This window comes from Ruegeria sp. AH7 (genome assembly GCF_056541325.1).
In genome coordinates, this window is sequence record NZ_JBQFYF010000001.1 from 671518 (window position 1) to 727450 (window position 55933).

The following is a 55933-nucleotide window of genomic DNA, read 5'->3' on the forward strand; positions in this document are numbered from 1 at the left end:
ATGAAATTGTCCTGAGCGTCATGGAGCATCACGCGAATATCGTGCCCTGGCATTTCCTGCGTGAACGGCAGGGCGTTGTTCTGAAATGGGTTGATGTCGATGCGGATGGCGGGCTGGACCCGCAGGCGGTGCTCGATGCGATTGGACCAAAGACCAAGCTGGTTGCGATCACGCATTGTTCGAACGTTTTGGGCACGGTGGTGGATGTCAAAGCGATCACCGAAGGCGCCCATGCCAAAGGTGTTCCGGTGCTGGTGGATGGCAGCCAGAGCGCGGTTCATATGCCGGTCAATATTGATGAGATCGGTTGTGATTTCTATGCCATCACCGGCCACAAGCTGTACGGTCCGTCAGGATCAGGCGCGATCTTTATCAAATCCGACCGCATGGTCGAAATGCGCCCCTTCATCGGCGGCGGTGACATGATCAAAGAGGTCAGCAAAGATCAGGTCATCTACAATGATCCGCCCATGGAATTCGAGGCTGGAACCCCTGGTATCGTGCAAACCATCGGTCTGGGTGCAGCGTTAGAGTATATGATGGATCTGGGGATGGAGAACATCGCCGCCCACGAAGCCAGTTTGCGCGATTACGCCATGCAGCGTTTGAACGGGTTGAACTGGCTACAGGTTCAGGGAACGCGTCAGGACAAGGCTGCGATCTTCAGCTTTACGCTGGACGGGGCAGGGCACGCGCATGACGTCTCGACCATCCTTGACAAAAAAGGCGTTGCTGTGCGCGCCGGTCATCACTGCGCGGGTCCGCTGATGGATCATCTGGGTGTAACGGCAACCTGTCGGGCGAGCTTTGGCCTCTATAACACCACCGATGAAGTCGATACTCTGATCGAAGCACTTGAACTGGCGCATGATTTGTTTGCCTGAAACGATCCCCGGGGGCAGAGATTTCCAGTTGCACCCGGACCGGATCAGGGTTAGCTAACGGCCAAGGCACCTGTAGCTCAGCTGGATAGAGCGCTGCCCTCCGAAGGCAGAGGCCAGAGGTTCGAATCCTCTCAGGTGCGCCATAATTTCTCTTTAGCTTTTGATTCTAAATAAAAAGTAGACGCACCGATGTCCCTCTGTGCTGATTTCTGTACTGATCGACTTCGCTGGCCGTTTGAGTTCTGGAAGGCGCAGAGTGATGGTGAGTGCCCGCGTTATCGGGTCACCGGTTTATTTCGATAATAGTCGAGTTACTCTCGTCAAATACCGGTATTTCTAAAGAATAACCTGAGGCGCGAGCCATTTCTTCGAGCAGTTTCATCATAAACAAGTAGTGGCGTCGGACAACAAAAAGCAGCTCGTGCTTCTTGCCTTGGTCTCCAACCAAACACTGCTCATACAGATACACCGGGAGATTTTCACCGCCAAGCACACTCACCAATCTCCCCCACTGCTCATCCTCGAACGAACCGTATGGTTTTCCGTGAACCATCCGCTTACGGAACAATCGGATTTCATCTAAAATCCCATCCGCAACCCACGCGTCACGGACCTGCTTTAGGTGATTTCCTGCAAAGAAAACGCCCATCATCCGATCTGAAAAGGATCGCTGTTCTTTGAATCCGGTCATCAATTTAGTAAAGTCGTTGACTTTCTTAGACATGCCATTTCGCGCCGCGATAAGAGCAGCCAAATAATCTCGAAGCGAACCGACCGACGAATAAAAATCGTGCACGCTGGCTGATATCTCAAGACTGGACCCCATCGAAAATCGATGTCCCGCCGTCTTCCCGCTAGTGATCGCTCCAAGAAGTTGCATGCTGTAGAAGCTTGAAATTCTCCCCATATGTACTTCAACACTGCGTATCCCAAGCGCAATGTGACGGGCGAGTTCGATCTCCTTTTCGTCTTCGGCATCCATGTTCTTCACTATTGACGACCAGAGATCACCGGCACTTTGTTCCCTTGTTAGCGCTTCGGTAGACCAAGGACGAAAGAACCGATGGTTTACGCCACTACTAAATCCTTGGTGCTCATAACAGATCGGCTTCACGCCAAGGTTCTCGATGACAGTTTTTATCTCTTGATCTGAGAAAAAACCGATAACGTGTGGCTTTCCACCAATCGGAACAGGCTCCAGAGTCCATCCCTTGGTTACTCGACACGTGGTTAGCCCGCCAGTGTAGTATAAGGTGAAGGTGTGGTGATCCTCGGGAGGGACCAGTTCCTCTTTTAGTTCCAAGTCGATGATCATCCTTGTGCCTCTACAGTCGTTTCTTTTGATGTTGTTGAATTTCTGCTTTCACCGATCTACCAAAAGATGCATTGAGAAATCGAAATACTCCATGGGATGCATGCATGATTTTCACAAAATTTGGTCGAATTCTGGCTGTTCTTGCTATCGCGTTTGGCGTCTTGCGTATCGTGATGGCTATTGCCGTTCTGTCTTCAGAAGACCCCGGTAGTGCCGCCCGATATCTCGGTTCCAAGACCACAGGGCAGGCAATCGACCAAGGTATATACACCATCGTCTTCGGTATATTGGTGGGTGTGTTGACTGACATCAGCAAATCAGTTGCGAAGCTGCGTCCTAGCTCATCTGAAAACGCTACCGACTAGCCGCGATATCAGAGTTGGAAGTCGAACGAAGGCCCGCGTCAGCGGGCCTTCTTTGCATTGCTACATCACGCGAATAAGTCAGCACTGCTGACCTTGACCCGTTTCTGCGGTTTTCTTGCTTTGTTCCCTGTTCGGGCGCATAATTCGCACATGACCTGATGAATGGTCCAAAGAAAACTATCTTTATTTGTGAGTAGGTTAACAAGTGCTGACAGTAAGTCAACTCGATCTGGCCCATGCGGTCGGGCTAACTCGGAATACAGTGACGGCTCGGACGCGTGGGCTGGAATACACCACGGGGGCAATGGGCGCGCGGCTCTATCGGTTGGCGGATGTTTTGCCGTCCATCAAGCCGAGAGAAAGAGGTGCTGTTCCCGAACTTTTCCACGTTGCTCGGAGTGACGGCGAAGAGCTTCGGGTGGGTGACAACGCCGTTGCCCGTGCCCGCAGTTTGGAAAGATGGTTACAGGGTGAACAGGTTGAACGTCTGTTTGGCGCAAGAGTTGCATTCACCAATGCGCTGGCCCTGTCTGTTCAGTCTTCCGTGCTCTTTGAACACTTGGAGGCGCTGCGGCTCAAGATTGCATTAACTGACCCAGTTCTGCGTTGGACCGTCCTTGGCGATGCCGATGCGTTACCGCCGTTTGAGCACTGGGCTGTGCCGTACGCAATTACAAACGCCCGATACGAAAATCTCTATGAAAAGGAAGCCGCGTAAATGAGCGATCAAAACGAAACCTTCCGTGACATGGTCGCCACTGATCCAGTGCTGCGGGACCGGTGGCTTGGTACGCGTGAGCGTGCCCAGCAAGTAGCCAATCAACTTGGTGTCACGCTCGACTCCGATGACGATTTGATTGCACTTCCATCCGTCCGGTTGGCTGTTCTAGCCGATGACTACAATGCCGAACAGATGCTGAGCGAAATGCAGGCCCTTGAAACGGTCAAGGAACAGGTCAGGCAGCGCGAACTTCGCGAGGCATTGCAACAGGGCGAAGAAGACGCGCATGCCGAACTTAACCGTTTGCCGCGCTTTCAGCGCATGGCACGTGCCCGCGAACTTGGGCTGACTGGTGCAGCGCCTGTGAGTGATCCGTCATCAGTGGCAGACGAGGCTACTTTGCTTCGTCGTCTGCTGACACTCAGCCCGTCCGAGAGGCTCGCCAAGGCGCGTGCGTGGGGCTTGGCATGACGGACCTAGCACAGATCGAAACTGCGGTTCGTGCCAATGGTGGGCATTGGCAAACTTACTTCCGACAAGAGGGGCCTGCGTGGCAGTGCATACTTTTCCCTAAGCTCCGATTGACGGTTGCAGAGTATCACGATCTCACGCTCCGGTTTCGCCGTGTTAATGGTGCAATGAGCGGAGTCGAAAAGGCGCGGGCGAGGGCACGAGCAAGGGCTGAACGTTATGGACGTTGATGTTCACGCTGACTCGGGGTCTGTCATGGATGAGGCGGGCTGGGGCGGCGGTGTGATCTGCATTGATACCAAAGGAGGTTTCACACACCTGCCAAAGCGCGAACGGGCGAAGGCAAAAGCCCGTGCGATTGAACGTCAACAGAAGTGGCAAAAAGCTCTGGCGGTTCGTGAAAACTGGACGCCAGAACAGTTTGCTGCTGAGGCGGAAAGGCTAGAGCGCGAGGTGGCGGACCATGTCGCGCGACAAGCAGCGTAAGCGGATGACGGTTGCGCTCAAGCGAGTATTGAGGCGCGCTCAACTCTGGCACGCGGCCCGTCTTGCCTGTGATGATGAAGAGACATGGCAGGCTGCATGGCCTGCCATAGGGCGGGCAGTTGAGCAGCAACTCAACCAAGAATTCGGGGCCTAACTTTTTAACCTGCGAACGAAGTGGGGGTTCAATTTGTGGAAAGATCGAACCGGCCCCGATGCCCCTGCGGTGACGCCCATGTTGCCGCAGGGGATTAACTCTAAGAATGAATGGAATGAAATGAACGAACGCATGATTGATGAACTTGCAGCGCTTCTGCGGAATACGGCGGCGCGGGCTGGGCGGCGCGGGATGCGTGTCAGCTATGAATGGCTGCGCGGTGTGCTCGACGATGATGACCGCTTGACTAGGCAGGTGCTCTTGCGCGCGGGGTTCACCCCACCTAGGGCGACCGAATGGTCTGTTGGCGGGGGCGGAGCAGCGCTGAGCCACTTCACTTATCCGGCGCTTTTGGAAGACACTATGACCGATATCTTGGAAGATTACGACGCCACCTGACCGTTTGATTCGGCGGGGAAAATTTCACCCAAAACGCGAAAATGAGCTTCAAGCTGAGTTATTGAAATTGCTTTTCAGCTTGAAGCCCAAATTGCGATTTTAGGTGAAATATCAAAATGAGCTTCAAGCATAACATATTGAATAAAAACAATAAAAATTACGAATTTTCTTGCCTCAACTTGAACGTGCAGCATAGCTTCCACTCACAACAACCCCACTAGAAGGAGGAACGGAATGGAAGAAATCATCGTGCTGGCTCACCAGATCAAGGAGGAGTCGGAAAAGGAAATGACCCAGAAACAGCAGGACAAGCTTGCAGCGCTTTCAATGGAGTTGATCTGCCTTTTGGGCACTGCTGAAGCAGCATAACCGAACGGGCCGCGTTAGCGGGCCCAGCGACAGAAGGGATGAGCAATGAAAAACTGACTAAAGGAGAAAACAATCGAATGGCAAACAACTCAGTATTTTCAGCTTCGCTGTTTCGCGAAGACCAGATGCGATCAGGGGTAATGTGATGGGTACCGTAATTGCAATGACCCCGCCGGGACGACCTACAGTATCGGTTCGGACTAAGATGTCTGACAACGGGAAGAAGTTTAGGAACAAGTTCAATATTCGGGAAATTGACGAAATCCGAGACGTGAAGTGCTACATGGAAATTCAGTTCAAGGGGCAGATCGACGAACGGGGAGAGGATGACCCCTTCAGCGATCTCGAATTGGCCAAGTTTTACATGTCGCTAGTGAAGTCGAATATCGACACACCTCAGATCAATATTTTCACGGACAGGATTGCCAGTAAATGGAAGGTGGCATTGCCTAAGAACCACCTCAAGGCCGCGCACAACTTCGCAGAGTATGAGTGGGCAGCGATGGCAGTCGCAAATGATAAGGCGAACGGAGAGGCGAATGTGCGGGGTACGTTCGGTTTCACTGATCTTGCGGACTATGCATACACGCGCATCAAGGACGTCAATGCCTCTTTTGAGCCGGTCGTGTTCCGGCATGGAAAGGAACTGGTCCGGGTCGTTAGGGATGCCAAGACCGGCAAGGATGAAATGGAAATCCTGTTTCCCCGAAGCCTCCGACCTATTGTGAACCGCTATGCTCCGTTCTTCGAAGACCAGAACGGTGAAACTCAGAGCATCAGCGCCCCTATGGATGTGGTCGAAGAGCTTTTCTATGGCGACTATCAGTTTCCAGAATTGACCCAGATTGCGACTTACCCCGTGTTCGCTCCTGACGGCGGGCTGATCGACATGAGCGGTTATGATGATGAGACGGGCATCTTTATGTCTCTGCCCAACGATCTGCGCATCCCGGCGGTACCGAAGAAGCCAACACAGCTAGACATTGATCGCGCTTTGCGGATGCTTTGTGACCTCTTCGGCGATTTTCCGTTCGATGGTCAGGCCTGCCGCAGTGAAGGTGAGCCACTTGAGGCCGATGAGGTTCCAGCCAGCATGGCGAATACGTTAGCTATGGTGCTTACCCCATATTGTCGGCAGATGATTAATGGCCCGTTGCCTCTCGCATTCATCTCGAAGCCAAAGGTTGCCACCGGCGCGTCTCTGCTTGCCGCATCTTCATACATCATTGCTGCCGGTGTATCGGAACCATCCGCTGCACTTCCTTCGTCTGAAGAAGAACGCCGTAAGACGATCTTTGCCAGCCTGCGGAAGCAGAAGCCTTACGGCCTTTTTGACAATGTGTCCGGCGAAATCTCGTCTGATGCATTGGCCTCAGTTCTGACGGCGACGACGTTTGAGGGGCGAGTTCTCGGGAAGTCTGAGATGGCAACCGTATCTGCAAACGCAATGTTTGTGATGACGTCGAACAATGCTCGCCTCAACGAAGACCTCAAGCGACGTGCATTCCTAATCCGCCTAGATGCCAGGATGGAAAACCCAAAGGACCGGAAGGAATTTAAGTTTGATCTGGAAGGCACCTACGTTTCGGACCATCGCGGAGAATTACTGTGGGCCGCGCTGACGCTCATCAAGGCATGGGCGGTGAATGGCATGCCCAAGCCAGAGAATGTCCCTCATTTGGCCTCCTATGGCGAGTGGGTCCGAGTCCTTGGCGGCATTCTCGAAAACGCAGGCATTGATACTTTCCTTGGGAATGAAGATCAGAAGGATGCCGTTGCGGCTATCAATGAAGCTGAGGGCATAAACAACTTGATCGCGGTCTGGTGGGAAAAGGCCAATGATCCCGAGCAACGAGCTGTCACAACGGAGATGGTTGCTGGCACGGATGAAGGTCTGGTGGCATTGTGTTTCGCTGAAGATATTGAACTTGAGGGGGTAAAGAGAACCCGCAAGGACGCAGACCTTATCTATGATGCTACGGCAATGGGTAAGTTCCTCAGCGATCACGCTGACGCGTACTTTAACATTGATGGCGTAGAGGTCCGCCTCGAAAAGACTGGAGTTCGCCAGAGGCGTACCGTGTGGAGGCTGACCCCGAAGGACGAATGACGCTCACGTAGCAATATTGCAAATTGAGATAGGCCGCGTCAGCGGCCTTTTTCGTGTCTCGGTGAGGAGCTTTTGTCTGAGGGGTGCGTTTGTGAGGTCCACCTCATCTGAACAACCATATAATTTTAAAGGGTTAATCCGAAAAAGTGAGGTGGGTGAGGTGATGAGGTGGGCGCGTTCACGCACTATAGGGGTTTTTCTTTTTTCTCCCTTCTTTGCGAAAGCATCCCTATGGGAAAAAAACTATTCTCTATAGAACAACCAACCTACCTCATTCACCTCACTCACCTCACTTCAAGTCGAATCAATTCAATAAAGTAAGGGTTTCTAGCGGGTGAGGTGAATGGTGAGGTGGTCGCTTCACCTCACCAATTCGATTTACTGCGGTTGCGTGGTGTGTGTTCGGTGCGAGGGGTGCAATTCAATTTCGCCCGACTGCGTCTTGAGCTTCATAAATCTTCACGCGGCCCATTACCTGCGCGAATTTGATTAAGCTGCGCCAGCCTTCCGCGCAATTGAGCCTCGAAACTCTTCACTTGAGAAGGCGATTTGGATTTGCTCAATTCGTCCCTGACAGCGTGTATTTTTTGTCTTTGCCGATTGGGCGCAGTAACGCCACAGCGTGTCAGGATAACGCCGGTAACCTCGGCGGGGCGATCTCGCCGTGAACGTTCTTTATTCACGGCATATCGATGCCCGTGACGGTGCAAGATTTTCTTTATTTCCCATATCGTGCGTTCCGGCACAGTCTCCCCAGAAATCGTCAGGTCGTCTGCATAGACACTGAGCGTACACGAGGCCGTACGCACCGCTTCTTCGATTTCTTCCCACATATCGATGTAAGCAAAGTAGGCAAGGATAGGGCTGCATGGGCTTCCTTGCGGAAGAACGCCTTCCTCCGTCACAATGCGTGCCAAAATCGTCGCGACGTCGTCGCTACACTCCATTCGTGTTCTGAAGAACCAAATCACCTTTTTGATGGTGCAGCTCGGAAAGAAGTCTTCAATATCAAGCAGGCGTACAGAGCGCGCGCCGATATGGCGCGCGGCGTTGTCGACGTAAGATCGCCCTTCGACTGGCGCAAAGAGATAGTCGGGAGGGGCTACACGGTGTAGCAGGTTAGCTATCCGGGCTTGCACAGATTTCAACGGCGGTATGGGCGCGCTTATGTCCCTCATTTCACCGTTTTTCTTAGGCTTTTGGAACTTGATGTAGCCGTTCTCGAGCTTGACGAGCCGCTTGAGCTTGGATGGTGATACCTGCAACAAGTCAGCCAACTTCGCTTTTGTCCGAAGCCGAAAGAACGGGCTATCTCGCAGTTGATACTTACGCTTTTCCATCTGCAGTCTTGGCCTCAATGAATTGGAGAAACTGAAGAACTTTGCCTGCTATCGCAGTTTTCGTTCGATCTACCTTGGACGGGTTCTCCAAATTTTCTGCAAAAAACATGATCGAAGACGGGGGCAGACCAAAAGCATCGGAATACTTTTGTATTACATCTAGTGATGGTGCCTTTTTGCCGCTTTCCAGTTCCGAAACATATGATTTGGACAGGCCAAGTCTGTCTGCAAGTTCCTGCTGCTTCATGTCATGAAAAACACGGATAAGACGGAGTGCTTCTGACAGCATTCGTTTTCCCTTTCAACGCTAGGATACAGTGGAAGCGATTTAGTCACCGGGACCCCCTGACAGGGCATTCCAGAACCGCCAGATGCGGTAGGCGAGCCATCCAAGCCGGATTGCCCACTTTAACAGGAACGGAGCGCGAAGCCACGAAGGCCACTTACTCGTTCTTTTCAATCGCTGTTGTCGTTCGTTAGTCTCTAAGGCCATTTCTGGTCTCCTTCTTGCTCACCCATACCCACCGTGGGTAGGGTGTCATCGCGAACAAGAAGTGCGGACAACGACAACCAAACCAAAGTACCAAGAGACCCACGGTCATCGTGGGTCTCTGCTTCGCCGACCGTGTCCCGTGGCGTCCTCTGGGGAGCCGTGGGCCGTGGGGCCGGTTAAGCGGTAGGAGGCGAACCTCCCGCGAGCCTGACGGCTCAAGATGTGACGACTTTTCCTTCCGCTGTGACCAACTGAAAACAAACATAAGAACTGCCGGGCAAAGTTCAAGAAAAAAGTTCGCCATCAGCGAACTTTATTCGGATTACTGTCTTCAGCCGCCCTCGGCATCGCAAACAGCAACTTAATTGGATAAGTTGTATTGACCTTTTGCTAATTAACGGAAGAATCTTTTAAAGTATTGAAAAAACTATCGAATCATATTTTCAAGATGTTACAACTTGCGTAGGGACCCTTTGGCTTGATGTAACTTGGAGGCACTGCCGTGAAGATCGTTTCATATATCCGAGTATCGACCGATAAGCAGGGGCGCAGTGGCCTAGGGCTAGAAGCTCAGCAGGCAGCTATTGCAGCGTTCGCCAAGACCGCTAACGCGGCGTCGGTAGCTGAATTCCAAGAGGTAGAGTCCGGCAGAAACAATGATAGACCTGAGTTGGAAAAGGCCCTGAAAATGGCGCGTGTGATGGGGGCCAAGCTCGTAATCGCCAAGCTGGACCGACTGAGTCGCAATGCTGCGTTTCTCCTTAAACTACAGGACTCGGGCGTCGATTTCGTGTGCTGTGACATGCCCGATGCTAATGCCCTGACGGTCGGAATTATGAGCGTGATTGCCCAAGCCGAGTCCCGCATGATCGGTGACAGGACACGCGCAGCCATGCAGGCCGCAAAGGCCCGTGGTCAGAAGTTCGGGAACCCGAATGGTGCAGCCGCCCTACGTCGCGCAGGTAAGGGTAATAGCGCAGCCTGTGCCGCTCAAAGGGACCGCGCTAACGCGCGCGCTAATGATCTGGCGGATGTGGTTGCAGACCTTGAAATATGTGGTTTCAGCAGCCTACGGGAACAGGCAGATGAGTTGAATCAACGTGGGATTAAAACCCCTCGTGGAGGTCGCTGGCACCCCAACTCAGTCGCGCGTCTACGCAAGCGTTTGGCACAGGCAGATTAACATCACATTGGCTTGGTTCGCCGCCGCGTCAGCGACCTGAAAATAAACCACAAGGGGACCCAAGGGGGCAGTACCCCTTGCCTCAAAAGGGCGCGCAGTACCTGTCAGTAGGTTGTAGAGCAACTTGCTCAATGTGATGTTAGAAACCGCCGGTTGTACAGGTTGCACACCCCCGACCGGGGACCCATCCAAAAACAGGCGCCCCACGTTTCAACTCCAATCGGGCTTAAATAGGTTTTTAGATTTCCCGATGAAAGGTTGCAGTGTTGAGAAGGTCTGCACTGCGTACCAAACCCGGCCTTCGTTCGAACCGCTCAAACAACCTCTATGAGGGCGGCCAAATCGGTAGTCTTTGTCGGTGACAATAGCGAATGATTGTCGGAGCCAAACTTCCATGATTTATCCATCCGACGCTATCGTTGCGGTTTAGACGCGCGTTGTGCATTATATAAAGATTATTAGCTAAAAGGAGATTGGAATGAGGAAGGTCGGAATTGAGCATTTGCAAGCCGCTTTGACCGAAGCTGGAATCGAGTTGAGTGAGAGCGTTGTGTTCCCGTATGGACTACGAATAGGTGAGCTTGACGGCAAGAAAGTGGTTATTCCGCTTACACCGGATGAGTATCGGGAGTCTCTGGCAAAGATTTTCCCAGAAGAAGAAGCGAGGAAACAAGCTTTAAATCCCCGGTGCGTCTCGTCTGGCGCGTTTTGTGTTTCACAAGGTTGTACAAGCGCCGATGGGGAGTGCTATAAATACTTCGACACAGATAGATGGCTATGTGGTTGTAGCTACTGATTTCAGGTCGAAACACTGGGTCACTAGTGCTACTCTATTTACTGTTTCGGGTGATAGACAAACGAGAGGTGTCAGGGAACACTAACTGATTAGTCATCGTTGACCTCAGCGCGTCATTGCTTGGCAATATGTGATCCCGCTTCTTGGAGGCTCGAAATCGTTAACCTGCCAAAATGTTGCCGAAACCCCACCCAGAGGTCGCCATCCTACAGCGATAGCGTCATTAACTCTCTCTTCGAGCTGATGGACGCTATCGGCACTTTCAATTTTGTACTCCATCGCGTTTACCCCTTCTATACCAAACGCTAGTTGTCATCATTACACTTCTTGATTTTCGATCCAACCGCGCAGAAAGCGGACTCATGCCGCGATGCCGTGATTTGGTTATTTAAGGACTTATTGCCGACCATGATTCCGCAAAGGGACATACCCCCCGCGCCCGTTTTGCGCGAGATTCCTGACCCTCTGGACTCCAGATTCTAGGTGTATGGCCTGTTCTGGCTTATACTTGGCATATCTCCCCAAGTCAGATCGCGCGGTGTGTTTCTTCTACGCTGCGCACGACTAGGCGGGGTTCTTGAACGGGGTCTGCATGACCGTTTCGGAACCCCGCCGCTCCTTTCCAAGCAGACCCAGAAAGAACAGAGAACATGAGCGAAACGCACGAATTGCGTTTGAAGATCAACGCAGCCGCCGCCGAGACTGGCGCACGCAAATTCACTGCCGCCGTAAACGCCGTAAAACAGGCCGTCCGGGACCTTGATCGTGACAGCACGGGCGCGTTTACCAAACTGAACAAAATCAATCCTCAAATCGACGTCACCCCGCTAACGCGGGCGACCACCGCCACAGAAAAACTCAGCACTGCCACTGACAAGGCCGCTGCGACGATTCAGAGAACGGCGCTTGCATCTGCGTCCGCTCTGCGTTCTTCCGAACAGGCCGCACAGCGCCTTGCATTGCGCATGGGTGATCTTGGTGACGCGCGCGGTATTGCTCAGCTCAACGATGCTATGATGCGTTTGCGTTCCAATCTCGTGAACGCCACCAGCACCCTTGATGTGCGTTCTGCCAAGTCGCAATTTGATGATCTGCGCAGTTCGCTTCTACAGAATACTGTCGCCGCTGAACATCTTCGGGGTGAACAGGCCCAGCTCGCCCGCCAGACCGAAGAGGCAGCGCGCAGTGCTGCGGATCACGCTGCCCAGATGGATCGACTCCGGGCAAAGTACAATCCGCTTTATACAGCGTCGAAGCAGTATGAAACTGTCCTAGAAGAAATCAGCACTGCCGAACGGGAAGGTGCCATTTCCTCCCGTCTTGCGGCTGACGCGCGTCAGCGCGCGGCGCAACAACTTGCCGGTGCGTCCGCCGTAGTCGATCAGCACACCGCCGCCATGCAGCGCAACGCATCCACCACCCAGCAAGGTATCATGGTGGGGCACCAGCTTTCCGATGTGCTCATTACGAGCCAGATGGGCTTTCAAAGCGTCGGCATGATCGCTTTGCAGCAGGGGTCCCAGCTCGCATCTCAGATGAATACCCTTAAGGCCGCAGGCGGCGGCGTCTTTCGCACTTTGCTTGCCGGTTTCACTTCTCTTGTGAACCCGCTCAGCCTGATCACCATCGGCGCAGTCGCTGCAGGTGCGGCAATTGCCAAGTGGTTCTTCGCAGCAGGCGAAGAAACGAAGTCCTTCAGCGACGCCCTGTCCGATGCCAATTCGCGCATTACCGATTTGCAGCGCGCAACGTCCAATATGTCAGGTGGGAACATTCGCCAACTTCGCCGGGAATACGGCGCGCTGAACAGTGAGTTGGACTCGCATCTTGACCGATTGCATAAGGTAGCGGAACTGAATGCGGCAACCGCCAATTCAGACATGATCGCCAGCATTCGCGATGCCCTGACCAGCGACGGCAACATCTTCACCAACGATATCGACGCAATCCGCCGCGCCTTTGACACCACCAATGACCGCGCGCGCATCTTCCTTGATTTGATGCACGGCGTTGAGAACGCCCGAACATTTGAACAGCAAGCCGAAGCCGTCTCTAAGCTGCGTAAGGCCGTCGAAGATACGACTGGCGGTCTGGACCGCGCTGAAGGCGGCGCGCGGGGTGTATTGGTGCAGCTTGTACAGGCCGAAGACGCAGCCTTGCGCCTCTTGGCAGCGAACAACGGTAATACTGTCGCCACGCGCCGCAGCAGCAGTGCAGCAAGCGCCCTGTCCACTGAGCTGGGGACCGCAGCCGATGCAGCCGCCGCATTGCTCGCAAACCTTGGTTCTGTACCTTCAGCACTCAGCACATTGCAGGGCAGCGTGAAAGACCAACTCGCCAGTATTGCAGCTACCAACCGCAGCCTTGAATTGCAGATTTCTGAAGGTCTGAGTGCTGCCGCCGCGAACCGCACCGTGCAGTTGCAGGACATGGTGAACGCGGCCCAGAGCGGTAGTGGCGTCAGTCTTGACCAGATCGCAAATGCCGCAAACGAGATTGCTGCATTGGAGGCCGCAGCCAAGCAGCAGGGTGCCTTGCGCAAGCAGCTCAGCGAACAGAATAGCTCTGGCCGGAAAGGCGGCGGGCGCGTTGAAGCATTGGGGGCGGAGTCTCGCCAAATCGAGAAGTTGTCCAAGCAGATGAACAACCGCCTGTTTCAGATCGAACAGGAAAACGCCGCTCTGGAACTGCTGGCAACTGGCCAAGCTTCAACGCAAGAGACTGCCGAATTGATGGCGGCGGCAATGACGCTTGGCGGTGGTGCAATCGACGAACAGACCGCAGCGATGATCCGTCAGTATGAAGCTGCCCAGACGTTGAATGATCAGTTGCAACGTCTGGCGCGTGATCCCGTGAAAGAATGGATCGACTCCGTTCCAACTTGGACCGAAGCCGGACGGCAGATCGAAGAGGGCGCAATTCGATCCCTTTCAGACGCCGTGGCCGAATTCGCCGCGACGGGTAAGTTCGATATCGAAGCGCTAGGGCAATCTATCCTCCAGACAGCTACCCGGATCATCGCAGACATGGCTGTAAAAGAATTGTTCACGCTTCTTGGCGGGAACACCTCTGGCTCCGGTGGCGGTGGTTTCAACTTCGGTACATTGATTGGTTCGTTCTCCGCCGCAGAAGGTGGCCTGACAAGCAGTCCAACGTCAGTGAATGCTGGTCCAATGGTGTCGCCTGCCGCTTATCGACATGCTCCACATTATAGTGAGGGCACGGCGAACACGTCTGGCATCCCTGCTGTTTTGCATCCCAACGAAGCCGTCATACCCTTGTCCAAAGGTCGAAAAATCCCGGTCGATCTTGGCGGCGCACAGGGCGCTGGGGCAGGGGGTGCCACCGTGAATAACTTCAATTGGTCGATCCAGACGCCGGACGCAGACAGCTTCCGTCGTTCCAAGAGTCAGATTCAGAATGACGCGTTCCGCGCAGGCCAACGCGCGGCAGCGTCAAATAGCTAACAGGAGGCAACACATATGGCATACGAACCAAAGCCAATGGGCCACCGTCTAGGAATTTGGGCGGAAAAGTTCGAACAGAAGCGGATTCAGATGGGTTTCGACACCAAGGGTTTCCCGATCACTCGTGAAGATCGCGATACTGAAACGGAAGAAGAAAATGACGAAACAAACACCCGCTAACGCGGGTGTGATCCTCATTCTTTTCCGTCAGCGAGCTGCGTATGTCTAAACCAATTCGCGACGTTTTTCGGGTCGCTGTTCCAATCAGATTCTCTGTCTTTTTTCGCTTTCTTTTCAGTGTACTCCCTGAAGTCTTTAAGGTCATTTAGAGAAAGGGACCAATCCTGTCCTTCGTCGTCGGTTCGGACAAGGAACGGTGTATCGGCATCCATACCACCCGAAAGGTACGTGCCCCATTTTTCCATGGCGTCTAAACGTTGCCGGAATTGAGACCCCCTAACGTACCGGGACTCAACGTCACCATGGATGTTGTGGTCCAATGCCAATTCGGCGACGTCTCGGGAACACGACTCTGTTTCTGTTGCCCACGTTCTGAATGTGGCGCGCAAACCGTGGCCCGTCGACGGGAAGTTGTTCGACTTGAGCCAGTTGTTGAAGAAGTTCTCGGAGATAATTCCGCGCTTGAATGAACCGGCATATGGGAAAACAAGATCGTCCGCATTATGGGCTTTCGTCAAACTCCGTGCGTACTCAAGTTGTATCTGGGAAACCGTTGATAGCGGTACAATAAATTGCTCTCCACCTTTCATGTTTTCTGGAGGGATTACCCATGCATCCGCTGTGATCTCTCCCCATCTCATAAGCCTGACAGGAGCCATACGTGGGAGAGTCAGCAAATAGAACTTGAGCGCTACCAAGCGGATATCGTTCTCGGGGATATTCTTGAATAGCTTCGGCCCGTCTTGCCATCCCAGCGCAGCATGAGGTTTGGGTTTGTGACCTGACTTACCAAGCTGAGTAGCTGCCTTGTCGGTTAGCTCTACGTCAACAGCGGCGTCAGCCGCCGCCGCATACTTCAATACCGCTTTAATACGGGGTCGGACCTTCTTCGCAGTAGGGTATTGATCGTACCACAGCGGCTTAAGGACGCTGACCACATCATTGACGGATATATCTCGGCAGCGCAGATTGCCCAGCTTCGGAAACGTGTGCATTTCGAGGATGCGCAACCACTCCCCAGATTGGTTCTTTCCTCTAAACCCGCGTCGCTTTGACTCGTAGGTGGCTTTTGCGGCGACAGCGAAGGTAAGGGACTTAGCTGATGTTCCTCGGACTTCCGCCATCACTTCACGTGGGGATCGTCCCATTGCCGCTGCTTCTTGACAGTCCTTGGCTAGTTTCCTTGCACGTTCCAAAGGTACAGCCGGGTAGGGGCCAAGCCCGGTCTTGGGTGGCAAGCCACGGCGCTGGGTTCGAAAAAACCAATGCGCGCTGTTCGCGTTCTCGCGTTGGAAATATAGCCCACCGCCATCGTTCAAGGTTGCCTTTTCTGTTCCTCGCAACTGGCTATCTCTAAGCCTATGTATGCTCGCCATTCGAACCCCAATTACTGTACTGATTTCTGTACTGATTTTGAGGTGTACCCTCGTTTCCTTGCGGAGTCGAGACTTCTAAATACCGTTTAAATATAACAAAAATATGGTTTCGGAAATCACCCTATACGTGTGTATGATTCATCTCAGGTGCGCCATATTTCATTGAGATTTAGGCAGCGGGTTAATCCGCCAGAAAGTTTTGGCAAAACAAAACCCCCGTCAGACGATCTGCGGGGGTTCGGGATGATTGGGTTTGGCAGGTAGACTAACCGCGCCAGGTTCGAACGACACCACAATCCATGTGTACGAAGTTTGATCGGTAGTATTGCCCTACGCCACCAGCGCGGCAAGACATCGCGGCCTTGGCCATTTGCGAGACCGAACGGGACGACAGGCGCAAATCGGCGGCCTGACCCTGCATGTGCAACGAATTCCGGGCCACACGACGGGATTTTGAGCGCAGCATAGCGTTGGTCTGGGGGGAGCGGTAGCCCGACAACAGCATATAAGGCTCGTCTGCATCCAGAAGATTGTGTGAAGCCGCCATGATGTCGATGGTACGTAGGTCCATGCTTTTGGATTGATCGGTGCGCCAGTCACGCATGAAGTGGTTCACTTCTTTGACAGCATCCTTGATGTATTTGCCGTCGACCCAATATATCATGTCGATCCGTTCGCCTGTGCGACCGGAATACATGCGAATGCGACGAACATCGCCACCACCGCGAAGAAATCCTGCTGCATTGGAATAGGTCGGTGCGGCTGCGACCGCCGTTGCCGCGAATGCGCCCAATAGGGCACGCCGGGTCAAGCCCGATGTACTGCTCTTGGTCATTTCAGTTTCGTCCCGTACTGTATCCTGCCTGCGAACGATGTTACGTCCGCTGTCTTAATATTTCCCATCCCAGATGGCGAATTTATGGCACAAACAGATTCGAGGGCCAAGTTTTGTTTGATTTTCAGCAGAACAAGGGGGAATTTTCGGCAGTTTTTCGCGCAACTGAGATTTTTTGCATATTTTTCGCACGACTGAGGGGTTTTGGCATCGCCGCGATGCAATCGCGCATCAGCCGCAAAAGAAGACCAAGGGTAAGGTATTTGTGAATAGACAACGACCTGTTCCCAAAATCATAGTGGTTCGGCGCATTCCCATTTGTGCAAGCTATTGAATAACCAAGGGCATCCCATGTTCTCTGTATTTCGGACCAGTACCAGTATCCTTGTAACAGCCTGTTTTGCGGCAACCGCTGCGATGGCCAATACCGCCTCTGACGCGATGCAGGGGACCGCTTTTCAAATGGCGGTGGCGGAACATATGCCAACGTCAAACGATATCGCTGTGTTTTACCGGTCCAACGGCTATGCGCCGGTTTGGGTGGGTCCTTCGCAAGATCATGCCGATCGCCGCGCCGCTTTGATTGAGGCTTTGTCAAGCAGTCATATGCATGGATTGCCATCAGCAAGCTATGATGTCGACGCTCTGATGGACCAGATGCGCACGGCACGTTCGGTGCGGGATCTTGGCGCGCTTGAAGCTGAATTAACCACCCTATTTTTGGACTATGCCGACGATCTTTATGCCGGGGCACTGCGCCCGGCCAGCATTGATGACGGACTTGTTCGTAAGGTCGAGCGCCGCAGCCCCGAAGCGCATTTGCGACAGTTAAACGCCCAAGGGGCTGGCTATTTTGATCAGCTTGCACCCCAAACGCGTCAATACCGGTCATTGATGAAACAGAAACTGGCGTTGGAAGCTCTGCTGGATCAGGGCGGTTGGGGGCCAACTGTTCCCGTAACCAAGCTGGAATTTGGCGACACGGGTGCCACAGTGGTCAAACTGCGCAACCGCTTGGTGACGATGGGGTATCTGAAGCCAACCGCGAGCCCGAGCTATGACGATGCTATGCTTTCTGCCGTTCGCGCCTTCCAGACCGATCATGGGTTGGAACCCGACGGGGTTGCGGGCAAAGGCACGATCTCCGAGATCAACCGCCCGGTATCAGACCGGCTAAAGGCCGTTCATGTCGCGCTGGAGCGTGAGCGGTGGTTGCCACGCGAACGCGGTGAGCGTCATATCCTGGTCAATCAGGCCGATTTCTCAGCAAAGATCGTGGATGGCGGGCAGGTGACGTTCGAAACCCGCGCCGTGATCGGCAAAAACGTACATGATCGCCGCAGCCCCGAGTTCTCGGACGAGATGGAGCATATGGTGATCAACCCCAGCTGGTATGTGCCACGCTCGATCATCACCAAGGAATATCTGCCCAAGCTGCAATCAAACCCGAATGCTGTCGGGCATATCCAGATCACAGATCGCAGTGGCCGTCAGGTCAACCGTGGGGCCGTGGATTTCACGCAATTCACGGCACGCAACTTCCCGTTTGCGATGCGGCAACCCCCGAGCAAGAGCAACGCTTTGGGGCTGGTAAAGTTCATGTTCCCCAACAAGTACAACATCTATCTGCATGATACGCCTCAGAAATCCCTGTTCGCACGTGAAGTGCGGGCGTTCTCACACGGCTGTATCAGACTGGCGCAACCTTTCGAGTTCGCCTATGCGCTGCTGGCTTTGCAGGAGGAGGACCCAAAGGCGTTCTTCCACCGTGTGCTGAACAGCGGGAAAGAGACGAAAGTGGACCTGGATCAGAAGGTGCCGGTGCATCTGATCTATCGTACGGCCTATATGGGTCCGAAAGGTGAGGTTCAGTATCGCCGCGACGTCTATAACCGCGATGCCAAGATTTGGGCGGCACTGCAAAAGGCAGGGGTGGTCCTGCCGGACGTTCAGGGATAAGCACAAGGGCAAATCCTGCCAAAGGGAACGCCCGTCATGCAATATACCATCCAGAAAATCGCCGACAGCCTTGGTGCGGAGTGTCAGGGCGACACCGGTTTGACGATCGACACAGCGGCCGAGCCGGGCGATGCCGGACCCGCGGATCTGGCTATGGCAATGTCCCCAAAATATGCTGACGCTCTGACCAGTGGTAAGGCGCGCGCGGCGGTGCTCTGGGAAGGCGCTAATTGGCAGGCAATGGGATTGCAGGCCGCAATCTTTGTAAAGCGTCCGCGTATGGCCATGGCCGGGATCACATCAATGCTGGATCGCGGGCAGGGGGTTGAACCCGGCATTCATCCATCTGCGGTGATTGACCCGACTGCCGAGATTGGTGCGGATGTTTCAATCGGGCCTTTGACAGTTGTAGGCGCCCGCGTTCAGATCGGTGCAGGCTCAGTCATTGGCGCTCATTGCACGATTGGGATCGACGCCGTTCTTGGCGAACAGGCACTGCTGCGCGAAATGGTCAGCATCGGCGCGCGTGCTCAGATCGGGGATCGTTTTATCGCCCAACCGGGTGCGCGGATTGGCGGGGATGGGTTCAGCTTTGTCACGCCCGAGGTTTCAGGTGCCGAGAACGCGCGCAAAACCATGGGGGATCAGGGCGAGGCTAAGGCGCAAAGCTGGCTGCGTATTCATTCGCTGGGCGCGGTTGAAATTGGCGATGATGTCGAGGTCGGCTCGAACTGTACCGTCGACAATGGCACGATCCGAAATACACGCATCGGCGACGGTTCGAAACTGGATAACCTTGTTCACGTGGGCCACAACACGCGCGTCGGGCGCGATTGCCTTCTGTGTGGTCAAACCGGCGTTTCGGGGTCGGTTGAGATTGGCAACAACGTGGTGTTGGGCGGGCAGACCGGGGTTGTCGACAATATATTCATCGGCGATGGCGTGATCTCGGGGGGCGGCACCAAAATTCTATCAAACGTGCCTGCGGGGCGCGTCATCATGGGCTATCCAGGCATCAAGATGGACACCCATACTGAGATCTACAAAGCACAACGTCGGTTGCCGCGTTTGGCACGCGACGTCGAGGCACTCAAAAAGGCTGTTTCCAAACAGGCCCCGAGTGATTAAATCATCCTCAGATTGATAACCAGGGGATCGACATGAGCATCAGCGACCGCGTCATCGCAATCATTGCAGAGCAGGCCGTGCTGGAGCCATCAGATGTGACGCCCGACAGCACGTTGGAGGATCTGGGCATCGACAGTCTGGGTCTGGTCGAAAGCATCTTTGCCATCGAAGAAGAGTTCGATATTTCGGTGCCCTTCAATGCCAATGAGCCCGAAGCGAATGATTTCGACATCTCGAACGTGGCCGCAATCATTGCGGGCATCGAAAAGCTTGTATCGGAAAAGGTCTGACCCGGAACAATGAAACGGGTCGTCATTACCGGGGCAGGTACTATCAATTCGCTGGGCCATTCAGTGCCCGACACGCTGGAAGCCATGCGCGAGGGGCGTTGCGGGATCTCTGAGCTGGAGTTTCGCGATGTGGACCGCCTGGCCATCAAGATCGGCGGCCAGGTTCGCGGGTTCGAGGCCGAAGGGCGCTTTAACCGCCAACAGATGTCTCTGTATGACCGATTTACGCAATTCACTCTGACCGCCGCGAAAGAGGCCATCGACCAATCGGGGATCGAATTCCATGGTGAATTGGCAGCCCGGTCTGGCGTGGTTCTGGGTACGGCAGGTGGTGGTGTCTCGACCTGGGATGACAATTACCGGTCGGTCTACGAAGACGGCAAGAACCGCGTGCACCCCTTTGTTGTGCCCAAGCTGATGAACAATGCCGCGGCCAGCCACGTGTCGATGGAACACAACCTCAAGGGCCCAAGCTTTACCGTTTCGACCGCCTGCGCGTCATCGAACCATGCGATGGCGCAGGCCTTTCAGATGGTGCGCAGCGGAGCAGCGCCCGCCATGGTCACCGGTGGGTCCGAATCCATGCTGTGCTTCGGCGGCGTGAAAGCCTGGGAAGGGCTGCGGGTCATGTCCAAGGATGCCTGTCGCCCCTTCAGCGCCAACCGCAACGGAATGGTGCAGGGTGAAGGCGCTGGCATTTTTGTCTTCGAGGAATACGATCATGCCCGCGCACGCGGCGCCGACATCCTGTGCGAGGTCGTGGGTTTCGCCATGTCATCAGATGCATCCGATATCGTCATGCCCAGCAAACAGGGCGCATCCCGCGCGATGGCAGGGGCTCTTGTGGATGCCAAACTGAACGCCAGCGACGTATGCTATATCAATGCGCATGGCACTGGGACGGCGGCGAATGACAAAACCGAATGCGCGGCAGTTGCCGACGTGTTTGGGCCGCATGCGGATGATCTGATGATCTCATCCACGAAATCCATGCACGGCCACTTGATCGGCGGTACAGGAGCGGTCGAGCTGTTGGCCTGTATCATGGCCCTGCGGGACGGAGTCATCGCCCCGACTATCAGCTATGAAGAACCTGATCCGGAATGCGCGCTGGATGTGGTGCCAAACGAAGCACGCGAGGCCAAGGTTGAGGTGGCGCTCAGCAATGCCTTTGCCTTTGGAGGCTTGAACGCTGTGCTTGCGTTGAAAAAGCTGCAGTGAATCAGCATCGCCGCAGTTGATGCACTGCGGCGATGGACGTATCTGGTTCAGTTCGCGTTGACGGTCAGGCCATCAAACCCAGATGTGAAGCCCGATAGCGACATATCCATATCCAGAATCTGATCCGGGAAACGCGCAGGCACCAGCGAGAAGATCGCGGTGCTGCCAGCTTTCATCGCGTCGATGTCACCTTGGCTCAGACCAAGCTGTGCAACGCAACCGACAGGCACGCAGTGGTGATAGTTATATAGCTTGCGCGGGGCGCCATCGATCGACAGTGCCAGCTGTGCTTGCAGCAATGTTTCCAGCGGTACAATCACATTGGCCCAGGCTACAGCCGCACCACCTTCGGGCAATTTGCCGATCGATACTTCGGCAATGGGCTCACCTTGTTGGCCTTTCAGCACCTGTACAATTGCACAAGGGTCATCACCCTCTGCCGCCTTGATGCAAGAGACTTCCCAATCTCCGCTGGTTTCTCTGACGAACTGTTCACCCACACGCGGGCCGGTTTCACCGAGATCCAAGCCGGTGTCAGCATCTGTGGTGCTGGTATCTTGTGCGCTTGCGACACCGCAGATCAGCGCAGCGACGAGCGTATTGATCGAGAGGAGTTTCTTGTTCATGAATGCCTCGGTTTGATGATTGAGTGAGTTTTTTTCTTCCTCTAGCACCGTTCGCCCTCAGTGTCAGTCACTAAGCGTCGCACAGGTTGTAAAGTGAACAATTTCTTGCCGTAAAGATGGGAATTTTGCGTAGAAATCCAAAGAAAAAGGGAGCTGGTGATGCAGCTCCCTTTTCGAATTGGTTCTCCCCGTCGGACTGGCCGACTTATTTATGCGCAGACGTTACGAGAGGGGGGCGCAGCGGTCAACAGCTAACCTGGATTATTAATATACTCCTTAGTTCACTTTTAATCGGTCCAACGCACAAAAAAGCCGTGCCCGAAGGCACGGCCAGTCGACAGGGAGGAAGTGCGGCTTTGCAGCTGGCACCACAAAGCGCGCAAATTGACTATCGCAGTCAAAGGTTAACTTTGTATGCTGGCCCCAGAGCGATGGACATTAAGGCAGTGAAAACATGGGCGAAGATATTTTTCTGGGCGGTGGCGGGACCGAGTATGGGCAGCCACAAGGGCTGACGCTGAAATATGCAAACCGGCATGGCCTGATTGCCGGGGCAACTGGAACCGGTAAAACCGTGACGCTTCAGATTCTTGCCGAAGGGTTTTCCAAGGCGGGTGTTCCGGTGTTCCTGTCCGACGTCAAAGGTGACCTGTCCGGCTTGGCACTGCCCGGCAGCGAAACCCATAAGTTGCATCAGGCTTTCATGGATCGCGCTACGCGTATTGGCTTCTCGGATTTTTCCTACAACGCATGTCCGGTCACCTTCTGGGATTTGTTTGGTGAACAGGGCCATCCCGTGCGCACAACTGTGACTGAGATGGGCCCGCTGCTGCTGTCGCGGTTGATGGAGCTGAGCGAGGCGCAAGAGGGTATCCTGAACATCGCCTTTCGCGTGGCGGATGAAGAAGGCATGCCGCTTCTGGACCTAAAGGACCTGCAGGCGCTGCTGGTCTGGATTGGAGAAAACCGTGCACAGCTGTCGTTGCGCTATGGCAATGTCTCGACCTCGTCCATCGGGGCGATCCAACGGCGGTTGCTGGTGCTGGAAAACCAGGGCGGAACGCGGCTGTTTGGCGAGCCCGCTCTGGATTTGTCAGACCTGATGCGCACCGATGAGGCCGGGCATGGCACGGTGAACATCCTTGCCTCGGACAAACTGATGGGGTCGCCACGCCTTTATGCAACTTTTCTGTTGTGGCTGCTGAGTGAGCTGTTTGAAGAACTGCCCGAGGTTGGTGACCCTGAAAAACCCAAGCTGGTGTTTTTCTTCGATGAGGCGCATCTGCTGTTTGATGATGCGCCCAAGGTTCTGGTCGACAAGGTCGAACAGGTCGCGCGCCTGATCCGGTCCAAAGGCGTTGGCGTCTATTTCATCACGCAGAACCCGGCCGATATTCCCGAGGACATTCTGGGCCAGTTGGGAAACCGCGTTCAGCATGCCTTGCGCGCCTTTACAGCGCGGGATCGCAAGAACCTGCGCCTTGCAGCCGAGACCTATCGCGAGAATCCGGCCTTCGATACAGAAGTCGCAATCCGAGAGGTCGGTGTCGGTGAGGCCGTTACATCAATGCTGCAAAAGAAAGGCGTGCCGGGGATGGTCGAGCGGACGTTGATCCGCCCTCCGGGGTCTCAGCTTGGACCGATTACCAAGGCAGAGCGTCAAACGGTGATGGCAGCATCCGCGATGGCGGCAAAATATGACACGTCGGTCGACCGGAAATCGGCCTTTGAAATCCTTCAGGCCCGTGCCGAAACCGCCGCCAAAGAGGCGGAAGCCGCCGAAGCTGATGAGGTGGTAGAGATGCAATCCGCGATGGAGCGAGAGTTTGCCTCGGCCCGTCGATATTCTGGTAGCCGTGTTGGGCGATCTTCCTCGCGCGTGACGCGCAAGAAAGACACGTTTGCCACGGCCATGGGTGAAGCTGTGATCAAAGAGCTCAAAGGCACCACTGGCCGCCGTATCGTGCGCGGTATTCTTGGGGGCCTGTTCCGGAATAGATAAGGCCTTCGAATTCACCAGACAAATATGTGCAGCGTGTGCCCCGCGGAAGCCATCGGCTCGGCGGGGCATGAGCGTCTCATGTCAAATGCAACAATTTACTTGCCGATGCGGCGCAGGCCTTCCTGCTGGCAAATGGCATCCGCCTCGGGCACCGACATCTTGGTAGCCGGGAAATCGATGGCGCGATCCCAAGTCACGCGATCTTGGCGATACAGCTGGCACGTCACGACTCCCTTGGACGTCTGGACCTGGACTGGTGTCGTTTCCAAATCTTTCGGTGAGGGAATACATGCCGCGACTATCGCAACAAGCGGCAACAAGACGATAGCTTTGGTTAGCGGGTTTTTCATGGTTCTTACTACTCTTTAGACTGGTTTACTGGTCATTTGCGGGCCCGATGAACGGTGTGAGTGAGCGTCAACAAAACGAACAGTTTCAGTTACTGGTAATGGTAGGCTGGTTTAGTCAAAAAACCTTTAAGAAACAAGACGCCGCGCCGGTTCCTGCCGACGCGGCCATCTGATTTAAGAGGATTTCGGCCTATTTCTCAGGGATCAGCCCTCTTGGACTGAATCTGAGAACAATCAGCAGGATCAGGCCCATCGTAAACAGCCGCATATGGGCGGCGCTATCGATCAGATGTGTCTTCAGCGCGCTACCATCAGCCATTCCACTGGTGATCAGGTTCATCAGCCAAAGGCCCATCGGCTCAACCTGAACCCAAAGAAACCAGATCAGGAAGGCGCCAAGAACGGCACCGAAGTTGTTGCCTGACCCACCGACGATCACCATAACCCAAACCAGAAAGGTAAAGCGCAAGGGGTTGTAGGTACCCGGTGTAAGCTGCCCATCCAACGTGGTCATCATAGCACCCGCGATGCCGCAGATCGCGGACCCCAGCACAAAGATTTGCAGATGGCGGCGCGTGACATCCTTGCCCATCGCTTCGGCCGCGACTTCATTGTCACGAATGGCGCGCATCATGCGGCCCCATGGGCTTTTGAGTGCCATCTGCGCCATCCAAAGCAGGACCAGAAGAACGATCAGGAACAGCAGCGAATAGCCTAGCTTAACCGACAGTGTCGAAGCCGTGACCGGGTCAATCCCAAGCCAATCTGCCCGAGCGATAAACGCAGGATCTTGTTGCAAATCGACCTCGTACCCAACGACAGGCGAAGGGCGCGGTATGCCGTAGACGTTTTTGACGCCACGGGCCAGCCAGTCTTCGTTTTTCATCACGGCAATGATGATCTCGGCAATGCCAAGCGTGGCAATGGCCAGATAGTCCGAGCGCAGGCCCAGCGCGGTTTTCCCGATCAACCAGGCAGCACCAGCTGCCAGCAGACCTCCGGCAGGCCAGGCCAGCAGAACGGGCATATTCAGGCCACCGATATTGCCTGCGACGGCAGGGTTAATCGCCTCGATCGTTTCGACATTTGGATCAAAGATCGCGCGGTATACAAAGAAGCCGACGATCAGAATGCCGATGATGGCTAAGGTCTGCGCGCGCCCCTTTGGCATCTTCTGCGCAACCATTACGGCGGCGACCACCGTACCCGCCCCCAGCAACAGCGCAAGGATGACACCATAGCCACCACCCGACCATGCACCGGGTGTTGGAGGGGTCGAGACCAGCACAACCGCCAAGCCGCCCAGCGCGACGAAGCCCATGACACCAACATTGAAGAGGCCCGCAAAGCCCCATTGCAGGTTCACTCCGATCGACATGATGGCCGAGATCAGCCCCATGTTCAGGATCAGGATCGCTGCATTCCAGCTTTGTGTGAACCCGGTCAGCAGGATCAGCGCGCCAACGACGATAAAGAGCAGGGTGTTTTTAACAGACTCGCTCATATCACTTTCCCCTTGAACAGGCCCGTGGGCTTGAACAGCAGCACGATCAGCAGGATCGCAAAGCTGACGGCGAATTTGTAATCAGTCGACAGGAATTGCACCAATCCTGAAGGGGCAAGGCTTTCCGGCGCAACATATGTCAGCACTTTTTTCCACGCATAGGTGATCGTCACCTCTGAAAACGCAATGATGAAGCCGCCTGCGATGGCACCCAACGGGTTGCCTAGGCCGCCTACAATGGCCGAAGCAAAGATGGGCAGCAGAAGCTGGAAATAGACGAAGGGCTTGAAACTCTTGTCGAGGCCGTAAAGCACGCCCGCCGTGGTCGCCAGTGCAGCCACGATGGTCCACGTGATCATCACCACACGTTCGGGATTGATACCCGACAGCAGCGCCAGATCCTCGTTATCCGAATAGGCGCGCATCGACTTACCCGTGCGGGTCTTGTTCAAGAACCAGAACAGCAGAGCCACGGCCAGAATAGCGACAATCACGGTGATGCCCTGAGAGGTCTTGATTGCCAGCCCCTCACGCAGCCCGGTCATCGCCTTAAAATCCCGTGCCGAGACGATGAAGCGTGCGCCGTCCGAAAACCTTTGATCATCCGGCCCGATGATAAACCGGACAAGCCCGTTCATGATGAACATCACGCCCATCGAAACGATTACCAATATGACCGGTTTGGCCTTTTGCGCGCGATAGAAGCGATAGACCAGCCGATCTGTGATCAGCACCAGAACGATACAGCCTAAAATAGCAAAGGGCAGGGCCAGTAGCGCTGTCGGCAGCGGCCCGAAACTGACACCGGCCGCCTGCAATGCCCATGTGACCAGAACGGCGATCATCGCGCCAAAGGCCATGGTGTCGCCATGGGCAAAATTCGAGAACCGCAGGATGCCGTAGATCAGCGTCACCCCCAACGCGCCCAGCGCCAATTGGCTGCCATAGGCAATCGCGGGCACGATCACAAAATTCGAAAGCGCCACGAGCGCATTTAACAGGTCCATATTCATTCCCTCTGACCGGGTGCGGCCTTATGGCACGACGCCATCGCAGGACACAACACAAGAGGGCGGTTTTCTAGCCTGTTTCCCGGCTATTTTGGGGAATTCCACCCTGTGTTCACAAGTTGAGAGACAGGGTGGAACAGATACTGGATTCAACATCCAGCCCATCACTCGCAGTTAGCGACCCTCGCTCATCTGTTGATTCTCGCGGGGATCAGGACTGGTTTGTATCGTTCTGATATTTATGTGTATTCGGATTAAGCACCAGTTTCTATACACGACCCGTGATCGGTACCCGCATGTGGTCCTTTTACCGACAGATCATAGCTCATATCGTCCATATGCACGACAAAGGTCATCACATCCGCGCCTTCGATGTGAACAAAGGTCATGTTGCCGATGCCTTTGAGGACGATCGCATCCCCGGCGACCTTGTCTGTTGTGATACTGCCTTTGTCACCCTCAGCCGAGCGGTCCAGACGGACTTCGCTGCCGTCGCGATCCGAGACACAGACAAAGTGGCGTTCCTCGGCCATTGCGGTCGTCGCGCACAGGGTGGTTACCGCCACCCATATCCATTTTTTCATTTTAGGGTCCTGAATAGAGTTTTTATCCAGAAGGCTCGCTGATTTCACGGAGCTGGATCGGCTTATCCGGGAAATTGTTTCCTTCACAGAGCCCGCGCTAATCGTAGAATGTGACCGGATTACAGCCGACGCGTGGAATTGTTGGGATGGTGGGTTGGGAGAAGCTGATATTGAAACTAACCGACTCCATACGCCTCGAAATAAGGGGGAAATCAGAGTACCTTGCGAGCAGTTCTATTGATTGTTGGTTTCGCAGCGGCCAAGGCCGGTCAAGCTTATGCCTTTACCCACAAACACGTGGGTCGTATGAGCGACAATCCCGTCGGCAAACAAGCTGAAGGTGTAAGAGGCTGAGCGTGTGGAATCCCATCCATGAGCGGTCATCAAGTCTTCGCTCACTTGTTCAACCTGCAGCAATGGCAATTCGCCATTTCCGAGATCAAGGCGAAGCTGATTGTCGGGCAAAATCTCAAACTCGAAAGCGACACCGAGACCTGTCTTCGTCGATTGGCAGGCGGCGATGTTGGCACAAGTGTATTCCAATTTACACTTTGTGATCTCTTGAGAGGTTGCCGCATTCGCGACTAAAGGCAAAAATACTGAGAGTGCTAGAACTTTCATTGCTATCCCCCCAAGAAACTCTTTCGTACCTCCGGATCAGCCAGCAATTCCTTCCCAGTACCACCATAGGCATTCCGCCCCTGCACCAGAACATAGCCTTTATCGGCAATCTCCAACGCCTGGCGGGCATTCTGTTCAACCATCAGGATCGGCAATCCAGTCCGCGACACCTCGATGATCCGGTCGAACAGCTCATCCATCACGATGGGCGAAACACCGGCGGTGGGCTCGTCCAGCATCAGCACTTTGGGCTGGGTCATCAAAGCGCGTCCAACGGCGACCTGTTGGCGTTGACCGCCCGACAGCTCTCCGGCGGCTTGGTTGCGTTTGTCGCGCAAAATAGGGAAGAGGTCATAGACCTGCTCCATGGTCTGGCTGATGTCGTCGCGGCGAATAAATGCCCCCATCTCGAGGTTTTCTTCCACCGTCATCGATGTGAAGATGTTCGAGGTCTGGGGGACAAATCCCATGCCGCGAATGACGCGATCCTGCGGGGTGAGGTTGGTGATGTCCTCACCATCCAAACGCACAGAACCGGACCGAACGTCCAACATGCCGAACACCGCTTTCATGGCCGTCGACTTGCCCGCGCCGTTGGGACCAACGATGACTGCAATCTCCCCCTTGTCGACGGAAATGGTGCAGTCGTGCAGAATGTCCGGGCCCTTGCCATAGCCACCGGTCATGGTGTCGCCGATCAGAAAGGGGCCGCCTTCGACCTTGCGCGTTTCGCCGCTTTTCGTGCGCGCGGGCGTCATGGTGCCAACGCCATGGGTGTTGGTGATCGAGGCATCCTTGTTGCCCTTGTCGTCCTTGTAGGGGTTATCGCTTCTGCCAGCGGTCATGTTTGGGCCTCCAGCTTGTCTTTGTTTTTGAGGCCGGTGCCTAGATAAGCTTCGATCACGTGCTCATTGGCCTTGATCTCATCTAAAGTGCCTTGGGCCAGAACCTTACCCTCGGCCATACAGATAACCGGGTCGCAGATCTTGCCGATGAAATCCATGTCATGTTCAATGACCACGAAGGTATAGCCGCGTTCTTTGTTCAGGCGCAGGATCGTATCGGCGATGGTCATCAATAGGGTGCGGTTCACGCCCGCGCCGACCTCGTCCAGAAATACGATCTTGGCGTCCACCATCATGGTTCGGCCCAGCTCCAGCAGTTTCTTCTGACCACCCGAAACCTGACCCGCCTTGTGGTCAGCCAGATGTTCGATGGTCAGGAACTCCAAAACTTCGTCGGCCTTGGCCTTCAACGCCCGTTCTTCATCCGCGATCCGCTTGCGCCCGAACCAAGTGTTCCACAGCGATTCCCCCGCCTGGGCGCCGGGCACCATCATCAGGTTCTCGCGGCAGGTCATGGATGAGAATTCATGCGCAATCTGGAACGTGCGTAGCAAGCCTTTGTGGAACAGATCATGCGGAGGAAGTCCGGTGATATTCTCGCCATCCATGAACACGCGGCCAGAGGTTGGGGCCAAAACCCCGGCAATTACATTGAACAGCGTCGTTTTTCCGGCCCCATTCGGCCCGATCAGGCCGGTGATCGAACCCTTTTGGATTTCCAGCGATGCCCCATCCACCGCGTGAAACCCGCCGAAATGCTTGTGCACGTCATCGACGACGATCATTTTTCCCCCAGCTGCCTGTTTCGGCATTCTTGTTACGCCCCGTTTGCCGGGGTGCGGCCTTTTTTCATTGAAACAGCCCGGACACAAGGCCCGGGCTGCTTGATTTTATCACGATGAACGAAAGATCAACGGAAGTTGACGGTCTTGTTTTCGCCGTCGGTTACTTCGATCTCACGATAGGAACCTGCGCTTTCGCCGGGGCCGATCAGCTCAACACCCGATGCACCGACATAGTCGATGTCCTGACCTGCGGCCAGCAGTTCCAGACCTTTGGCCAGCTCACCGGGATAGATTTTCTCACCCGGAGCGTTGGCAACATCCATGATCTTGGCGCCATAGTCTGCCGGGCTGGTCGATCCTGCGGCCTGCATGGCCAGCATGAACAGCGCGGCGGCGTCATAGGATTCAGGCGAATAAGGCGAGGAGCCGTCAAAGCCCGCTGCTTCGGCCAGGGCAAAGTACTTTTCAGCGCCTTCACCACCTGAACCGGCGATCTGACCGAACGAGCCGTTCAGGTCGGGGCCAACATTCGCGGGCAGCGAGTCACCTATCATGCCGCCGGGCAGGCCGAACGTATCAAACGCACCGCTGTCCAGAGCCGACTGGATGATGCCCAGACCGCCTTGGTCCAGATAACCCGCGACAACCAGAATGTCGCCACCGGCCGAGGCCAGCGCGCCGACTTCGGCCGAATAGTCGGCTTTGCCGTCTTCGTGTGCGGCGACGATGGTGACTTCACCACCCGATGCCTCGAACGAAGACTGGATCGCGTCCGCCAGACCCTTGCCATAGTCGTTGTTGGTGTAGGTCAAAGCGATCGAGCTGATGCCACGGTCGTTCAGGATGTCCGCCATCACTTGGCCTTCGCGCGCATCCGACGGTGCGGTGCGGAAGAACAACCCGTTGTCTTCCATGGTCGACAGGCCGGGCGAGGTGGCCGATGGCGAGATCATGACCATGCCGTTCGGGATCGCCACGTTCTGCAAAATTGCGCCGGTCACGCCCGAGCAATCACCGCCGATGATACCCGAAACGCCGTCCGCAATGAAACGCTCGCCGTTCGAGGTGGCCAGACCGTTATCGATGCAGCCTGTGTCAGCGCGGGTGCCGACAACCGTTGCGCCATCCAGCAGCTTGCCCGACTCGGTGACTTCGGCGATCGCCATCTCGGCGCCCGAACCCATTGCCGGGGCCAGCGATTCAATTGGGCCGGTAAAGCCAAACAAGATGCCCAGTTTGACATCCTCGGCCATGGCCGTGCCCGCCAGCAAGGCGGTTGCTGCAGTTGCTGTAAGCAGCTTTTTCATGAAGTTACTCCCTGATTTGGTATTCCAACTGGGCACGACCCTAGGCAAGCTGTTCGGAAAAGAAAAGTCCCTAGAAACGCCTGTTTTTTATGAGAGCAAGCCTATCTATTGGGAGATGTCGGCCAGCATCGGTCGCGCAACCCGAATCTGCGGAGGATATATATGTTCCGGTTGTTTACTTTCGTTCTGTTGATCTGCGCAGGTGGCGCGTCCTTTGCCGGAGCGCTGCAAACCAAAGAGGGCCCGGTTCAGGCCACACAGATGCTGGGCGGGTTGGACACGCCTTGGGGCCTGGGTCTCCTGCCTGATGGAAGCTTTCTGGTGACTGAGCGGGACGGAGAGCTGATCTATGTGTCGGATGGCGAAACCAATCGCGTATCAGGCGTTCCGAAGGTGGCCGCTGCCGGGCAGGGCGGGTTACTGGACGTTACCATCCCTCGTGACTTCAGTCAGAGCCGCGAGGTCTTTTTGACGTTTTCCAAACCCCAAGCGGGCGGGGCTGGCACCGCCTTGGCTGTTGCGCGCCTATCAGAAAATGGCAAACGCCTGACCAACCTGCGTGTCTTGTTCGAGGCCAAGCCCGGCGGTTCCGGTGGTCGCCACTTCGGATCACGCGTGGTCGAGGCGCAGGATGGAACGCTGTTCCTAACCATCGGCGACCGGGGGGATCGGCCCTCAGCGCAGGATACAAGCAATCACATGGGCTCGGTCATCCGTATCAACCGTGACGGGACGGTTCCGGCCGGCAACCCCTTTATCGGGCAGTCCGGTATTCGACCCGAAATCTGGTCTTTTGGCCATAGGAACCCGCAAGGGGCCGGTCTGGATGCAAATGGCGCGCTCTGGGTTTCAGAACATGGTGCGCGGGGTGGGGATGAAGTGAATCTGGCGCAGCCGGGCAAAAACTATGGCTGGCCGATTATTTCCTATGGCACGCATTACTCAGGTGAGAAAATAGGCGAGGGTACGTCAAAGCCCGGCCTTGAACAGCCTGCTTTCTATTGGGACCCCTCCATCGCGCCCTCAGGCTTGCTGGTTTACTCCGATGATTTGTTTCCAAGATGGCGCGGCGACATCTTCGTCGGTTCGCTCAAGTTTGACTACATCGCGCGACTGTCCGGATCGCCTTTGCGCGAAGTCGAGCAGATTAAGGGACCGGAAACAGAACGTGTCCGCGATATCGTTCAAGCCACAGATGGATCGATCTGGTTCATTTCCGTTGGTCAGGGTGCGGTCTATCGTATGACACCTGGCTGAGATGTCAGATCGACAGGCGCTCGCTTTGCGATCCTCGTTCCCGATAGGGCGTCGTGTTGTAATGCGCCCGGTAGCATTTTGAGAAATGGCTGGGCGAAGCAAAGCCACAAGCCAGTGCCACGTTGATCACGCTCATATCCGTCTGCATCAGCAAGTTGCGCGCTTTATGCAGGCGGAGTTCCATGTAGTACCGCTTAGGCGAGCGGCTCAGGTAGCGGCGGAAGAGACGTTCAAGCTGACGGGTAGACATGCCCACATCTTTGGCCAAGATCGAGGGTGAGATCGGTTCTTCCGTATTTTTCTCCATCATCAGGATGACCTGGCTCAACTTGGGGTGACGAACGCCGATACGGGTCGGCGTCGACAGGCGCTGTGTGTCCTGATCCGTGCGAATCGAGGAATAGATCATCTGATCGGCGACGGCATTGGCCAATTCTTCGCCGAAATCATCTGCGATCAGCTTCAGCATCAAATCGATTGAGGATGTGCCCCCAGCAGTTGTCATGCGATTGCCATCGATCAAAAATACCGATTTGGTCAGTTCAACGGTGTCGAACTCTTCTGCGAAACTGTCAGCATTCTCCCAGTGAATGGTCGCACGTTTGTCATCCAGCAGGCCTGCTTTGGCCAGCGTGTAAGCTGCGGTACATAGACCACCGATCTTCAGGCCCTTGCGCGCCTCGCGGCGTAGCCAGCTTAGAACCTTTTTGGTGGTCGAGCTCTGAACATCGACGCCACCACACACCATGATCACATCGTCACGGCGCAAATCGCCAAGATCCGCATCAAGCTTGAAGGTGGTTCCAGCCGAACACGACACCACCTCGCCGCCTTCGCCGACCAGTGACCAGGTGTAAATCTCTTTGCCTGCCATGCGGTTGGCAATGCGCAGGCTGTCTAGCGCGGATGCAAAAGACAGCAGCGAGAATTTGTCTAACAAGATGAATACAAAGTTGACCGGCTTATCTGTGTCGCCGTCCACTGTGACAACTTGGCGTTGCTCTTGCATGGCTGTTGTTCCCCGAATCCACGACGGCTGCACCTACGTCGCGCGTATTTTGCCAGACACCATGCTCAAAGCTTGTTTCCGGCGTCAAGAGGCGCAAATGGGATATGGTCACTCTTCATTGCATTTTGTATAGAGACCACCTGAATACTATCAGCGGAGATCAAGGCTATGACCGAATGGCAGAAATCGAACTGGCGCAACAAGCCCCGGGTTCAGATGCCAGACTATACCGACGCGGCCGCCCTGGCCAAAGTCGAGGCGCAGCTTTCGCAGTATCCCCCGCTGGTCTTTGCCGGTGAGGCGCGGCGTCTCAAGCAACATCTGGGTGCCGCCGGTCGCGGCGAGGCTTTCCTGTTGCAGGGCGGGGATTGTGCTGAAAGCTTTGAACAATTCAGCGCGGATGCGATCCGTGACACGTTCAAAGTGATGCTGCAAATGGCGATGGTGCTGACCTATGGCGCCAAGGTGCCGGTGGTCAAAGTTGGCCGCATGGCCGGCCAGTTCGCCAAACCGCGCAGCGCGCCGACCGAAGTTGTGGATGGCGTGGAGCTGCCCAGCTACCGCGGCGACATCATCAACGAACTGGCCTTTACACCCGAAGCACGGATTCCGAATCCGTCCAAAATGTTGCAGGCCTACACGCAGGCAGCGGCGACACTAAACCTGCTGCGCGCCTTCTCGACCGGTGGTTTCGCAGATATGAGCCGTGTTCACGCCTGGACGCTGGGCTTCGCCGACGACCAGGACGTTCAGAAATATTCTGAGATTGCAGATCGCATTCAGGACAGCATCGACTTTATGGGCGCTGCCGGGATCACGGCGGATACCACGCATGAATTCTCGACCGTCGAATTCTACACCAGCCACGAAGGGCTGTTGCTGGAATACGAAGAGGCGCTGACCCGCCTGGATTCAACCTCGGGCAACTGGTTGGCTGGGTCGGGTCACATGATCTGGATCGGCGACCGGACCCGTCAGCCTGACGGTGCACATGTCGAATTCTGTCGCGGTGTTCAGAACCCCATTGGTCTGAAATGCGGCCCGACCACGACCGCTGAAGACCTGAAGGTTCTGATGTCCAAACTGAACCCGGACAACGAAGAGGGTCGCCTGACCCTGATCGCGCGTTTTGGAGCTGGTAAGGCGGGTGAGCATCTGCCTCGTCTGGTCAAAGCCGTGAAAGAAGAAGGCGCCAAGGTCACTTGGGTCTGCGATCCAATGCATGGAAACACGATCAAATCGGCGACGGGCTATAAAACCCGTCCGTTCGACTCGGTCCTGCGCGAGGTGCGCGACTTCTTTGGTGTGCATCAAGCCGAAGGCACCATCCCTGGCGGTGTGCATTTCGAGATGACCGGTTTGGATGTGACCGAATGCACCGGCGGCGTGCGTGCCGTGACCGAAGAAGATCTGTCCGACCGCTACCACACCGCGTGTGATCCACGCCTGAACGCGTCGCAGTCGCTGGAACTGGCGTTCCTGGTCGCCGAAGAGCTGACCAATCTGCGCCGGAACGGTTCCAAGCGCGCGGCCAGCTGAATAAGGTAATCCAAGAACTGGAACGGCGGGCCCATGGCTCGCCGTTTTTTGTGGCGGCTAGTCGTCGCGCGAGACGACCAGCCTCAGATGGCTTCTTCGGCCAAACTCGGTCTGATCTTCGGCAAAGCCTGCGGCCTCACGCTGAGGTTCGACTGGGCTGTTTAGATCGGAAACCTGCTTGATCCGCTGGTCTGAGATCGCAAAGCGGCGTGGGGTCGACCCGATGGCACCATCGCTAAGCATCACGCCCAGCACACGGCTGACATCACCCAGATCGCTGCGCAAGGGCAGAAGAATCATCCGGGCTTGCATACGGGCGCGGCCAAATGCGCCGCTGGAGGTCAGGCCAAGCTCGGCCGTGGCGGGCGCGCTGAACACCTGTTCCAGTGTCTCTTTGACTTTGGGTCGTGCTTCGGCCTCGAAGAACGCAGTCAGCGGCATGCCACGCACTTCCATACCGGCAAGCTTATTCAGATGGCTTCCCGCCAAGCGAAAACGGGCCAATCCAGGCGCGATGCGTTCCAGAATGAATGTGTATTCCAGCACATTTTCCAACCCGCGCGGATCGATTTGCGACCGCTTGGGCACCCCGTCGCCGGACAACAGCGCGGTCCAATACGCCTCGGCCTGACGGATCGGCGAAAGAGAACGTCCACTGTCAAAGCGATCCATTGCGACGATCTTTCCAAATTCTGACCCGGAATCAGTCCCGAAAAAGGTTTTCATTTCCATCACCCTAACGCCATTCAGCCGCTATTTTCATAAAATGCAACGCATCCGGGGCATCTGCGGCCCGACAGCCTTTGCTTTGGCCAAATTGACACGGGTTAATACAATTTTGGAGGAATTCTTTAACGAATGGTTAACTTCTGCGGATGAATTGCCGCTTGAGCAAACTCTTGCCCTTGCAAGGCCAATGGCATTAGGTGCGGCAAGAGTTGAAAATGCGGAAAGCCATAGAAAGGTCTGTCATGATCAAATCCATGACCGGGTTCGCCTCGGGGACAGGCGAGTTTGGCCCGCATAGCTGGACGTGGGAGCTGCGCAGCGTCAACGGCAAAGGGCTGGACATGCGCATTCGCGTCCCGGATTGGCTGACCGGGCTTGAGGCCGGGTTGCGCGCAACCCTGTCCAAGTCTTTGAGCCGTGGCAACGTAACGCTTTCCATGCGCATTAGTCGAGACGAAACGCTTACTGAGCTTGCGCTGAATACAGCCGCGATGTCCGCCGCGCTGGAGGCGTTGCAGCAGACCCAGGACATGGCTGAGGCCAAAGGTATTGCGCTAACCCCGTCCAAAGCGACGGATTTGCTAGCCCTGAAAGGCATGATGGATGCGGGATCTGATAGCGATGATCCAACCTCTCTGGTCGCGCATCTGATAAAGGCGTTTCCTGCATTGCTGGACGCGTTCCTCCAGATGCGTCAAACCGAGGGTGAAGCCTTGGCCGAGGTATTGACGACGCAGCTGGATCAGGTTGCCGCGCTGACCGCGCAAGCGGCTGATTTGGCCGAACAGCGCAAGGATAAAATGGCCGAAGCCCTGCGCGAGAATCTGGCGCGGGTGATGGAGAATGCGCAGGGTGCCGATCCGGAACGGGTGGCGCAGGAACTGGCACTGATCGCGGTCAAGGCAGACGTGACCGAAGAGATCGATCGCCTGACCGCCCATGTAGCCGCCGCGCGTGATCTACTGGCTCAGGACGGGGCGGTGGGTCGTAAACTCGATTTCCTGATGCAGGAATTCAACCGCGAGGCAAACACCTTGTGTTCCAAGGCGCAAAGCACCGACCTGACCTCGGTCGGATTGGAACTAAAGGCTGTGATCGACCAGATGCGCGAGCAGGTACAGAATGTTGAATAATGATGGAACATATTGAAATGGCAGATCGTCGGGGCCTTCTTATCATCCTGTCTTCGCCTTCGGGTGCGGGCAAATCCACCTTAGCGCGTCGGCTAATGGCCTGGGACACAGGGTTGGAGTTTTCGGTTTCGGCCACGACCCGCGCGCCGCGCCCGGGCGAGAAGGACGGTCGCGAATACTACTTCCTGACCGAGGATGCGTTCAAACAGCAGGTCACCGACGGGCAGATGCTGGAACATGCACATGTTTTCGGTAACTTCTATGGTTCCCCCATCGCACCGGTGCGCGAGTCAATCAATGCAGGGCGGGACGTTCTGTTTGACGTGGACTGGCAGGGCGATCTGCAAATCCGTAACTCGGACCTCGGCAAACACGCTCTGTCGATCTTCATCCTGCCGCCCTCGATCCAGGAACTGCGCCGCCGTCTGGTAACCCGCGGTCAGGACAGCGAGGATGTGATCGCCAAACGCATGCTCAAAAGCTGGGATGAAATCAGCCATTGGGGCTATTACGACTACGTTCTGGTCAATGACGATCTGGATGCGACCGAAGAAAAGCTGAAGACAATCGTCAGCGCCGAACGCATGCGCCGTATTCAGCAACCCAGGCTGCAAGACCACGTACGCAAACTACAAAATGAGTTCGAGGCCCTGTGATGCCAATCTATGCTTTGGGCAAAGACGCCCCTGAAATACACGAAGACACTTGGGTTGCGCCGGACGCCAATCTGATCGGCAAAGTGGTGCTAGAGCAGGGCGCATCGGTTTGGTTCGGCTGCACCATCCGCGCGGACCACGAAGAAATTCGTGTGGGCGCTGGCAGCAATGTGCAGGAAAACTGTGTGATGCATATCGATGCGGGCTTCCCGCTGACCATCGGGGCGAATTGCACCATTGGCCATAAAGTCATGCTGCACGGGTGCACCATTGGCGAAAACACCCTGATCGGCATGGGCGCGATTGTTCTGAACGGGGCAAAGATCGGCAAGAACTGCTTGATCGGGGCAGGGGCTTTGATCACTGAAAACAAAGAGATACCAGACAACTCTCTGGTGATGGGATCACCCGGCAAGGTCGTGCGCCAACTGGACAGCTCTGCCGCGCAGCGGATTACATTCAGTGCACAATATTATCAGGAAAACATGCGCAGGTTTCGTGAAACTCTAACGCCCGTGTCCTAACCGGCCGAAGCGAACAAGGTTACAGGCGATGTCAGAGGATTTACTTGCGGAAATTGTATCGGCCATTCCGATGCCGGCGCTGATGGTGGATCAGACCGAACGCATCATTGCTGCCAATACCGATGCGCGCACGCTTTTGGGCCAGAACATGTTGGGCCGACATTTTGCAACGATCCTGCGTCAGCCGCAGGTGATAGACGCAATGGAACAAAGCCTGCGCAGCAAAGGCCCGCGCAAGACCCGGCATCTGTCGAACGATGGTGCGCAGGACACGACATTCGAGATGCAGTGCCGCTATATGAACGGGATCGGCGCGGTCTCCGGGGGGGCGGTTCTGGCCGTATTTCAGGATATAACCCATTTAGAGCAAGCCAGTCAGATGCGGCGTGATTTCGTCGCCAATGTCAGCCATGAATTGCGCACGCCATTGACCGCATTGATGGGTTTCATCGAAACCCTGCGCGGGCCGGCGCGCGAGGATGCAGCGGCGCGGGACCGGTTTTTGCAGATCATGACGGACGAGGCGAACCGGATGAACCGTCTGGTTGGTGATCTGTTGTCGCTCAACCGTGTTGAAAGCGAAGAACGGGTGCGCCCGAAAGAGCAGCTGGAGCTGAATGGCTTGCTGGAATCGACGCTGAATTCTCTGAAACCCTTGGCTGAAGATGCAGATGTTGTTCTGTCATTGACCACGCCTTGTGATCCGGTCTCGATCACTGGAGACAGCGATCAACTGCGGCAGGTTTTCACCAATCTGGTTGAAAACGCGATCAAATACGGCGGCAGCGGCGGCAGTGTTGAGGTTCGTATCGCACCGTCCGAGCGGGACACGGCAGTGCGTGGTCCAGCTGTGCGGGTTCAGATCGTCGACAAAGGGCCGGGGATCGATTCAGTGCATTTGCCACGACTGACAGAGCGATTCTATCGCGCGGACAGCCATCGCTCGCGGCAATTGGGCGGCACAGGCTTGGGGCTGGCGATTGTGAAACACATCGTCAACCGTCATCGGGGGCGCCTTCGAGTTGAAAGCGATCTGGGCAAAGGATCGGTCTTCACTGTTATTTTACCGCGATAACGCGCACCGGGTTTACGGCGATCGATGTGCTCAACTCAGGGTGTATTTTGCGCCGCTGTGCGAGGCGGATTTCAAATAAAACTTCAGCTGTCATAAAAGCGTTACAAACTTGTCACAAAAGCCTTACGCAGGACCCCTAGGGGTTCAGCCGAGATCATCATGGGGGTGATCAAACATTCCTTTTTCAGGGAGACTGTAATGTCCTTTGTAAAACTGTCGGCTTCTGCGCTGGCGATCGCTGCTGTTTCGGCCACTGCTGCTGCTGCTCGTGACAACGTTCAGGTTGCCGGTTCTTCGACCGTTCTGCCTTACGCGTCGATCGTTGCTGAACTGTTTGGTGAAAACACCGACTTCCCAACACCTGTCGTTGAATCGGGCGGCTCTTCGGCTGGCCTCAAGCGCTTCTGTGAAGGCGTTGGCGAAAACACCATCGACGTCGCAAACGCGTCGCGCGCGATCCGCGAAAAAGAGATCAAAGCCTGTGCCGAAAACGGCGTGACCGACATCATGGAAGTCCGCATCGGTTATGACGGTATCGTGTTTGCAAGCCAGCAAACCGGCCCTGCCTTCACCGCGTTCGAGCCTGCCGACATCTTCAACGCTCTGGGCGCGAAGGTTCTGAAGGACGGCGCGATCGTTGACAACCCATACAACACCTGGGCCGAGTTCAACGGCGATCTGCCTGATGTTGAAATCGCAGGCTTCATCCCCGGCACCAAGCACGGCACACGTGAAGTGTTCGAAGAAAAAGTTCTGCTGATCGGCTGTGAAAAAACTGGCGCTATGGAAGCAATGATCGCTGGCGGCATGAGCGAAGATGACGCAGAAGATGCATGCCTGGACGTGCGCACTGATGGCAAGTCGGTCGACATCGACGGTGACTACACCGAAACCCTGGCCCGTATCGACACCAACCCGAACGGTATCGGCATCTTCGGTCTGGCATTCTACGAGAACAACACCGACAAACTAAAAGTTGCGACCATGTCGGGTATCGCGCCGTCGACCGAAACCATCTCGACCGGTGAATACCCTGTATCGCGCCCGCTGTTCTTCTACGTGAAGAAAGCCCATATCGGCGTGATCCCTGGCCTGAAAGAGTACGCTCAGTTCTTCGTTGCTGACGAAATCGCCGGCCCCACCAGCCCGCTGGCCAACTACGGCCTGGTTGCTGACCCTGAGCTGGCAAAAACTCAGGACGCGATTGCCAACGAAGTCACCATGGGTTCGGGCAGCTAAGCCTGACATTGGTCTAATTGCCGGGGGCGGCCGTAGTCGCCGCCCCCTTGCTTCTTTTTTGAATTCCCAATCGGACCAGTGGGGGTGTTATGCCGATACTTTGGCTTTTCTTGATCGTTGCTGCGGTCGCTGTGGTCGGATTTGTGCTCGGCCGATCTCGGGCCATGCAAAGCGCCGGCGGTGATATCCGAAACCTGCACTCCCTTCCCACATTCTACGGCGCGAATGTCGCGCTTAAGGTGGTTGTTCCTGCGTTTGGACTTCTTCTTATATGGCTGCTGGTACAGCCGCTCTATGTGAATTCTCAGGTTTCAGGCATGATTCCCGACAGTGCGATCAAGGAAGGATCGTCACGCGGTCTGGTTCTGGCCGAGGTGCGCCGGACAGCGACCGGTCTGGACAATGCAGTTGCGCAAGGGGCGATCACAGAAGATACCGCTCGCAATGCGCGCGCGGATTTCACGGATATGACGCAGCGTCTGAAGGATGCCGGTCAGGTGGTAACGTCGAACATCACCCAAACCGTTCTGCGCGGTGCACAAAGCTATCGTATCATGAATGCGACCGGTTATCGGATCATGGCCATCGCGGTGATCGTTGTGGCCTTGATCGGGGCTGCCGTCAGCTGGGCGCAAACCAACGCTGACTACCGCGCCCGCAACGTTGTAGAACAAGGCATCCGGGTCCTGCTGCTGGGCGCCGCATCGATTGCCATTCTGACCACCATCGGCATTGTTCTTTCGCTGGTGTTCAACACCTGGGAATTCTTCCGGTTGTACCCGGCGTCTGATTTCTTTTTTGGCCTGACTTGGTCGCCCAGCTTTTCGGGTCGCGGTGGGGCCTCTGATCTGGGCATCATCCCATTGTTGTGGGGCACGCTCTATATTTCCATCGTCGCGCTGCTGGTTGCCGTGCCAATCGGTCTGTTTGCCGCAATTTACCTCAGCGAGTATGCCTCGCCTGCGGTGCGCGCTTTCGCCAAGCCGCTGCTGGAAGTGCTCGCCGGTATTCCCACCATCGTTTATGGTCTATTCGCTTTGCTGACAGTCGGTCCGCTTTTGCTGGATGTGTTCGGGGACAACGGGCTGGGTTGGATGAAAGCAGGCACCGCGGTGATGACAGCCGGTCTGGTCATGGGCATCATGCTGATCCCGTTTGTATCGTCTCTGTCCGATGACATCATCAACGCCGTGCCGCAGGCGATGCGCGATGGCTCCTACGGGTTGGGCGCAACGCAGTCCGAAACCATCCGTCAGGTGGTTTTGCCCGCTGCCTTGCCCGGAATCGTCGGCGCGATCCTCTTGGCCGCCTCGCGAGCCATTGGTGAGACCATGATCGTGGTTCTGGGGGCAGGGGCCGCCGCAAGACTGAGCCTAAACCCCTTTGAAGCCATGACAACCGTGACCGCAAAGATCGTCAGCCAGCTGACAGGTGACGCAGACTTCGCCTCACCCGAAGCACTGGTGGCCTTTGCCCTAGGCATGACGCTGTTCATCGTCACGCTTGGGCTGAACGTCTTTGCCCTTTACATCGTGCGCAAGTACCGGGAGCAGTACGAATGACCGACGCAAGCATGCAAACCCCTGAAACGGGGCGCCACGCTGTTTCCCTGACTGCGTATGATGCGCGGACCCGCAAACGCGCCAAGGCAGAAAAACGGTTTCGCGCCTATGGCATCGTCGCGATTGCGACCGGTCTGTTTTTCTTGATCGTCCTGTTCGCCTCGATCCTGTCCGAGGGTATTCCGGCCTTTACCCGGACCGTTGTCAGCGTTGATTTCACCCTGACTCAGCAAGAGCAGGAAGAGGCAGAAGGTACGCTGTTCAAGACCAAAGCCTATTCTGACCTGTTCATCGCGGCCCTCAACAAAGAGCTTGATGAAAGCGGTCTTGAGGTTGATTTCGACGAAGCCGCGATTGAGCGTCTGCTTGGCAAGGTCGGTGGAACCATCCGAACCTTCTATGCTGCCAACCCGGACAAATTGGGTGAACCTGTCGAGTTTGATCTGGCCGCCTCCAGCCGTGTCGATGGCTACTACAAAGGCCGTGTTTCGCGAGACACAATTCAGGACAGTCGCTTCCTGCAGAAAAGCGACCTGGATCTGGTGGATGCGCTGCAAGAGGCTGGCATCATCAAACAGGTCTTCAACTGGCCCTTCATCACCGGGGCAGACTCGGGCGTGGATAATCCCGGCGGTGCTGGAATCGGCGCCTCGGTCGTGGGCTCATTCTTTATGATGTTGGTTGTGCTGGGCCTGTCGCTGCCCATCGGTGTGGCCGCGTCGATCTATCTGGAAGAGTTCGCACCGCAGAACAGGTTTACGGACTTGATCGAGGTGAATATCTCGAACCTGGCCGCGGTTCCTTCGATCGTGTTTGGTATCCTTGGTTTGGCCGTCTTCATCCAGTTCATGCACCTGCCGCAATCGGCGCCGCTGGTTGGTGGGCTGGTGCTGACGCTGATGACCTTGCCGACAATCATTATCTCGACCCGTGCATCGCTGAAGGCGGTTCCGCCGTCGATCCGCGATGCGGCGCTTGGGGTAGGGGCCTCGAAAATGCAGGCGGTGTTCCATCACGTGCTGCCGCTGGCCGCGCCTGGCATCCTGACCGGTACCATCATCGGTCTGGCACAGGCGTTGGGTGAGACTGCACCCCTGCTGCTGATCGGCATGGTGGGCTTTGTCGCCCGTGGTTACCCCGATGGTTTCATCGCAGGGTTTACCGAGCCGAACTCGGCCATGCCCGCCCAAATCTACACTTGGGCTGCACGAGCTGATGTGGGTTTCTATGAAAAAGCCTGGGGCGGGATCATCATCCTTTTGATTTTCCTGCTGACTATGAACATCATCGCAATCATTCTGCGCCGCCGCTTTGAACGCCGCTGGTAAGAAGGGCAGACCCATGAACGACATGTCACGAGTGGAGAGACAAGTGGATACCAATGAAATCAAGCTGGAGTGCCGGGACTGCCAGGTCTTTTACGGTGACACCCACGCCATCAAAGACGTGAATGTCGATATCGAAGATAAGACAGTCACGGCTTTCATCGGCCCGTCGGGCTGCGGTAAATCCACGTTCCTGCGCTGTTTGAACCGGATGAACGATACAATCGACATCGCGCGGGTGAAGGGCAGCTTTAAGCTGGACGGCGAAGATATCTATGACAAGCGCGTTGACCCTGTGCAGCTGCGTGCAAAGGTCGGCATGGTGTTTCAGAAACCGAACCCGTTTCCGAAATCGATCTACGACAACGTCGCTTACGGCCCGCGTATTCATGGCCTGGCCAAGAACAAAGCTGAACTGGATGAAATCGTTGAGAAATCCCTTCGCCGAGGTGCAATATGGGATGAGGTCAAGGATCGTCTGGATTCGCCCGGCACCGGCCTGTCAGGTGGGCAGCAGCAGCGCCTGTGTATTGCCCGCGCCGTTGCAACAGAACCCGAAGTTCTGCTGATGGACGAGCCATGCTCGGCACTGGATCCGATCGCCACGGCCCAGGTCGAGGAATTGATTGACGAGCTGCGCGCGCAATATTCGGTGGTCATCGTGACCCACTCGATGCAGCAGGCCGCACGGGTCAGCCAGAAAACCGCCTTTTTCCATCTCGGCAATCTGGTCGAATTCGGCGAAACCGGAACGATCTTTACCAACCCCGTAGACCCGCGCACGGAAAGCTACATCACCGGCCGCATCGGCTGAGCACAGGTATTCAGATATGACCGAAATGAGCGAACAACATATTGCATCTGCCTTCGACCGCGACCTTGAGGCGATCCAAGCGCATATCATGAAGATGGGCGGGCTGGTTGAAGCGGCCATCATGAGTGCGGCCCGGTCCCTTGAATCCCGCGACGTGGAGCTGGCGGAAGAGGTGCGCGATGGCGACAAGGCCATCGATGCGCTGGAAGAGGTGATCGACGAAGAGACAGCGCGCCTGATCGCGCTGCGCGCGCCAACCGCCAGCGACCTTCGTCTTGTGCTTTCGGTTCTGAAAGTGTCGGGCAACCTTGAGCGGATTGGCGATTATGCCAAGAATATCGCCAAGCGCACCACGGTTCTGGTCGATGCGGGCGAGATCAACGGCAGTGCCGCCGCATTGCGCCGCATGGCGCGCGAGGTTGAACTGATGCTGCGTGATGCGCTGGATGCTTATATTCAACGCGATGCTGAACTTGCCACTGACGTCATCAATCGTGATGAGGAAGTCGATCAGATGTATAACGGCTTGTTCCGCGAGTTTCTGACCTTCATGGCCGAGGACCCGCGCAACATCTCGGCCTGTATGCACCTGCATTTCATTGCCAAGAACATCGAACGCATGGGCGACCATGTAACCTCGATTGCCGAGCAGGTGGTCTATCTGGTCACGGGTGAACGCCCGGCCGAGGCGCGGCCCAAGGCCGATAACACGTCGCAAACCGTCTAGGAGACGCAGACCATGTCCGCAGATCAGCCGACTGTCCTGGTTGTCGAGGATGAATTGGCCCAGCGTGAAGTGCTGGCCTATAATCTTGAGGCCGAAGGCTTTCGGGTTTCCAAAGCGGCCAGCGGCGATGAAGCACTGTTGCTGGTCGACGAAGATTGCCCGGATATCATCGTGCTGGATTGGATGATGCCCAATCTCAGCGGGATTGAGGTTTGCCGGCGTTTGAAAACGCGGCCCGATACGCGTTCGATCCCGATCATCATGCTGTCGGCGCGATCGGAAGAGGTGGATAAGGTGCGCGGGCTGGAAACAGGTGCGGATGACTATGTGGTCAAGCCATACTCGGTGGTCGAGCTGATGGCCCGTGTGCGCACCCAACTGCGCCGTGTACGTCCGGCGACGGTCGGGATTCTGTTGGAATTTGACGATATCATCCTGGATTCGGAAACGCATAAGGTCAGCCGCGATAGCAAACCGCTGAAACTGGGCCCGACCGAATTCCGCCTGCTGAGCACTTTCATGGAAAAGCCCGGCCGCGTCTGGAGCCGTGAGCAATTGCTGGATCGGGTCTGGGGGCGCGATATCTATGTCGATACGCGCACCGTAGACGTGCATATCGGACGGCTACGCAAAGCATTGACGCAGCATGGGGGCGAAGACCCGGTGCGCACCGTGCGTGGCGCCGGATACGCCTTGGGCTAATGCCAAGGGCATGGGGCGCGGGGTCGTTCACGCCGCTTTGTCTTTGATTGTCGCAATGTGCCAAACTCCTGTTGTTGTTTGCGTCGGACCCGCGCTAGGGTTCGGCAAAATTGATCCAACGGAGAAGCAAAATGAACGCGCCTCAGACGAAACCGACCTTGCGGGCAAAAGATGCCCCAGATTTGGGTAAATTTTCGTGGGAGGATCCGTTCCGCCTGACCGACCAGTTGCACGAAGACGAACGGATGATCACTGACAGCGCACGCGCTTATGCGCAGGAAAAGCTGCAACCGCGTGTAACCCAAGCCTATCAGAACGAAGAAACCGACCCCGAGATTTTCCGTGAAATGGGGGAAATGGGCCTGCTGGGCACAACCATTCCCGAAGAATATGGCGGTCTGGGTGGCAACTATGTCTCGTACGGTTTGGTCGCGCGCGAGATTGAACGGGTGGATTCCGGCTATCGTTCGATGATGTCTGTGCAAAGCTCTCTGGTCATGTATCCGATCTACGCTTATGGCAGCGAAGATCAGCGCCGGAAATACCTGCCGAAACTGGCCTCGGGTGAATGGATTGGCTGCTTTGGCCTGACAGAACCGGATGCTGGGTCGGACCCGGCGGGTATGAAAACACGGGCCGAGAAGATCGACGGCGGCTACCGTTTGACCGGTAGCAAGATGTGGATATCAAACGCCCCGATAGCTGATGTGTTTGTCGTCTGGGCCAAATCTGATGCCCATGACGGCAAGATCAGAGGCTTTGTTCTGGACAAAGGCCTCAAAGGTCTCAGCGCGCCGAAGATTGAAAACAAGCTGAGCCTGCGTGCGTCAGTCACCGGCGAGATTGTGATGGATGGCGTCGAAGTGGGCGAGGGCGCCTTGCTGCCGCATGTTCAAGGCCTGAAAGGCCCATTCGGCTGTTTGAACCGCGCGCGCTATGGCATCAGCTGGGGCGTCATGGGGGCTGCAGAAAGCTGCTGGCATGCAGCGTTGCAATACGGTCTGGACCGCAAGCAGTTTGACAAACCTCTGGCGCAAACTCAGCTGTTCCAGCGCAAACTGGCCGATATGCAGACCGAAATTGCATTGGGTCTGCAAGCCAGTCTGCGTGTGGGGCGCTTGTTGGATCAGGCCGAGGCCGCGCCCGAGATGATCTCAATCGTCAAACGCAATAACTGCGGCAAAGCGCTTGATATTGCGCGCATGGCGCGTGACATGCATGGCGGCAACGGTATCTCGCTTGAATTCCACGTGATCCGCCACATGGTCAATCTGGAAACCGTGAACACGTATGAGGGCACACATGATGTCCACGCGTTGATCCTTGGACGTGCGCAAACCGGGTTACAGGCGTTCTATTGAGATCGTGCTGAATTGTGGGCCATCACGCGTTCAGCAGGTGGCCTAGTTCCCTGCAATTAATAATTCGCATAATTGGTATTATGGTAAAAATTAAATCTAGTATAACGCCAGAAAACAACAGCTTACTAAATCAACTTTATCCAACTTGAGACAGCTAAATGGAACTGAATGGAAAAACCGTCGTAATTACCGGCGCCGCTGGCGGGATTGGCAAAGGTCTTGCAGAACGGTTCGCCCATGATGGCGCTATGGTCATATGTTCTGACGTCGATCTACAGGCGGCACAGGATCTCGCCAATCGCATTGGTGGTCATGCTTATCCCTGCGACGTGGCCAGCGAAGCTCAGATCAAGGCTTTGATCGACTACGTCGAAGCTGAGGTCGCGCCGATCGATCTGTTTTGCGCCAATGCAGGAATACTGACACTTGGCGGTCTGGATGTGCCAGATCAAGACTGGAACCGCATCTGGGACATTAACGTAATGTCTCATGTCTGGACCGCACGCCATCTTGTGCCCAAAATGCTTGAGCGCGGTCAGGGTTACATGCTGATCACCGCATCTGCTGCTGGTTTATTGAACCAGCCAGGAGCCGCGCCATATGGCGTCACGAAACACGCAACGGTTGGATTTGCCGAATGGTTGTCGCTGACCTATGGCCATAAGGGCTTGCGTGTGTCAGCGTTATGTCCTCAAGCCGTTCGGTCCGAGATGACACGCGGACACGAAACATCGGTCGCTTCCATCGATGGAATGCTCGAACCCGAGGACGTTGCAGACGCGTGCGTTGAGGCCATTCGGGCTGAGCAGTTTCTTGTTCTCCCGCACCCTCAGGTGCTAGACTATATGCGACACAAAACAGCAGACTATGACCGCTGGTTGGCTGGAATGCGCAAGCTAAATCAAACCTTTGTGGAAGGTACTTAAGCCTTCGGTTTACGCATCAAACCTTCTTGGGCAACAGAAGCGACCAAAACTCCGTCCTGTGTGTAAATAGAGCCCCGGTTGAATGACCGGCCCTGCCCTGTCCACGGCGAATCCATCGCGTAAAGATGCCAATTGTCGAACTGCACTGGAGCATGGAACCATAGCGCGTGATCGAGGCTCGCGCCGTTAACCTGACCAGTAAACCAGCTGAGCCCGTGTGGACGCATGCCAGAACTCAGCAAGCTCATATCCGAAGCATATGCCAGCAACAGGTGCTGAGTGCGCGCGTCTGCAGTTTCCGCGGCCCCCATCCGGAACCAGATTTGATTGCGGTCGTCAGCGGCCACGGGGTTGAACGGATCAAGGTGATCCACCTCACGCACCTCGATGGGACGTTCACGCAGCAATTCAACGCGCAGTTTCTCGGGAACGCGCTCCAAATATTGATGGCGCAAATCGGACCGCGCGGGATAGCTTTCGGGCGCATCCAGATCCGGCATTGGATGTTGATGCGCCCAGCCTTCATCCTGAACATGGAACGAGGCGGACATGTTTAAAATCTGTTTTCCATGCTGAATTGCGACCACACGGCGGGTTGTGAAGGAACTTCCATCTCTCGCTCTATCCACCTGATATATAACGGGTATCGATGGATCACCCGGGCGGATGAAATAGGCGTGTAGCGAATGACATAGCCGATCTTCGACTGTTCTATAGGCCGCAGCCAGTGCCTGTGCGATCACTTGGCCGCCGAAGATACGCGTTGGTGTTTCACCACCGGACCCCGTGCCCCGGAACAGATCAACTTCCAGACGTTCAACATCTAAAAGATCAAGAAGAATGCGTTCTGCTTCGGTCATATTCTGCTCTCTGAGTGTGACAGATATCCGCCTATCAGTCGCCTTCGGATCAATCAATCACCGCACCTAGTACCAGCGCCTTTAACTCGGCCCGTGACGGATAAGAACTCGAGGGCGACAACTGAGTAAAAAAGATACCGCTCAGATCGCTTTCGCGATCAAGCCAGAAATAGGTTGAGGCCATGCCACCCCAACTGAAATCGCCAACCGAGCCGGGCACACGCATCCTTGCAGGGTTCAGAACCACGGACCCACCGAGGCCAAAGCCCATCCCCTCCATCGGTTGTTCGGCAAAACTGCTAGGACCCATTGATGCAATTTCGCCGGGTAAGTGATTGCAAAGCATAAAGTCTACGGTTCTGGGGCCCAGAATCCTATGCCCGTTCGCTGTCCCTCGATTGCGCAGCATTCCGACGAATTTGGCATAATCATCGATGGTGCCGATCAATCCGCCCCCACCCGAAAAAGTCGAGGTGTTTTCAAAGGGGGACGACCCGGCCTCATCCACCAATCGCAGTGTTTCACCGCCCCGTTCGGCTGAGTTCAGCGCCATCGCATCACCCGACAAGGGAGAATAAAGAGACGCAAAGCGATCCCCTACCCCTTTGGACACGGAAAAACCGGTTTCCCACATGCCCAGAGGCGCAAAGATCTGCTGGTCGAAATATTGACCCAACTGTTGGCCTGAGACAATTTCGATCACGCGACCCAGAACGTCAATGCCGACGGAATATTCCCAACGCGCACCGGGTTGAAATGCCAGTGGCAAGCGCGCAAGATCACGGACCCGATCTGCCAGAAGGCCCTGATTGGGTTTGAACAGCAAATCCTGCTGTTCCATGGCCTCAGGCAAAACGCCGGGATTGAACGGGTAGCTCAGACCGCTTGTATGCGTCAGTAGGTGATGCAGCGTCGGGCTGGTTGCTGTTTCGGTTTGATCCAGTCGGGTGGCGCCAGGAACAAGGGCCTGTATATCATTGAATTCCTGTATAAATTCGGACAACGGTGCATCAAGATGGATCAAACCCTGTTCGACCAACATCATCAACCCGGCCGAGGTTATGGGCTTGGTCATCGAATAAATCCGCGCCAGAGTATCGCGTTGGAATGGCAGGTTGTTTTCAACGCTGCGCTGACCACAGGCATGAAAAAGCACCTCGGCGTCTTTGTGATGCAGCAGAAAGGCGCTGCCAGCGTATTTACGTTCGGTGACGTAGCGCTCCATCCAACTGCGAATGCGGTTAAGGCGGTCTGGGTCAAAGCTGTGTACGGGGTGGGTCATGAAATCTGTTGCTTTGCTGAGTGGAACCGGTCAGTGATAAATCGAGAAAATTGGCCTTTGCTTTGCCCAGCCCATAAGCGATTGTTTCCACATAAAGACGGCCCTTGTCGCGGATTCGTTGTGTGCCTGTTCTAAAATCTGCTGACACCCCGGATTGGAGTATCAACATGGCGCAAACTATAGATTTCGTTTACGATTTCAGCAGCCCAAACGCGTTTCTTGCATATAAGATGCTGCCGGAACTTGCCAAAAAGCACAAGGCGAAGATCAACCCGATCCCGGTGCTGTTGTCCGGTGTATTCAAATCGACCAACAACCAGAGCCCGTTCGAGGCGTTTTCCGAAAATCGTCAAAAAACAGCCTATCTGACCCACGATCTGCACCGCTTTGCCCGGCGGCGTGGCGTGAGTTTCCACATGAGTCCGCATTTCCCGATCAATAGCAAATTCGCCATGCGCGGTGCATATTATGCATCGGGTAAGTCATGGGAAAACAAATATATAGATGCCGTTTTTGACGCGATCTGGGTGCATGGTCAGAAGGTGGAGGAACTGGGTGTGCTGACTGACATCCTGCGTGAGGCAGAACTGCCCGTTCGCAAAATCCGTGAGGCGATTGCGGCGCCTGAAACCAAGCAGATGTTGAAAGAGCAAACCAAGGCCATGGTCAGGCGCGGCGTCTTTGGCGTGCCCAGCATGTTTGCAGGGACTGAGATGTTCTTTGGAAAGAACAGTCTGGGCAATCTGGATCTGGAACTCGCGCTACATAAGTGATCCAAAACAAAGCTCTATCGCAATATATTAATCCTGCTCAAGTGCAGCCAAACCATGTTGCGCAAAAACGGGGACATAGGCCCCGAACGCCTGCGCTCGTTTCGGGTCCGAGGCGTTCCCATCCAGCGCGCGTTTGTAGACACCTTGTAGGATTCCTGCCATTCGGAAGAAGTTGAACGCCAGGTAGAAGCCGAAGTTGTCAATCCTCGGCAACCCGCGCCGTGCACAATACTTCGCAATAAAGGCAGCGTCGCTGGGCAAGCCGAGCTGATCCCGATTTATACCAGCCAGCCCGCGCCCTTCTTTGCCGGGTGGCATCTGCCATTGCATGATCACTGCGGCCAGATCGGCGTAGGGGTGGCCGATTGTGGACAATTCCCAATCCAGAACGCCAATACAGCTGGTCCCATCTGCAGCAAACATCAGGTTGTCGATGCGGTAATCCCCATGCACCAGCGTGCGCTGCCCGTCATCATCAGGGATCGCAGAGGCGAGCGCTTCGATAAGCGCGTTCATATCAGCAATATCAGTGGTTTCAGAGGCGCGATACTGCTTGGTCCATCGGGATATCTGGCGCTCAAAGTAGTTGCCAGTTGGCCCGTAGTCTGACAGGCCTACAGCATCGATATCCACCATATGAAGCTCTGCCAGAACGCGGTTCATTTCGTCCAGAACAGCGCTGCGGATCGCGTTGCTTTCACCTTCCATTGTGGGTTGCAGGAAGACCCGACCTTTAAGACGCTCCATGACATAAAAGGCTGAACCTATGACGGTTTCGTCCTCGCACAGCACCAGCATCTTGGGCACCGGAACCGGGCTGTCGGCCAAGGCACTTTGCACGCGAAATTCGCGATCTACGGCGTGGGCTGATTTCAGAAGCACCCCGGGCGGTTTGCGACGCAGCACATAAGACCTTGTAGGCGTGCGCAGTTCATAGGTCGGGTTGGATTGCCCGATCGCAAATTTTCTGGCTTCAAGCGGGCCGCTATAGCCTTTCAAATGCGCTGATAGGTAGGTGTCGATGGCAGCCAAGTCCAAATCGGTGTTGGTTGTCATGTCCGATCCTCACCTAAAGGGCTTCGGCAAAGATATTCGGAGCGGTTACGACGTTAATTCCGCCTGACACCGGAATGACTGCGCCTGTTACGTATCCTCCGCCACGACCACACAGGAACAGCATACAGCCTGCAATATCCTCATCCCGACCTACGCGTCCTAAAGGCACGGATTTACCAACCCTATCGCGCGTATCCTCATCCGCAGTCGCAAAAGCGGTCATCCGCGATACAAAAGGCCCCGGGGCCAACGCGTTGACGGTGACATGATAGGGTGACAGTTCTTTGGCCAGGATTTTGGTCAGATGCAGCACAGCTGCCTTCGAGGCGGAATAACTGTAAGCGCCATCGCCCATGGGCACTTCACCCATCACCGAGCCGACATTGATGACCCGCGCCGGGTCCTCGGCTGTTCCGGATTTCATCAGCAACGGCAGCAGTCTTTGCGTCAGTTCGAAAATGCCCGTCACGTTGACAGACATCACCTTGTCCCAGGCCTCATAGGGGAACTGACCCATCGGCGCACCCCAGCTGACACCAGAATTATTCATAAGAATATCCAGTGTCTCCGTCCGCGCGTTGATGTCAGAAACAAGCGCCTCGATCCCCTCTTTGCTGCCCAGGTCGCCCGCAAACCCGACCGCGCTTCCCGGCGCATCCAGCGCGTTGAGTTCTTCAGCGACCGCAGCGCAGGCCTCACCCTTGCGTGAGGCGATCATCACATAGGCCCCGGCCCGCACCAGTGCTTCGGCAGCCATGCGGCCAATTCCAGTGGCCCCGCCTGTGACCAGCGCGGTTTTACCCTGAAGTGAAAAAAGGGTTTCGGGGGTCATGGGTGTCTCCTCACTTACACGTGGTGGCGGTTGCCGTGACGGGAACCAGAGGTGGCCGTTGACAATACATAACCCAGCCTCAAAAGTTTCCGATACCAGAATAACAGGGACAACAGGGTCAACATGCAAGCATTACTCAGCGTCGCCCCCGGTGGGCCAGAGACTTTGGAACTGACCACCCTGCCCGATCCATCGCCCGGCAAGGGCGAGCTGTTGATTGCTGTGAAGGCGGCCGGGGTGAATTTCCCGGATACGCTGATCATTCGTGACCTCTATCAGATGAAACCACCGCGCCCCTTTGCCCCCGGCGGAGAAATCGCCGGAGATGTTCTGGCCATCGGAGAGGGCGTAACAGGGTTTGAACCTGGTGATCGGGTGCTGGCGCTGACGGGTTATGGCGGGTTTGCGACCCACCTGACGATCAAGGCCGCCACTGCCATCAAGTTTCCGGATGGTATGCCCTATGAGGACGCGGCTTGTTTCATTTTCACCTATGGCACCTCATACCACGCGCTCAAGGACCGGGCATTGCTTCAAGCCGGTGAAACCATACTGATCTTGGGGGCCGCGGGTGGTGTCGGCTCTGCCGCGATTGAGCTGAGCAAAGCTATGGGTGCGCGGGTGATCGCCGCCGTGTCATCCGAGGACAAGGCCGTATTTTGCAAACAGATTGGTGCGGATGAAACGATCGTCTATCCGCGCGAGATGGACAAAGACGCCCAAAAGGCGTTCTCGGGCCAGATCAAAGCGCTGGCCGGTCCCAATGGCGTGGATGTTGTCTATGATGCCGTCGGCGGGTCGTTTGCCGAACCCGCGTTGCGCAGCATGGCGTGGAACGGGCGTTTTCTGGTGGTGGGGTTCCCTGCTGGCATCCCCAACCTTCCGCTGAACCTACCTTTGCTCAAAGGGTGCCAGATCGTTGGCGTCTTTTGGGGCGCGTCGGTGTACCGTGATCCTCAGGGTCATGCGCAGAATGTTGCAGAGCTATTTACACTCTATGCAAAGGGACAAATCAAACCCCGCATCAGCATGCAGTTCCCCCTGAATAAGGCTGCCGATGCGTTGAAGCTACTGGCAGATCGTTCCGTGTTGGGCAAACTGGTCATCACACCGGACGCGACCTGAGGGTCACAGAACGGCGTGAAAGACGGTTCTGCAGCCGGCAGGGATTGTTTCACTGCGCAACAAAGCGCAGTAGACAACTCAGGCTAATCGTGGCTATGAACCAGTGATGGGGAATAAAAAGACATGACGAACATTCTGGTTTTGAATGGTCCGAACCTGAACCTGCTTGGCACCCGCCAGCCAGAGGTTTATGGCAGCACCACATTGCAGATGGTCGAGGATCTGTGTGTTGACCATGGCGCTAAGCTTGGTCTGACCGTAACCCATTTTCAGTCGAACCACGAAGGCGCCTTAATCGATGCCATTCACGCAGCGCGCGAAACACAGCGTGGGCTGATCCTGAATGCGGGCGGCTATACGCATACATCCGTGGCGCTGATGGATGCGATCTCGTCCGTCGGGTTGCCGCTGGTCGAAGTGCATCTGTCGAATATTCACGCCCGTGAAGCGTTTCGTCATAAGTCCTTTGTTGCCCCAGTCGCGCTGGGGCAAATCTGCGGATTTGGTGTGCAAAGTTACGTTCTGGCGCTAGACGCTATAGCGGCCCATCTTGGGGCAACGGGTGGCAGATGAAGCTAAACGAGTATCTGCACTTTGTGAGCTATGCCAAAACGCTGGAAGAGTTGTGGGACGCCCATTGCCGCCAAATGGCGCTGTTTGGCTTTGACCGGCTGATCTATGGTTATACGCAGTACCGGACCGAAACCTCGTTGGGCGATCCCGAAGACTTTGTAATCCTGTCCAACCATGATCCGGCCTACACGGATGGCTTTCTGCAACATGGGATGTATTTTCACGCCCCGATGCTCAAATGGGCGCTAGACAATGAAGGCGCGGCCAGTTGGCAAATGATCCAACAGATGATGTCCACAGGCCAGATGAGTGTTGAAGAGCAGAGAGTGATCGATTTCAATCGATCGATGGGCGTTGTGAACGGCTATACGGTCAGTTTCAACTCTGTTTCTTTGCGCTCAAAAGGGGCCATTTCGCTGTCTGCGCAGGACGGGCTTAGCCAGGATGAGGTTGATGCGATCTGGGCTGAGCACGGCGATGACCTATTGCTCATGAACAATATGGCGCATCTGAAAATCCTGACCCTGCCCTACAACCCGCCCAACCGCGCGCTGACAAAGCGGCAGCGCGAAGCTTTGGAATGGGTCGGCGATGGCAAGACTACGCAGGATATTGCGCTGTTGATGGGGCTGACCTCGGCAACCGTAGAAAAGCACCTGAGACTGGCGCGTGAATCCCTGTCGGTTGAGACCACAGCACAGGCCGTACTAAAGGCATCTCTGCACAATCAGATGTTCCTGATGGAAGCCTGAGCACCGGGGATATTCACGACAGTTTACCCTAGGTAAGGAAAACATGACTTCCGGATTGGGCCACAAAATTGCAAATTGGTCTTGTTCCGTGAGTGGTGGCTTTAGCCAGGGAACACTTCGATCAGATCTTTGCAATATCAAAGCTCTCTGATCACTCTGACACAGGGGCGCCTATTTGTCCGCGTCACTAGGTCGGAAATTTGGGGGGCCTCGACCATCCCCATCATGCGGGGCCCTCCATTCTATTTTCAGTTTGTTGGAAGCAAAAAACGGGCTGCGACCAGCACAACCCGTTTCGATGCTTTGAAAAGGCCCCAGACCGGGGCCTTTGAAAGGCCTTAGCCCTGAGCCGCCTTGGCGACTTCGGCTGCGAAGTCTTCTTTTTCGACCACGATGCCTTCGCCAACTTCCAGACGAATGAAGCCCGTGATGGTGGCGCCTGCCTCTTTGGCCGCCGCTTCGACGGTCAGATCAGGATTCACAACGAACTGCTGATTCAGCAGAGTCGATTCGGCGACGAATTTCTTCATGCGACCGATGATCATTTTTTCAATCACCTGCTCCGGCTTGCCGGATTCGCGGGCGATGTCCATCTGAACCTGCTTTTCCTTCTCGACAATCGCCGGATCCATGTCCGCCTCGGACAGGGCCGCCGGGTTCACAGCCGCGATGTGCATCGCAACCTGCTTGCCGATCGCCTCGTCACCACCAGTCAGAGCAACCAGAACACCGATTTTACCCATGCCGTTGGTGGCGGCGTTGTGGACGTAGGACACAACCGTGTCGCCCGACAGTTTGGCCATACGCCGAACCGACATGTTCTCGCCGATGGTGGCGATCTTGTCGGTCAGCGTGTCGGCAACGTTTTTGCCGCCCAGGTCAGCCGCCAGCAGCGCGTCAACATCGTCGACACCTTCTGCCGCAAA

At 55.5% G+C, this 55933-nt stretch carries 57 protein-coding genes and 1 tRNA gene (2 of these 58 running past the window's edge); 36 read left to right on the plus strand and 22 right to left on the minus strand.

The window, feature by feature from the left end; all coding sequences use genetic code 11:
- Together ACR0JX_RS03390 and ACR0JX_RS03395 are read left to right on the plus strand one after the other, a co-directional pair.
- Window positions 1–884 carry the 3' portion of a cysteine desulfurase gene (locus tag ACR0JX_RS03390; RefSeq protein ID WP_480541388.1) on the plus strand. The gene continues 337 nt to the left of window position 1, outside the view, so the window shows 884 of its 1221 coding nt (coding positions 338–1221); its start codon lies beyond the left edge, outside the window; it ends in the stop codon at window positions 882–884.
- Between the two features lie 66 nt (window positions 885–950).
- Window positions 951–1027: transfer RNA gene (locus ACR0JX_RS03395), tRNA-Arg, on the plus strand.
- Window positions 1028–1167: 140 nt separating this feature from the next.
- On the opposite strand, the gene ACR0JX_RS03400 is transcribed toward ACR0JX_RS03395, so the two are convergent.
- Window positions 1168–2199 (minus strand): hypothetical protein, encoded by a 1032-nt coding sequence (locus tag ACR0JX_RS03400; RefSeq protein ID WP_480541390.1) that lies wholly within the window; start codon window positions 2197–2199, stop codon window positions 1168–1170.
- A 104-nt stretch (window positions 2200–2303) separates the two neighbouring features.
- On the opposite strand from ACR0JX_RS03400, the gene ACR0JX_RS03405 reads away from it, so the two are divergent.
- The 7 genes from ACR0JX_RS03405 (at window position 2304) to ACR0JX_RS03435 (ending at window position 7274) form a co-directional block, all read left to right on the plus strand.
- Window positions 2304–2564, plus strand: a complete 261-nt coding sequence (locus ACR0JX_RS03405) for a hypothetical protein (RefSeq protein ID WP_480541392.1) — start codon at window positions 2304–2306, stop codon at window positions 2562–2564.
- A 304-nt stretch (window positions 2565–2868) separates the two neighbouring features.
- On the plus strand, window positions 2869–3282 hold the full coding sequence (locus ACR0JX_RS03410; RefSeq protein ID WP_480541394.1) for a hypothetical protein: 414 nt from the start codon (window positions 2869–2871) through the stop codon (window positions 3280–3282).
- The gene (locus ACR0JX_RS03415) at window positions 3283–3756 is read left to right on the plus strand and encodes a hypothetical protein (protein ID WP_480541396.1); all 474 of its coding nucleotides are present in this window, start codon (window positions 3283–3285) and stop codon (window positions 3754–3756) included.
- A gap of 219 nt (window positions 3757–3975) precedes the next feature.
- On the plus strand, window positions 3976–4242 hold the full coding sequence (locus tag ACR0JX_RS03420) for a hypothetical protein (RefSeq protein WP_480541398.1): 267 nt from the start codon (window positions 3976–3978) through the stop codon (window positions 4240–4242).
- A 286-nt stretch (window positions 4243–4528) separates the two neighbouring features.
- Window positions 4529–4795, plus strand: coding sequence for a hypothetical protein (locus ACR0JX_RS03425; protein WP_480541400.1), 267 nt, complete (start codon window positions 4529–4531; stop codon window positions 4793–4795).
- Between the two features lie 234 nt (window positions 4796–5029).
- Window positions 5030–5164, plus strand: coding sequence for a hypothetical protein (locus tag ACR0JX_RS03430; RefSeq protein ID WP_480541402.1), 135 nt, complete (start codon window positions 5030–5032; stop codon window positions 5162–5164).
- Between the two features lie 283 nt (window positions 5165–5447).
- Entirely contained in the window at window positions 5448–7274 is a 1827-nt protein-coding gene (locus tag ACR0JX_RS03435; protein WP_480541404.1) for a hypothetical protein, read from the plus strand.
- 449 nt (window positions 7275–7723) lie between these two features.
- Here ACR0JX_RS03435 and ACR0JX_RS03440 read toward each other — a convergent pair whose 3' ends face one another.
- Together ACR0JX_RS03440 and ACR0JX_RS03445 are read right to left on the minus strand one after the other, a co-directional pair.
- Entirely contained in the window at window positions 7724–8614 is an 891-nt protein-coding gene (locus tag ACR0JX_RS03440; protein WP_480541406.1) for a reverse transcriptase family protein, read from the minus strand.
- On the minus strand, window positions 8601–8903 hold the full coding sequence (locus ACR0JX_RS03445) for a helix-turn-helix transcriptional regulator (RefSeq protein WP_170632146.1): 303 nt from the start codon (window positions 8901–8903) through the stop codon (window positions 8601–8603). The genes ACR0JX_RS03440 and ACR0JX_RS03445 overlap by 14 nt, the downstream gene beginning before the upstream one ends.
- A gap of 706 nt (window positions 8904–9609) precedes the next feature.
- Between ACR0JX_RS03445 and ACR0JX_RS03450 the strand changes: the two genes are divergently transcribed.
- Together ACR0JX_RS03450 and ACR0JX_RS03455 are read left to right on the plus strand one after the other, a co-directional pair.
- Complete coding sequence (locus ACR0JX_RS03450) at window positions 9610–10290, plus strand: recombinase family protein (protein WP_480541408.1); 681 nt, start codon at window positions 9610–9612, stop codon at window positions 10288–10290.
- Between the two features lie 478 nt (window positions 10291–10768).
- Window positions 10769–11086 (plus strand): hypothetical protein, encoded by a 318-nt coding sequence (locus ACR0JX_RS03455; protein ID WP_425081567.1) that lies wholly within the window; start codon window positions 10769–10771, stop codon window positions 11084–11086.
- A 105-nt stretch (window positions 11087–11191) separates the two neighbouring features.
- Here ACR0JX_RS03455 and ACR0JX_RS03460 read toward each other — a convergent pair whose 3' ends face one another.
- Window positions 11192–11365, minus strand: coding sequence for a DUF1737 domain-containing protein (locus ACR0JX_RS03460; RefSeq protein ID WP_480541410.1), 174 nt, complete (start codon window positions 11363–11365; stop codon window positions 11192–11194).
- 371 nt (window positions 11366–11736) lie between these two features.
- Here ACR0JX_RS03460 and ACR0JX_RS03465 point away from each other — a divergent pair, with 371 nt between their 5' ends.
- Window positions 11737–14553: a phage tail tape measure C-terminal domain-containing protein gene (locus ACR0JX_RS03465; RefSeq protein WP_480541412.1), complete on the plus strand. Its 2817-nt coding sequence runs from the start codon at window positions 11737–11739 to the stop codon at window positions 14551–14553.
- Window positions 14554–14568: 15 nt separating this feature from the next.
- Window positions 14569–14733, plus strand: a complete 165-nt coding sequence (locus ACR0JX_RS03470; RefSeq protein ID WP_480541414.1) for a hypothetical protein — start codon at window positions 14569–14571, stop codon at window positions 14731–14733.
- 14 nt (window positions 14734–14747) lie between these two features.
- Here ACR0JX_RS03470 and ACR0JX_RS03475 read toward each other — a convergent pair whose 3' ends face one another.
- Window positions 14748–16109: a tyrosine-type recombinase/integrase gene (locus ACR0JX_RS03475; protein WP_480541416.1), complete on the minus strand. Its 1362-nt coding sequence runs from the start codon at window positions 16107–16109 to the stop codon at window positions 14748–14750.
- Window positions 16110–16374: 265 nt separating this feature from the next.
- Window positions 16375–16944, minus strand: a complete 570-nt coding sequence (mepK, locus tag ACR0JX_RS03480) for a peptidoglycan L,D-endopeptidase MepK (RefSeq protein WP_480541418.1) — start codon at window positions 16942–16944, stop codon at window positions 16375–16377.
- A 351-nt stretch (window positions 16945–17295) separates the two neighbouring features.
- Here mepK and ACR0JX_RS03485 point away from each other — a divergent pair, with 351 nt between their 5' ends.
- Genes ACR0JX_RS03485 through ACR0JX_RS03500 form a run of 4 tightly spaced genes read left to right on the plus strand, consistent with a single transcriptional unit; the run spans window position 17296 to window position 21542 of the window.
- Window positions 17296–18903, plus strand: a complete 1608-nt coding sequence (locus tag ACR0JX_RS03485) for a L,D-transpeptidase family protein (protein ID WP_480541420.1) — start codon at window positions 17296–17298, stop codon at window positions 18901–18903.
- A gap of 36 nt (window positions 18904–18939) precedes the next feature.
- Window positions 18940–20031: a UDP-3-O-(3-hydroxymyristoyl)glucosamine N-acyltransferase gene (gene lpxD, locus ACR0JX_RS03490; protein ID WP_480541421.1), complete on the plus strand. Its 1092-nt coding sequence runs from the start codon at window positions 18940–18942 to the stop codon at window positions 20029–20031.
- A gap of 32 nt (window positions 20032–20063) precedes the next feature.
- A complete protein-coding gene (locus tag ACR0JX_RS03495; protein ID WP_170536685.1) occupies window positions 20064–20321 on the plus strand; it encodes an acyl carrier protein in 258 nt (85 codons plus the stop codon).
- A 9-nt stretch (window positions 20322–20330) separates the two neighbouring features.
- Window positions 20331–21542: a beta-ketoacyl-[acyl-carrier-protein] synthase family protein gene (locus tag ACR0JX_RS03500; protein WP_480541423.1), complete on the plus strand. Its 1212-nt coding sequence runs from the start codon at window positions 20331–20333 to the stop codon at window positions 21540–21542.
- A 47-nt stretch (window positions 21543–21589) separates the two neighbouring features.
- Here the strand turns inward: ACR0JX_RS03500 and ACR0JX_RS03505 are convergent, their stop codons facing one another.
- A complete protein-coding gene (locus ACR0JX_RS03505) occupies window positions 21590–22168 on the minus strand; it encodes an invasion associated locus B family protein (protein ID WP_480541425.1) in 579 nt (192 codons plus the stop codon).
- Between the two features lie 454 nt (window positions 22169–22622).
- Between ACR0JX_RS03505 and ACR0JX_RS03510 the strand changes: the two genes are divergently transcribed.
- Window positions 22623–24170, plus strand: coding sequence for a helicase HerA-like domain-containing protein (locus ACR0JX_RS03510; RefSeq protein ID WP_480541427.1), 1548 nt, complete (start codon window positions 22623–22625; stop codon window positions 24168–24170).
- 95 nt (window positions 24171–24265) lie between these two features.
- Here ACR0JX_RS03510 and ACR0JX_RS03515 read toward each other — a convergent pair whose 3' ends face one another.
- The 8 genes from ACR0JX_RS03515 to ACR0JX_RS03550 form a co-directional block, all read right to left on the minus strand.
- Entirely contained in the window at window positions 24266–24520 is a 255-nt protein-coding gene (locus ACR0JX_RS03515) for a hypothetical protein (RefSeq protein ID WP_480541429.1), read from the minus strand.
- 190 nt (window positions 24521–24710) lie between these two features.
- A complete protein-coding gene (locus ACR0JX_RS03520) occupies window positions 24711–26024 on the minus strand; it encodes a branched-chain amino acid ABC transporter permease (protein ID WP_480541431.1) in 1314 nt (437 codons plus the stop codon).
- Window positions 26021–27031: a branched-chain amino acid ABC transporter permease gene (locus ACR0JX_RS03525; RefSeq protein ID WP_480541433.1), complete on the minus strand. Its 1011-nt coding sequence runs from the start codon at window positions 27029–27031 to the stop codon at window positions 26021–26023. The genes ACR0JX_RS03520 and ACR0JX_RS03525 overlap by 4 nt, the downstream gene beginning before the upstream one ends.
- Window positions 27032–27288: 257 nt before the next feature.
- A complete protein-coding gene (locus ACR0JX_RS03530) occupies window positions 27289–27618 on the minus strand; it encodes a hypothetical protein (protein ID WP_480541435.1) in 330 nt (109 codons plus the stop codon).
- Window positions 27619–27852: 234 nt separating this feature from the next.
- A complete protein-coding gene (locus ACR0JX_RS03535; protein ID WP_480541437.1) occupies window positions 27853–28239 on the minus strand; it encodes a hypothetical protein in 387 nt (128 codons plus the stop codon).
- Between the two features lie 2 nt (window positions 28240–28241).
- On the minus strand, window positions 28242–29084 hold the full coding sequence (locus tag ACR0JX_RS03540) for an ABC transporter ATP-binding protein (RefSeq protein ID WP_480541439.1): 843 nt from the start codon (window positions 29082–29084) through the stop codon (window positions 28242–28244).
- Window positions 29081–29869, minus strand: coding sequence for an ABC transporter ATP-binding protein (locus ACR0JX_RS03545; protein WP_480541441.1), 789 nt, complete (start codon window positions 29867–29869; stop codon window positions 29081–29083). The genes ACR0JX_RS03540 and ACR0JX_RS03545 overlap by 4 nt, the downstream gene beginning before the upstream one ends.
- 125 nt (window positions 29870–29994) lie before the next feature.
- Window positions 29995–31176 (minus strand): ABC transporter substrate-binding protein, encoded by a 1182-nt coding sequence (locus tag ACR0JX_RS03550; protein ID WP_480541443.1) that lies wholly within the window; start codon window positions 31174–31176, stop codon window positions 29995–29997.
- Between the two features lie 162 nt (window positions 31177–31338).
- On the opposite strand from ACR0JX_RS03550, the gene ACR0JX_RS03555 reads away from it, so the two are divergent.
- A complete protein-coding gene (locus ACR0JX_RS03555; RefSeq protein ID WP_480541445.1) occupies window positions 31339–32433 on the plus strand; it encodes a PQQ-dependent sugar dehydrogenase in 1095 nt (364 codons plus the stop codon).
- 4 nt (window positions 32434–32437) lie between these two features.
- Here the strand turns inward: ACR0JX_RS03555 and ACR0JX_RS03560 are convergent, their stop codons facing one another.
- Entirely contained in the window at window positions 32438–33442 is a 1005-nt protein-coding gene (locus ACR0JX_RS03560) for a GlxA family transcriptional regulator (RefSeq protein ID WP_480541447.1), read from the minus strand.
- Window positions 33443–33610: 168 nt separating this feature from the next.
- Between ACR0JX_RS03560 and ACR0JX_RS03565 the strand changes: the two genes are divergently transcribed.
- On the plus strand, window positions 33611–34981 hold the full coding sequence (locus ACR0JX_RS03565) for a class II 3-deoxy-7-phosphoheptulonate synthase (RefSeq protein WP_480541449.1): 1371 nt from the start codon (window positions 33611–33613) through the stop codon (window positions 34979–34981).
- A gap of 57 nt (window positions 34982–35038) precedes the next feature.
- Here ACR0JX_RS03565 and ACR0JX_RS03570 read toward each other — a convergent pair whose 3' ends face one another.
- Entirely contained in the window at window positions 35039–35707 is a 669-nt protein-coding gene (locus ACR0JX_RS03570) for a PAS domain-containing protein (protein ID WP_480541451.1), read from the minus strand.
- A gap of 245 nt (window positions 35708–35952) precedes the next feature.
- Here ACR0JX_RS03570 and ACR0JX_RS03575 point away from each other — a divergent pair, with 245 nt between their 5' ends.
- The 12 genes from ACR0JX_RS03575 (at window position 35953) to ACR0JX_RS03630 (ending at window position 47754) form a co-directional block, all read left to right on the plus strand.
- Window positions 35953–36843 (plus strand): YicC/YloC family endoribonuclease, encoded by an 891-nt coding sequence (locus ACR0JX_RS03575; RefSeq protein WP_480541751.1) that lies wholly within the window; start codon window positions 35953–35955, stop codon window positions 36841–36843.
- A 17-nt stretch (window positions 36844–36860) separates the two neighbouring features.
- Window positions 36861–37499 (plus strand): guanylate kinase, encoded by a 639-nt coding sequence (gene gmk / locus ACR0JX_RS03580; RefSeq protein ID WP_480541753.1) that lies wholly within the window; start codon window positions 36861–36863, stop codon window positions 37497–37499.
- Window positions 37499–38023: a gamma carbonic anhydrase family protein gene (locus ACR0JX_RS03585; RefSeq protein ID WP_480541453.1), complete on the plus strand. Its 525-nt coding sequence runs from the start codon at window positions 37499–37501 to the stop codon at window positions 38021–38023. Before gmk ends, ACR0JX_RS03585 begins: the two co-directional genes overlap by 1 nt.
- A 28-nt stretch (window positions 38024–38051) precedes the next feature.
- Window positions 38052–39098, plus strand: a complete 1047-nt coding sequence (locus tag ACR0JX_RS03590; RefSeq protein WP_480541455.1) for a sensor histidine kinase — start codon at window positions 38052–38054, stop codon at window positions 39096–39098.
- Window positions 39099–39296: 198 nt separating this feature from the next.
- A complete protein-coding gene (locus ACR0JX_RS03595; RefSeq protein ID WP_480541457.1) occupies window positions 39297–40337 on the plus strand; it encodes a substrate-binding domain-containing protein in 1041 nt (346 codons plus the stop codon).
- An 89-nt stretch (window positions 40338–40426) separates the two neighbouring features.
- On the plus strand, window positions 40427–41899 hold the full coding sequence (gene pstC / locus ACR0JX_RS03600) for a phosphate ABC transporter permease subunit PstC (RefSeq protein WP_170536727.1): 1473 nt from the start codon (window positions 40427–40429) through the stop codon (window positions 41897–41899).
- A complete protein-coding gene (gene pstA / locus ACR0JX_RS03605) occupies window positions 41896–43227 on the plus strand; it encodes a phosphate ABC transporter permease PstA (protein WP_480541459.1) in 1332 nt (443 codons plus the stop codon). The genes pstC and pstA overlap by 4 nt, the downstream gene beginning before the upstream one ends.
- Before the next feature lie 13 nt (window positions 43228–43240).
- Complete coding sequence (gene pstB, locus ACR0JX_RS03610) at window positions 43241–44038, plus strand: phosphate ABC transporter ATP-binding protein PstB (protein WP_353007616.1); 798 nt, start codon at window positions 43241–43243, stop codon at window positions 44036–44038.
- Between the two features lie 25 nt (window positions 44039–44063).
- Complete coding sequence (gene phoU, locus ACR0JX_RS03615; protein ID WP_480541755.1) at window positions 44064–44765, plus strand: phosphate signaling complex protein PhoU; 702 nt, start codon at window positions 44064–44066, stop codon at window positions 44763–44765.
- A gap of 12 nt (window positions 44766–44777) precedes the next feature.
- The gene (gene phoB, locus ACR0JX_RS03620; RefSeq protein ID WP_170536733.1) at window positions 44778–45467 is read left to right on the plus strand and encodes a phosphate regulon transcriptional regulator PhoB; all 690 of its coding nucleotides are present in this window, start codon (window positions 44778–44780) and stop codon (window positions 45465–45467) included.
- A gap of 131 nt (window positions 45468–45598) precedes the next feature.
- A complete protein-coding gene (locus ACR0JX_RS03625; RefSeq protein WP_170536735.1) occupies window positions 45599–46828 on the plus strand; it encodes an acyl-CoA dehydrogenase in 1230 nt (409 codons plus the stop codon).
- Window positions 46829–46986: 158 nt separating this feature from the next.
- The gene (locus tag ACR0JX_RS03630) at window positions 46987–47754 is read left to right on the plus strand and encodes an SDR family oxidoreductase (RefSeq protein ID WP_480541461.1); all 768 of its coding nucleotides are present in this window, start codon (window positions 46987–46989) and stop codon (window positions 47752–47754) included.
- Here ACR0JX_RS03630 and ACR0JX_RS03635 read toward each other — a convergent pair.
- Window positions 47751–48614 carry an acyl-CoA thioesterase gene (locus ACR0JX_RS03635; RefSeq protein WP_480541463.1) on the minus strand — a complete coding sequence of 288 codons (864 nt, stop codon included), beginning with the start codon at window positions 48612–48614 and terminating at the stop codon, window positions 47751–47753. The genes ACR0JX_RS03630 and ACR0JX_RS03635 overlap by 4 nt on opposite strands.
- Before the next feature lie 49 nt (window positions 48615–48663).
- Window positions 48664–49896, minus strand: a complete 1233-nt coding sequence (locus ACR0JX_RS03640) for a serine hydrolase domain-containing protein (RefSeq protein WP_480541465.1) — start codon at window positions 49894–49896, stop codon at window positions 48664–48666.
- Window positions 49897–50063: 167 nt separating this feature from the next.
- Here ACR0JX_RS03640 and ACR0JX_RS03645 point away from each other — a divergent pair, with 167 nt between their 5' ends.
- A complete protein-coding gene (locus tag ACR0JX_RS03645; protein WP_480541467.1) occupies window positions 50064–50669 on the plus strand; it encodes a DsbA family protein in 606 nt (201 codons plus the stop codon).
- 27 nt (window positions 50670–50696) lie between these two features.
- Here the strand turns inward: ACR0JX_RS03645 and ACR0JX_RS03650 are convergent, their stop codons facing one another.
- Window positions 50697–51725, minus strand: coding sequence for a phosphotransferase family protein (locus tag ACR0JX_RS03650; RefSeq protein WP_480541469.1), 1029 nt, complete (start codon window positions 51723–51725; stop codon window positions 50697–50699).
- Window positions 51726–51738: 13 nt separating this feature from the next.
- Window positions 51739–52557 (minus strand): SDR family NAD(P)-dependent oxidoreductase, encoded by an 819-nt coding sequence (locus ACR0JX_RS03655; RefSeq protein WP_480541471.1) that lies wholly within the window; start codon window positions 52555–52557, stop codon window positions 51739–51741.
- Window positions 52558–52680: 123 nt separating this feature from the next.
- Here ACR0JX_RS03655 and ACR0JX_RS03660 point away from each other — a divergent pair, with 123 nt between their 5' ends.
- From ACR0JX_RS03660 to ACR0JX_RS03670, 3 genes are all read left to right on the plus strand, one after another.
- On the plus strand, window positions 52681–53682 hold the full coding sequence (locus ACR0JX_RS03660) for an NADPH:quinone oxidoreductase family protein (protein WP_480541473.1): 1002 nt from the start codon (window positions 52681–52683) through the stop codon (window positions 53680–53682).
- A 123-nt stretch (window positions 53683–53805) separates the two neighbouring features.
- A complete protein-coding gene (gene aroQ, locus ACR0JX_RS03665; RefSeq protein ID WP_480541475.1) occupies window positions 53806–54255 on the plus strand; it encodes a type II 3-dehydroquinate dehydratase in 450 nt (149 codons plus the stop codon).
- Window positions 54252–55007, plus strand: coding sequence for a LuxR family transcriptional regulator (locus ACR0JX_RS03670; RefSeq protein WP_480541477.1), 756 nt, complete (start codon window positions 54252–54254; stop codon window positions 55005–55007). The genes aroQ and ACR0JX_RS03670 overlap by 4 nt, the downstream gene beginning before the upstream one ends.
- A gap of 338 nt (window positions 55008–55345) precedes the next feature.
- Here ACR0JX_RS03670 and tsf read toward each other — a convergent pair whose 3' ends face one another.
- Window positions 55346–55933, minus strand: the 3' portion of a protein-coding gene (tsf, locus tag ACR0JX_RS03675) for a translation elongation factor Ts (protein ID WP_480541479.1). It continues 288 nt past the right edge of the window; the window shows 588 of its 876 coding nt (coding positions 289–876); its start codon lies off the right edge, out of view — the gene reads right to left on this strand; it ends in the stop codon at window positions 55346–55348.

Coding starts and splice junctions, on each gene's coding strand:
- ACR0JX_RS03400 (WP_480541390.1), bottom strand. CDS start 2,199: ATGATCATCGACTTGGAACTAAAAGAGGAACTGGTCCCTCCCGAGGAT.
- ACR0JX_RS03405 (WP_480541392.1), top strand. CDS start 2,304: ATGATTTTCACAAAATTTGGTCGAATTCTGGCTGTTCTTGCTATCGCG.
- ACR0JX_RS03410 (WP_480541394.1), top strand. CDS start 2,869: ATGGGCGCGCGGCTCTATCGGTTGGCGGATGTTTTGCCGTCCATCAAG.
- ACR0JX_RS03415 (WP_480541396.1), top strand. CDS start 3,283: ATGAGCGATCAAAACGAAACCTTCCGTGACATGGTCGCCACTGATCCA.
- ACR0JX_RS03420 (WP_480541398.1), top strand. CDS start 3,976: ATGGACGTTGATGTTCACGCTGACTCGGGGTCTGTCATGGATGAGGCG.
- ACR0JX_RS03425 (WP_480541400.1), top strand. CDS start 4,529: ATGATTGATGAACTTGCAGCGCTTCTGCGGAATACGGCGGCGCGGGCT.
- ACR0JX_RS03430 (WP_480541402.1), top strand. CDS start 5,030: ATGGAAGAAATCATCGTGCTGGCTCACCAGATCAAGGAGGAGTCGGAA.
- ACR0JX_RS03435 (WP_480541404.1), top strand. CDS start 5,448: ATGGAAATTCAGTTCAAGGGGCAGATCGACGAACGGGGAGAGGATGAC.
- ACR0JX_RS03440 (WP_480541406.1), bottom strand. CDS start 8,614: ATGGAAAAGCGTAAGTATCAACTGCGAGATAGCCCGTTCTTTCGGCTT.
- ACR0JX_RS03445 (WP_170632146.1), bottom strand. CDS start 8,903: ATGCTGTCAGAAGCACTCCGTCTTATCCGTGTTTTTCATGACATGAAG.
- ACR0JX_RS03455 (WP_425081567.1), top strand. CDS start 10,769: ATGAGGAAGGTCGGAATTGAGCATTTGCAAGCCGCTTTGACCGAAGCT.
- ACR0JX_RS03460 (WP_480541410.1), bottom strand. CDS start 11,365: ATGGAGTACAAAATTGAAAGTGCCGATAGCGTCCATCAGCTCGAAGAG.
- ACR0JX_RS03465 (WP_480541412.1), top strand. CDS start 11,737: ATGAGCGAAACGCACGAATTGCGTTTGAAGATCAACGCAGCCGCCGCC.
- ACR0JX_RS03470 (WP_480541414.1), top strand. CDS start 14,569: ATGGCATACGAACCAAAGCCAATGGGCCACCGTCTAGGAATTTGGGCG.
- ACR0JX_RS03475 (WP_480541416.1), bottom strand. CDS start 16,109: ATGGCGAGCATACATAGGCTTAGAGATAGCCAGTTGCGAGGAACAGAA.
- mepK (WP_480541418.1), bottom strand. CDS start 16,944: ATGACCAAGAGCAGTACATCGGGCTTGACCCGGCGTGCCCTATTGGGC.
- ACR0JX_RS03485 (WP_480541420.1), top strand. CDS start 17,296: ATGTTCTCTGTATTTCGGACCAGTACCAGTATCCTTGTAACAGCCTGT.
- lpxD (WP_480541421.1), top strand. CDS start 18,940: ATGCAATATACCATCCAGAAAATCGCCGACAGCCTTGGTGCGGAGTGT.
- ACR0JX_RS03495 (WP_170536685.1), top strand. CDS start 20,064: ATGAGCATCAGCGACCGCGTCATCGCAATCATTGCAGAGCAGGCCGTG.
- ACR0JX_RS03500 (WP_480541423.1), top strand. CDS start 20,331: ATGAAACGGGTCGTCATTACCGGGGCAGGTACTATCAATTCGCTGGGC.
- ACR0JX_RS03505 (WP_480541425.1), bottom strand. CDS start 22,168: ATGAACAAGAAACTCCTCTCGATCAATACGCTCGTCGCTGCGCTGATC.
- ACR0JX_RS03510 (WP_480541427.1), top strand. CDS start 22,623: ATGGGCGAAGATATTTTTCTGGGCGGTGGCGGGACCGAGTATGGGCAG.
- ACR0JX_RS03515 (WP_480541429.1), bottom strand. CDS start 24,520: ATGAAAAACCCGCTAACCAAAGCTATCGTCTTGTTGCCGCTTGTTGCG.
- ACR0JX_RS03520 (WP_480541431.1), bottom strand. CDS start 26,024: ATGAGCGAGTCTGTTAAAAACACCCTGCTCTTTATCGTCGTTGGCGCG.
- ACR0JX_RS03525 (WP_480541433.1), bottom strand. CDS start 27,031: ATGGACCTGTTAAATGCGCTCGTGGCGCTTTCGAATTTTGTGATCGTG.
- ACR0JX_RS03530 (WP_480541435.1), bottom strand. CDS start 27,618: ATGAAAAAATGGATATGGGTGGCGGTAACCACCCTGTGCGCGACGACC.
- ACR0JX_RS03535 (WP_480541437.1), bottom strand. CDS start 28,239: ATGAAAGTTCTAGCACTCTCAGTATTTTTGCCTTTAGTCGCGAATGCG.
- ACR0JX_RS03540 (WP_480541439.1), bottom strand. CDS start 29,084: ATGACCGCTGGCAGAAGCGATAACCCCTACAAGGACGACAAGGGCAAC.
- ACR0JX_RS03545 (WP_480541441.1), bottom strand. CDS start 29,869: ATGATCGTCGTCGATGACGTGCACAAGCATTTCGGCGGGTTTCACGCG.
- ACR0JX_RS03550 (WP_480541443.1), bottom strand. CDS start 31,176: ATGAAAAAGCTGCTTACAGCAACTGCAGCAACCGCCTTGCTGGCGGGC.
- ACR0JX_RS03555 (WP_480541445.1), top strand. CDS start 31,339: ATGTTCCGGTTGTTTACTTTCGTTCTGTTGATCTGCGCAGGTGGCGCG.
- ACR0JX_RS03560 (WP_480541447.1), bottom strand. CDS start 33,442: ATGCAAGAGCAACGCCAAGTTGTCACAGTGGACGGCGACACAGATAAG.
- ACR0JX_RS03565 (WP_480541449.1), top strand. CDS start 33,611: ATGACCGAATGGCAGAAATCGAACTGGCGCAACAAGCCCCGGGTTCAG.
- ACR0JX_RS03570 (WP_480541451.1), bottom strand. CDS start 35,707: ATGAAAACCTTTTTCGGGACTGATTCCGGGTCAGAATTTGGAAAGATC.
- ACR0JX_RS03575 (WP_480541751.1), top strand. CDS start 35,953: ATGATCAAATCCATGACCGGGTTCGCCTCGGGGACAGGCGAGTTTGGC.
- gmk (WP_480541753.1), top strand. CDS start 36,861: ATGGCAGATCGTCGGGGCCTTCTTATCATCCTGTCTTCGCCTTCGGGT.
- ACR0JX_RS03585 (WP_480541453.1), top strand. CDS start 37,499: ATGCCAATCTATGCTTTGGGCAAAGACGCCCCTGAAATACACGAAGAC.
- ACR0JX_RS03590 (WP_480541455.1), top strand. CDS start 38,052: ATGTCAGAGGATTTACTTGCGGAAATTGTATCGGCCATTCCGATGCCG.
- ACR0JX_RS03595 (WP_480541457.1), top strand. CDS start 39,297: ATGTCCTTTGTAAAACTGTCGGCTTCTGCGCTGGCGATCGCTGCTGTT.
- pstC (WP_170536727.1), top strand. CDS start 40,427: ATGCCGATACTTTGGCTTTTCTTGATCGTTGCTGCGGTCGCTGTGGTC.
- pstA (WP_480541459.1), top strand. CDS start 41,896: ATGACCGACGCAAGCATGCAAACCCCTGAAACGGGGCGCCACGCTGTT.
- pstB (WP_353007616.1), top strand. CDS start 43,241: ATGAACGACATGTCACGAGTGGAGAGACAAGTGGATACCAATGAAATC.
- phoU (WP_480541755.1), top strand. CDS start 44,064: ATGAGCGAACAACATATTGCATCTGCCTTCGACCGCGACCTTGAGGCG.
- phoB (WP_170536733.1), top strand. CDS start 44,778: ATGTCCGCAGATCAGCCGACTGTCCTGGTTGTCGAGGATGAATTGGCC.
- ACR0JX_RS03625 (WP_170536735.1), top strand. CDS start 45,599: ATGAACGCGCCTCAGACGAAACCGACCTTGCGGGCAAAAGATGCCCCA.
- ACR0JX_RS03630 (WP_480541461.1), top strand. CDS start 46,987: ATGGAACTGAATGGAAAAACCGTCGTAATTACCGGCGCCGCTGGCGGG.
- ACR0JX_RS03635 (WP_480541463.1), bottom strand. CDS start 48,614: ATGACCGAAGCAGAACGCATTCTTCTTGATCTTTTAGATGTTGAACGT.
- ACR0JX_RS03640 (WP_480541465.1), bottom strand. CDS start 49,896: ATGACCCACCCCGTACACAGCTTTGACCCAGACCGCCTTAACCGCATT.
- ACR0JX_RS03645 (WP_480541467.1), top strand. CDS start 50,064: ATGGCGCAAACTATAGATTTCGTTTACGATTTCAGCAGCCCAAACGCG.
- ACR0JX_RS03650 (WP_480541469.1), bottom strand. CDS start 51,725: ATGACAACCAACACCGATTTGGACTTGGCTGCCATCGACACCTACCTA.
- ACR0JX_RS03655 (WP_480541471.1), bottom strand. CDS start 52,557: ATGACCCCCGAAACCCTTTTTTCACTTCAGGGTAAAACCGCGCTGGTC.
- ACR0JX_RS03660 (WP_480541473.1), top strand. CDS start 52,681: ATGCAAGCATTACTCAGCGTCGCCCCCGGTGGGCCAGAGACTTTGGAA.
- aroQ (WP_480541475.1), top strand. CDS start 53,806: ATGACGAACATTCTGGTTTTGAATGGTCCGAACCTGAACCTGCTTGGC.
- ACR0JX_RS03670 (WP_480541477.1), top strand. CDS start 54,252: ATGAAGCTAAACGAGTATCTGCACTTTGTGAGCTATGCCAAAACGCTG.